This window comes from Pseudomonas sp. CBZ-4 (assembly GCF_000346755.1).
Classification (GTDB): domain Bacteria; phylum Pseudomonadota; class Gammaproteobacteria; order Pseudomonadales; family Pseudomonadaceae; genus Aquipseudomonas.
Genome location: NZ_ANNV01000016.1, coordinates 1 through 49,819, shown reverse-complemented (window position 1 = coordinate 49,819; position 49,819 = coordinate 1). Strand labels below are relative to the sequence as shown.

Here is a 49,819-nt window from a genome sequence, read left to right as displayed (position 1 = left end):
CCGCTATCGCAGGCAAGCCAGCTCCCACATTTGGATCTGTGTAGATCTGGCAGTAAGATGGCGGCCTTCCGCATAGCGCCCTGCCAACAATAAGCCCTGCCCATGCCCTTCGAACTCAGCGTTGACCTCACCACCCTCGCCATTCTCGCCGCCGTGGCCTTTGTCGCCGGTTTTATCGACGCCATCGCCGGCGGCGGCGGGTTGCTCACCACGCCTGCCCTGCTCACCGCCGGCATGCCGCCGCACCTGGTACTGGGCACCAACAAGCTCAGCTCCACCTTTGGCTCGGCCACCGCCAGCTTCACCTTCTATCGCCGCAAGCTGTTTCACCCGCGCCAGTGGGTGCACGCCATCGTCGGCACCTTTATCGGCGCGTTGACCGGCGCGGTGGTTGCCCACTACCTGCCCGCCGAAACCCTGAACAAGATGCTGCCGGTGATCGTCTTTGGTTGCGGCCTGTATTTGCTGTTCGGCGGCACGCCCAAGGCGCCGCTGGATGCCGACGCACCGATCAAGAAGAAATGGCAATCCACCCAGGGCTTCGGCCTGGGCTTCTACGATGGTGTGGCCGGCCCCGGCACGGGCGCGTTCTGGACCGTCAGCACGATGCTGATGTACCCGGTCGACCTGGTGAAAGCCAGCGGCGTCGCACGCAGCATGAACTTCGTCAGCAACGCGGCTGCGCTGTCGGTGTTTATCTTCAACGGCACGGTGGACTGGATCGTCGGCCTGACCATGGGCGTGTGCGTGATGGGCGGCGCGTTCTTTGGCGCACGCAGCGCGATCAGCGGCGGCGCCAAGTTCATTCGCCCGGTGTTTATCACCGTGGTGCTGGGCCTGACGGTGCGCCTAGCCTGGCAGCACTGGTTCAGCGTGGCCTAAGCGCCGCGCCAGGTAGAGGTCGATCAGGTAGCGCGCAATCGAACGTGACGCCGGCAACGGTGGCAGGTTGTGGATGTTGAACCACTGCGCGTCTTCGATCTCGTCGGCCTGGGGCACGATGTCGCCACCGGCGTATTCGGCATGAAAGCCCAGCATCATCGAATGGGGAAACGGCCAGCATTGGCTGCCCATGTACTGGATGTTCTTGACCTCCACCTGCACTTCCTCGCGCACTTCGCGGATCAAGCAGTCTTCGGCCGACTCACCCGGCTCGGCAAACCCCGCCAGCGTGCTGTACACCCCCGTGACAAAACGCGGCGAACGCGCCAGCAGGATCTCGTCGCCCCGGGTCACCAGCACAATCATGCTCGGCGAGATCCGTGGGTAGCTGCGCAGGTCGCAGGCCTGGCAAAACATCGCGCGTTCGCGTGGCACCTGGACCATGGCCTGGCCACAACTGCCGCAAAACCGGTGCTCCCGCGCCCAGGTGCCGATTTGCGCGGCGTAGCCCAACACTTTGTACAAGGTGTGATCGCCTTGCAGCATGAAGGCGCGCAGGCCCTGCCAGCTGCAACCCGGCACTTCGGTCGGTGCGTTCAGCTCCAGCAGGTACACCGGCTCGCCGTCGAGGTGGCCGATGCCGTGTTCGGCAAACACCGAGAGGTCCTGGCGCTTGAGCCATTCGCGGGGGAACAGCGGGCCATTGCTGTCATGCAAAAAGCCCTCGCGGCTGCGGGCGACGGCCCAACCGCCGGGGGTGTCGTTGTCCAGCAGTGTGGTGGTAATCCAGCCTGGGGTCATGTCAGTCAATCCACGAATTCGGGTTTCTGCTTGCTCATATGGGCCGCGATGGCCACGCGCAGGTCGTTGGATTGCAACATAGCCGCGTTCCAGGTGGCAACGTATTCCAGACCATCATTGACCGTATGGTCACGCATGTAGCTGATCATGGCTTTGGTGCCGGTCACGGCAATCGGCGACTTGGCGGCGATTTCGTGGGCGATCTCCAACACGCCGGCCAGCAGACGCTCTTGATCCGGGTAGACGCGGTTGACCAGGCCGATGCTGCGCGCTTCCTCGGCGCCGAATTGGCGACCGGTGTAGGCCAGTTCCCGCAGCATGCCGTCGCCGATGATGCGCGGCAGGCGTTGCAGGGTGCCGACGTCGGCGGCCATGCCGATGTCGATCTCCTTGATCGAGAACTGCGCGCCCTCGGCGGCGTAGCGCATGTCGCAGGCGCTGATCAGGTCGATGGCGCCGCCGATGCAGTAGCCCTGGATCGCCGCCAGCACCGGCTTGCGGCAGTTGTCCACGGCATTGAACGACGCTTGCAGCTCAAGGATCTTGCGCCGCAGCAGGCGCGCATTGCGGCCCACGTCCTTGCCGAATTCATTGGCCACCGAGGCCAGCATCATCAGGTCGATGCCCGAGGAAAAATGCTTGCCGGCGCCACTCAGCACCACCGCGCGCACGGCGTCGGTGTCTTCGATCCACTGGAAAATCTCGATGATCTCGGTCCAGAACACCGCGTTCATCGCGTTGATCTTTTCCGGGCGATTGATCTGCACATGGGCAACATTGCCAGTGAGTTCGACGACAAAAGCTTGGTATTCGGACATGGCAGTGATCCCTGACTGGCGAGTGATAAGGCCCGAACTATAACAAGGGTGCACCACGGCGCATCGGCCAAAAGCGGGACTGGGAAAAGGCTGGATAAAACCCGGCGCACACGCCATCCTTCGCGCTTTAAGCCGCCCCATCAGCGGCGCTCGACGTTTAAAGGATATGCCCATGCACGCCCAACCCCTCTCCCCGGCCGAATTCGAGTTTGTCGAAGACACCCTGCAAAAGTACGGCGACGACCATTCGGTGCTGAACCTCGCCGAACTGGACGGCTACTTCACCGCCCTGGTGTCGAGCCCGGCCCAGGTGGACGTGGCCGAGTGGTTCCCGGCGATCTGGGGCGGGCAGAACCCCGAGTGGGAAAGCATGGACGAGGCGCAACGCTTCCTCGAACTGTGCGTGCGCCACATCAACACCCTGGCCGGGCAACTGGCGACCGACGCGACAAGCTTCAAGGCACGTTTCGACGACACTGAACACCAGGGCCACACCGTGACCCTCGCCGAGGAATGGTGCTTTGGTTATATCCGTGGCGCGGCCATTGGCAACTGGCCTGCGTTGCCGGCAGTACAGGCCGGCGAACTGGAGAAAATCTCCTGGTGCGCCGAGCAGGACAATTTCGAGTTGCCGGCCGACCTCGATGTAGCCGCGCACCAGCAGCGCGTCAGCCAGATCGAACCGGCCGCGCGTGCCCTGCACGATTACTGGCTGAGCCAGCGCTAAACCTCGACAAGTACTGCCGGTTTGGCCGATTATTCGGGTCCGCCCGTCGGCCACTCCGTACCACCTTGCCTTGCATCAGGAGCCTTGTACCTTGAGTTCGCAGAAAACCGTGACCGTTACACCGCCCAATTTCCCCCTCAATGGCAAGGTCGCGCCCCCCGGCTCCAAATCCATTACCAACCGCGCCCTGTTGCTGGCCGCCCTGGCCAAGGGCACCAGCCGCCTGAGCGGCGCGTTGAAGAGCGATGACACCCGCCATATGTCGGTGGCCCTGCGCCAGATGGGCGTGACCATCGACGAGCCGGATGACACCACCTTTGTCGTCACCAGCACCGGCAAGCTGCAACTGCCGGCGCAACCGCTGTTCCTCGGCAACGCCGGCACCGCGATGCGCTTTCTTACCGCCGCCGTCGCCACCGTCGAAGGCACCGTGGTGCTGACCGGCGACGACTATATGCAGAAGCGCCCGATCGGCCCGCTGCTGGCGACCCTGCGCGAAAACGGCATCCAGGTCGACAGCCCGAGCGGTTGCCCGCCGGTGACCGTGCACGGCGTGGGCAAGGTCCAGGCCAAGCGCTTCGAGATCGACGGCGGTTTGTCCAGCCAGTACGTATCGGCCCTGCTGATGCTTGCGGCCTGTGGCGAAGCGCCGATTGAAGTGGCCCTGACCGGCAAGGACATCGGCGCCCGTGGCTACGTGGACCTTACCCTGGACTGCATGCGCGCCTTCGGCGCCCAGGTCGACACCGTCAACGACACCACCTGGCGTGTCGCGCCGACCGGCTACCGCGCCCACGACTACCTGATCGAGCCGGACGCGTCCGCCGCCACCTACCTGTGGGCGGCCGAAGTGCTGACCGCTGGCCGTATCGACATCGGCGTCGCCGCGCAGGACTTCACCCAGCCGGACGCCAAGGCCCAGGCCGTGATCGCCCAGTTCCCGAACATGCAGGCCACAGTGGTGGGCTCGCAAATGCAGGACGCCATCCCGACCCTGGCCGTGCTGGCCGCGTTCAACAACACCCCGGTGCGCTTCACCGAGCTGGCCAACCTGCGGGTCAAGGAATGTGACCGCGTGCAGGCGCTGCACGATGGCTTGAATGAAATCCGCCCGGGCCTGGCCACCATCGAAGGCGACGACCTGCTCGTGGCCAGTGACCCGTCGCTGGCCGGCACCTCGTGCAATGCCCTGATCGACACCCACGCCGACCACCGCATCGCCATGTGCTTTGCCCTGGCCGGGCTGAAAGTGGCGGGCATCCGCATTCAGGACCCGGACTGCGTGGCCAAGACCTATCCTGACTACTGGAAGGCCCTGGGCAGTCTTGGGGTTCAGCTCAGCTACTGAGCCAGCAGCGCATGGAGTGGGGAGGCCAAGCACATGACGATTCGCCAACCCTGCCCACCCGGCGCTTGCGACTGCGACCGCGAGCAACTGCTGCAACACCCTGGCGCCGACGCGCGCATCCTCACCCTCACGCGCCAGGAAGAGAAGAAGCTGATCGCGCGCCTCGAAGACCTCAAGAGCCTGCAAGACCTGGAGCGCATGCAACAGCTGATGTACCAGCAATTGGGCATCCGCGTGCAGGTCGCGCCGGGGCACACCGAAGTCAAGAGCATGCGCGGCATCCAGATCGACATCGAGCCGTTTCCAGGCCTGTGTCGCAAGACCCGCCAAGCGATTCCGGCCGCCATTCGCCGGGGCATGGAAAAACGCCCGGAAATTGCCTACCGCCTGCTCGACGCCCACGACCTGTTTCGCGAAGGCTGAATCAGCCCGCGACCGTCTCCTGCTGAAACAAGCCCTGCCCGACCGCGTGCGCTGTGCGCAGGTGCGCCTCCGCGGTGCCGCTTTCCGATTCGAGCAACAGCTCGGAGGTGAGCACCTTGGCCCCGCAATAATCAAAGATGCCGTGGTCGATCTGCGTACGCATGGCCTTGGCATAACCGTGGCGATCGAACGCACTTTCATCCGCCGCCCCCACGGCCAGCAGGTGCACGTTCAAGTGCCGCAGTTTTTTCACCACCGGCATATCTGGGCCGTAATCAATCGCCCAGCCGTTGACGAACACACGGTCGACCCAGCCTTTGAGCAGGCCCGGCAGTGACCACCAGTAGATCGGGAACGCCAGCACCAGCGCATCGGCGCGGTCGATGCGCGCTTGCTCGGCCAGTACATCCGCTGGCGGCGTGGCGCGGGCGCGATGCACGCGCTGGTCGGCGGCGCCGTAGCGCGGGTCGAAACCTTCGGCGGCGAGGTCGGCGATCTCAAAGGTGTGGCCGGCAGCGGTCAGCCCGGCAGCGGCTTGCAAGGCGATGCTGTGGGTCAGGGATTGCGGGTCGTGATGAGCAACAACGATCAAGGCGTGCATGACATTGACTCCATTTCGGTTTAGGCTGGGCTTAAGTTACCTTTGGTAAGTTACTTTTGGTATATAAGCATGTCAAGCCATGAACCCCCTGCCCCACGTCGCCGCCTGTCGCGCGAAGATCGCCTGCGTCAACTGTTGGACGTGGCCTGGCAACTGGTCCGCGATGAAGGCACCGACGCCCTGACCCTGGGCCGCCTGGCAGAACTGGCGGGCGTCACCAAGCCGGTGGTCTACGATCACTTCGTCACCCGAGCGGGGTTGCTGGCGGCGCTGTATGCCGATTTTGACGGGCGCCAGAACCAGGTGTTTGCCGAGGCCATCGAAGCGAGCCATGCGACGTTGGCGGACCGGGCATGGGTGATTGCCGCGTCCTATGTCGATTGCGTGTTGTTGCAGGGACGGGAAATCCCCGGGGTGATTGCGGCGTTGAGCAGCTCACCGGAACTGGAAACCCTCAAGCGCCAGTACGAGGCGATCTTCCTCGATAAATGCAGCGCCGCGCTGTCGCCGTTTGCGCCCGGTGGCACCGTGTCCCGGGCTGGTTTGCGGGCGATGCTGGGGGCGGCGGAAGCCTTGTCCCAGGCGGCGGCCAGCGGTGAACTCAGCCGGGAGGAAGCGCAGCGGGAGTTGCTCGGGATGATTCTCGGGATGGTGGGTAGGCAGTGACGGCCTCATCGCAGGCAAGCCAGCTCCCACATTTTGACCGTGTGAACCCGATCAAGTGTGGGAGCTGGCTTGCCTGCAATAGCAATGGTGCAGACACCACATCTGCCACAGAAAACTGAATATCAGCCCCGCCCCTGCACAAACAACCGCACCTTGCGCGCCAGTTGATCAAGGTGCCGGTCGCGCTGCTTCTCGGCATCCACCATCGCGCGCTTGCCGTGCTTTTGCAGCAGGTAGGTGTGAATCTGCCGCACTTCCAGCGAGCTGTAGATCGCCGCCACATCCAGCACACCCATCAGCCCGTCGGTGCCGTAGCTGCGGGTATTCATCAGCACCTGGGTGCCCCGCGCGCCACGGACCTGAAAGCCCATGGCCTCGAAGGCCGGGACTTTCTCCACGGCACAGCTCAATTCAGCGTGCGGATAACGCTCCAGCACATCGCCCATCAGCGTGCGCGCCACGCCCTGGCGCCGGAAACCGCTCTTCACCGCCATAAACGCGATGCCACAGGCCTCGGGGTCATCTTTCACCGGCAAGCACAGCACAAAACCGATGACGTTCTCGGGGTCCAGTGTGGCGGTGGCGACGATCAACTCGACCGCAATCCCCTTCGCCCCATTCAAGGCGTCCAGGTACAGGTGCACCTCAAAGCCGATGGCGTACTGGTAGATGTTGTACAGCAGGTTGCTGGGCGGCAGGGCCACGCTGCTGATGTCGGTGAGGTTGTCCACCACCATCTGCAGGATCTGGTCGCTGATGGCCGCGGGGCACGGCGTTGTGTAACGGGTGAGGACAAACATGCACATTCCTGGGGTTTCGCGTCAAGGCTGGGGGATTGTACCTGTTACGACCCACAGACCTCACGCAAACATCCACGCAGCCAGCGATGGCCCAGGTCGGCATCCAGGCGCGGGTGCCAGAGCATCGCCACGGTAAAGGTCGGCAATGCCAAGGGCAGCGCGAAGCTGTGCAGGCCTTCGCGCTGCTGGGCGGTGTAGCGTTCGGGCACGCTGGCGATCAGGTCGGTGGCGCGGGCCAGGGCGATGGCGGTGGCGAACCCGGTGACAATCGTGCCGATCTGGCGGCTGAGGCCCTGGGCTTCCAGCGCGTCGTCGATCTGCCCACGGTCGTGCCCGCGCCGGGACACGTAGACGTGCTGGCCCTCGGCATAACGCTGCGCGCTGATGTCAACCTGGCTCAGGGGATGGCTGCTGCGCACGACGCCGATCAAGCGGTCGCGAAACAGCGCCTGGGTCAGCAGCTCGGGGCTGGCGTTGGCATCGACCACGCCGGTTTCCAGGTCAACGCTGGCGTCGCGTAGCCAGGCACTGTCCTTGTCGGTCTTGTTGACGAAGCGCAGGCGCACGCCAGGTGCTTCCGCCGCGATACGCGCGAGCAACGCCGGGCCGAAGTTTTCGACGAACTCGTCACTGGTGCGCAGGGTAAAGGTGCGCTCGACCCGCGCCATGTCCAGGGTTTGCGCGGGGCGCAGCACGGCCTGGGCGTCCAGCACCAGGCGGCTGACCTGTTCGCGCAAGGCCAAGGCCCGTGGCGTCGGCACCAGGCCACGGCCGGCACGCACCAGCAACGGATCACCGGTGGTGTCACGCAAGCGCGCCAGGGCGCGGCTCATGGCCGAGGGACTCAGGCGCAAACGCTTGGCTGCACCGGCGACGCTGCCTTCGGCAAGCAAGGCATCCAGGGTGATCAGCAGATTCAGGTCGGGCATCAGCGCTCCTTATCAGGCGTCTTGTGCAGGTATTGACTGCAATCCATGCGCCTTCCGCCATGTTAGGCCACGCCGTAGAGTTGTGACAGCAGCGATCATTCAAGGAATCCCAGATGCACACATCCACACGCGGCGCCCTTTTCAGCCTGTCGCTGTCCATGTTGCTGGCCTCCCTCGGCACCAGCATTGCCAATGTCGGCCTGCCCAGCCTGGTGCTGGCCTTCGACGCGTCATTTCACGCGGTGCAGTGGGTGGTGCTCGCCTATTTGCTGGCGATCACCGCCGTGATTGTCAGCGCGGGCCGCTTGGGCGACCGCCTGGGGCGGCGGCGGTTGTTGCTTGCCGGCTTGTTGCTGTTCGCCCTCGCCTGCGGACTGTGTGCCATGGCGCCGTCGCTGCACTGGCTGATCGCCGCGCGCGTGCTGCAAGGGCTCGGTGCGGCGATCATGATGGCGATGACCCTGGGGATGGTCGGCGACACGGTCAGCAAAGCGCGCACCGGGCGCGTGATGGGCTTGCTCGGCACGCTGTCGGCCGTCGGCACCGCCATGGGGCCCAGCGTCGGTGGCGTGTTGTTGAGCCTGTGGAGCTGGCGCGCGCTGTTCCTGCTCGGCGCGCCGCTGGGCCTGCTGGCGGCCGCCCTCGCCTACCGCTATCTGCCGAATGAACCCGGGGCACGGGTGACAGCGCCGTTCTGGTCGGCACTGGCCAGCCCGGGGTTACGCGCGGGCCTGGCGATGAGCGCGCTGGTGTCGGCGGTGATGATGGCGACCTTTGTGGTCGGCCCGTTCTACTTGTCCCGTGGCCTGGGGCTCGCGCCGGCGTGGATGGGCCTGGTGATGGCGGTGGGACCTTGTGTCGCGGCCGCCACCGGCGTGCCTGCCGGCCATCTCACCGACCGCTTCGGCAGCTCGCCCATGACCTCCCTCGGGCTGGCCATCATGGCCGTGGGCGCGTTGTCACTGGCGCTGGCCAGCGGCCTGTTGGCCTACCTTGGCGCGCTGGTCTTGCTGACGTCGGGCTACAGCCTGTTCCAGGCCGCCAACAACACCGCGGTGATGCGTGATGTCGAAGGCCCACGGCGCGGCACGGTGTCGGGCCTGCTGAACCTGTCGCGCAATATCGGCCTGATTTTCGGTGCCTCGGCCCTCGGCGCGGTGTTCGCCTGGGCGACGCCGGATATCGTCCGCGCCACCCCGCAATCCGTGGCTTTTGGCCTGCAAACCACCTTTGCGGTGGCGGTGGGCTTGATCCTGTTGGCCGGCACACTGCGACACAAACATTGACAAGATAAAATCGCAGCGACTATTGTCTGACAACCTGATCACCAAGGTTGTCCCATGCTTGAGCTCCAGCGCCCCGACTCGCTTGTCGTGCGGGTTGTCAGTGCGATCCGCGCAGAAATCGATTCCGGCCAATTGCCGCCGGAGTCGCGCATGCCCACCGAACAGCAACTGGCCGAACAACTCAATGTCAGCCGTTCCGTGGTGCGCGAAGCCATTGCCCAGCTCAAGGCCGATGGCGTGATCACTGCGCGCCGGGGCTTGGGCTCGTTCATTTCGCAGACGCCCGCTGGCACGGTGTTCCGTTTCCCCCAGCCCAACGGCCGCAGCCCCGACCTGGCGCAGATGTTCGAAGTGCGCCTGTGGATCGAAACCCAAGCCGCCTCGATTGCCGCCCAGCGCCGCGATGAGGCCGACCTGCAGCGCATGAAAAGCGCCCTGCAGGCCATGCAGGACCACCGCGACAACTTCGAAGCCGCCGCCCTCGCCGACGTGGAATTCCACCGTGCCATCGCGGATGCCAGCAAGAACGACTACTTCGTCGCGTTCCATGACTTCCTCAGAAGCCAACTGGCCAGCGCCCGTAAAACCGCCTGGGAAAACTCGGCGTCACGCTTTGCCACCGGCTCCGCCGATGCGACCCAGGAACACCAGGCGCTCTACCAGGCCATCGCCGACGGCGACGCCCCACGTGCCGCCGCCAGTGCCGAGGCGCACTTGCGTGCTGCGGCGCGGCGCCTGAGCCTGGAGCTGCCAGCCACCCGTTGATCCTTTAAGTAGCGTGTCCTCGACACGCCATTTTTTTAACAAAAACATTAGTCTGACAACCTGATAAGCAGACCGAAATGTGCAACTTTAGGTACCCCACGCAATGATTCATGACTTTTGCATTATCGGCGGCGGCATCGTCGGCCTGGCCACCGCGATGGAACTGCTCAAACGCCAGCCGGGCGCCTCGCTGGTGATCCTGGAAAAAGAGGCGGTGCTGGCCAGGCACCAGACCGGCCACAACAGCGGGGTGATCCACGCCGGCATCTACTACGCACCGGGCAGTCTCAAAGCCGACCTGTGCAAGCGCGGCGCCGAGCAGACCAAGCAGTTCTGCACGGAGCACGGGATCAAGTTCGAGGTGTGCGGCAAGTTGCTGGTGGCCTCCAGCCCCCTGGAAATGCAGCGCATGGAAGCCCTCTACGCCCGCTCCCAGCTCAACGGCATGCAGGTCGAGCGCCTCGACGCCGACCAGTTGCGCCAACGTGAACCGAACATCGTCGGCCTCGGCGGCTTGTTCCTCGACGCCACCGGCATCGTCGACTACCGCCAGGTCTGCGAAACCATGGCCCAGGTGATCCGCCGCAGCGGTGGCGAGATCTGCCTGGAACGCACTGTCACCGCGATCCACGAAGACACCGACAAAGTCACCGTGAATACCCGTGGCGAAACCTGGCAAGCCAAGCACCTGGTGGTCTGCGCCGGTTTGCAGTCGGACCGCCTGGCAACGCTCGCCGGCATTCCCATCGACCACCAGATCATCCCGTTTCGCGGCGAATACTTCCGCCTGCCCGCGGCGAAAAACAACATCGTCAACCACCTGATCTACCCGATTCCCGACCCGGAGTTGCCGTTTCTTGGCGTGCACCTCACGCGCATGATCGACGGCAGCGTCACCGTCGGCCCGAATGCCGTGCTCGGCCTGGGCCGTGAGAACTACCGCAAGTTCTCGGTGAACTGGCGCGACGTGGCGCAGTACGCGAGCTTCCCCGGCTTCTGGAAAACCCTCTGGCAGAACCTCGGCTCCGGCACCACCGAGATGAAGAACTCGCTGTTCAAGTCCGGCTACCTGGAGCAGTGCCGCAAGTACTGCCCATCGCTGACGATCGACGACCTGCTGCCCTATGAAGCAGGCATCCGCGCCCAGGCGGTGATGCGCGACGGCAGCCTGGTCCACGATTTCCTGTTCGCCCAGACCCCACGAATGCTCCACGTGTGCAACGCGCCCTCGCCGGCCGCCACCTCAGCCATGCCCATCGGCGCGATGATCGCCGACCGCCTGTTCCAGCCCGAGTAACACCCAGCAATACGCGTCCATTTGACAATAACTATAAAGACCCAGAAGGAAGTCCAGCATGTCGGCACCTGCCTCCATTCCGTCCACCGAAACACCCGAACAAACCCGCAAGCGCCTGCGCAAAGTCGCCGCCGCGACGATCTTTGGCTCGATGCTGGAGTGGTACGACTTTTACCTGTACGCCACCATGGCGGCCATTGTGTTCTCGAAGATCTTCTTTGATAACAGCGACCCGAAAACCGCCACGCTGATGGCCTTTTCCACCTTTGCCATCGGCTTTATCGCCCGCCCGTTCGGCGGCATCCTGTTCGGTTACCTCGGCGACAAGTTCGGCCGCAAGCAAGTGCTGGTGCTGACCTTCTGCCTGATGGGCGTGTGCACCACGCTGATCGGCCTGATCCCCAGCTACGCCTCGATTGGTATCTGGGCGCCGATCCTGCTGGTGTTTATCCGCATCATCCAGGGCCTGGGCGCGGGCGCCGAGCTGTCAGGGGCAGCGGTAACGTCCTACGAACACGCGTCGGAAGGCAAGCGCGGCAGTCAAGGCGCATGGCCCGCATTGGGCCTGAACCTGGGCCTGTTGCTGTCGTCGCTCACCGTGTACGTGCTGACCATCAACGGCAATGAGTTCCTGCTGGCCGGTGGCTGGCGCATCCCGTTCGTGTGCAGCATCGTGCTGGTGGGTGTGGGCCTGTGGGTGCGCAACAGCATCCCGGAAACCCCGCAGTTCAACGAGCTGAGCAAGGAAGCCGCCAAGGCCAAGGCCTCGCCGCTGAAAACCCTGTTCAAGAATGATATGAAGGGCCTGGCCGTGGTGTTCTTCGTGGCGATTGGTTACAACGCCCTGAGCTACATCTTCAAGACCTTCTCCCTGGCATACCTGACCCAGTTCAAAGGCGTGGATGTGCACGTCACCTCACTGTCGGTGACCATCGCCAGCCTGATCGCCATCGTCGCCGTGCCGTGCTTCGGCTGGCTGTGCGATAAATGGAGCAGCAAGACCGTGCTGATGCTCGGCGGCGTGTGCTCGCTGCTGTTCGCCTACCCGTTCCTGGCCCTGCTCAACACCGGCGAAAGCCTGATGATCTACATCGCCATCGGCGTCGGCACAGGCATCCTTGCGCCGATGATGTTTGCCCCACAGGGCTCGTTCCTGAGCCGGCAGTTCCCGACCCAGACCCGCTCTTCCGGCTTTGGCACCGGGCGCGAAATCGGCACGGCCATCGCTGGCGGCCTGGCGCCGCTGGGAGCACTGTCGATGGTGGCAGCATCGGCCACCCATTCCACCGATGGCGTGGTGATCATCCTGGGCATTTCGGCCCTGCTGGTGGTGGTGTTTGCCCTGTGCGACCAGGGCCGCAAACACTCGGCCTTCAAGAACTGAAGGAAAAAGTTCAGACCAACGGGTGCATGGACGCACCTGGATCGCGCATCATGGGCACTTTACAAGCTCAAGGGTAATGTCCATGCGCGTGCTGTCATTGATGATGGGCCTGACGACGCTGGCCGCCACTACGGTGTTCTGCGCCAGCGCGATGGCGAATGAAGAAAGTCAGTTGGTACAACAGATTAACCAATACCGCAGCCAGCTACAGCGCTGCGGTGACCAGGGTTCCCAGGAACTGCCACCGCTGACCAGCGACACACGGCTGGTGCTGCCGGCGAATAATGTCGGCGACCTGCAACAGGCACTGGCGCGGGCGGCGTATCCGATGGTCAACGTGCAGGCCATCAGCCTGTCCGGGCCCAAGGATGCTGCGGCAGCCATGAAGGCCGTGCGCGAAAGCTTCTGCCGTGTGGTGCTGGACCCGCAATTTGTCGATATCGGCGTGAGCAACAGCGGCCAGGACTGGCGCATCGTGCTCGCCCGCCCGCTGCTGTCCAGCGGCCTTGGCGACTGGCAGACCGAAGGCAAGCAATTGCTCAACCTGGTCAACGCCGCCCGATCCCAGGCACGCCAATGCGGCACCCAGGCGTTTACCGCCACCACGCCGCTGAGCTGGAACGACGACCTGGCCGGCGCCGCCAACAGCCACACGCGCAACATGGCCAACGGCAATTTCTTCGATCACCTGGATCACGACGGGCGCACCCCCGGCGACCGTGCGGAACTGGCCGGGTATATCGCAAAAAACATCGGCGAAAACATCGCCGCCGGCCTCGACACCCCGCGCAAGGTGGTGGACGGCTGGCTCGCCAGCCCCGGGCATTGCGCCAACCTGATGAACCCGCAATTTCGCGAGTTGGGCGCGGCGTACGCCATGGACCCGAAGAGTGATGCAGGCATCTACTGGACGGGGTTGTTCGGCACCCAGTAACCTATTCAAATGGATAGAGCATCAAAATGCCATCTCCGCGATAATTGCGTTGAACTGCCAACAGCCATTCCGGTCTGTTGCGTGTCGGCCTGACCCTCCAGGCGATTAACAAGACGGCGGCAAACAAGGTGTTCTTCCAATGATGAATTGGCTGCAAAGCAGCAGCGACATGGCCGAGCAGGTGCGCTTGCATGATTGGGCCAGTACGCCGCTGGGCCCGCTGGACCAGTGGCCGGACGTGCTCAAGACCACCGTCGCGCTGTGCTTTGCCTCCAGCTTCCCCCAGGCCATCGTTTGGGGGCCTTCCCTGACCATGCTCTATAACGATGCGTTTATCCCGATCCTCGGCGACAAGCCCTACGCATTGGGGCGCCCGTTCAGCGAGGTGTGGAGCGAGGCCTGGAATGACATCAGCCCGATCGCCAAGGCAGCGTTCGAGGGGCATGCGACGTATATCGAGAACTACCCGCTGCTGATCGAACGCGGCGCCGGTACCGAGCAGGCCTACTTCACCTTTTGCTACAGCCCGATCCGCGACCCCCACGGCAGCGTGGTGGGCATGCTCGACACCGTCACCGAAACCACCGCCACCGTGTTTCTTGCGCGGCGCCTGGCGATGCTGGACGCCATCGGCAATGCCGTGGCCAATGCCACCGACGCCGAAGCCATCATGACCAGCACCACCCGCCTGCTGGCGCAGCACCTGCAAGTGTCCAATTGTGCGTATGCCGACATGGACGACGATGAGGACGGTTTCACCATTCGCGGCAACTGGGCCGCGCCTGGCTCGCCGAGTATCGTCGGGCGTTACAGCCTGGCGTCGTTCGGCGCCTTGGCGGTGCAGCGCCTGCGGGCTGGCGAACCCTTGGTGATCCGCGACAACCGCGTGGAATTCCCCCCCGACGAGTCCGCCAGCTACCAGGCCCTCGGGGCCACGGCGACGGTGTGTTTCCCCCTGATCAAGGAAGGCCGGCTGACCGCCCTGATGGCGGCGCACCACAAATCGGCGCGGGTCTGGTCGCCCTATGACCTGGCGCTGCTGGGGGAAGTCACCGAACGTTCCTGGGCCCATATCGAGCGCGTGCGCGCCGACGCCGCCGTGCGCGAAGGGCTGGCGGCCTTCAGCGAACTGAACGCGACGCTGGAGCAGCGGGTGGAAGAGCGCACCACCGCCCTCACCCAGGCCGAAGCCGCGCTGCATCAATCGCAAAAGCTCGAAGCCATCGGCCAATTGACCGGCGGCGTGGCCCACGACTTCAACAACCTGCTGACCATTATCCGTTCCTCGGTGGATTTCCTGCGCCAGCCAGGGTTGTCCGAAGAACGCCGGCAACGCTACCTGGGCGCCGTCTCCGACACCGTCGAGCGGGCCAGCAAGCTCACCAGCCAACTGCTCGCCTTTGCCCGCCGCCAGCCGCTGAACCCGGAAGTCTTCGACGTGTGCCAGCGCGTGAGCAACATCGGCGAGATGCTTGAGAGCCTCACCGGTGCACGCATCCACGTAGAGGTCGAATTACCGGCGCAACCGTGCCATGTGCGGGTCGATTCCAGCCAGTTCGAAACAGCGCTGATCAACATTGCCCTCAACGCCCGCGATGCCATGGACGGCCAAGGCACCCTGAGCCTGCGGGTAGCCCAGGTATCGACGCTGCCGCGCATTCGTGGCGATGCCGAAGCACAGCAGCAGTTTGTCGCGGTTTCGCTGAGCGATACGGGGGTGGGTATTCCCAGGGACACCTTCGAGCGTATTTTCGAGCCGTTCTTCACCACCAAGGCCGTGGGCAAAGGCACCGGGCTGGGCTTGTCGCAAGTGTTCGGCTTTGCCAAGCAATCGGGTGGCAACGTCGATGTGAGCAGCACGCTGGGCCAGGGCACGCGGTTTACCCTGTACTTGCCCGCCGTCGCCGCACAGGTGGAACAGCCCGGGCCGTCACCTGAACCCGGCACGCGCCTCGACACCGCGCAGCGGCACATCCTGATCGTCGAAGACAACCTGGAAGTCGGGCGTTTTGCCAACCAGATCCTGCAAGATCTCGGCTACCAGACCACCTGGGCCACCCATGCCGAACAGGCGCTCGCGCTGGCGGGCCCGGACGCCATGGCCTTCGACGGGATTTTCTCGGACGTGGTGATGCCCGGCATGACCGGCGTGGCCATGGCCAAACGGTTGCGCCAGCGCCGACCGGACCTGCCGGTAGTGCTCACCTCCGGCTACAGCGAAGAGCTGGCCGACAGCGGCTACGAAGGCTTCGAGTTCCTCGCCAAGCCCTACTCCGCCGAGCAGGTGGCACGGGCACTGGCCAAATCCATGCAGCGCGAGTGACCGCCTACTCGGCCACGGCCACCTGGTTGCGCCCCTGGGCCTTGGCGCGGTACAGCGCCTTGTCGGCGGTATTCATCAGGCTGTGCAGGTCCTGGTCAAGGCTGCGGATCGACGCCACGCCGAGGCTGGCGGTCAAGCCATGCACCGGCTCGGCCGCCAACCCGGAAATCGCGCGGATCAACTGTTCGGCGATGTTGCGCGCCGTTTCCAGGGAGGTATTCGGCAGCAGCACGGCAAACTCTTCACCGCCCAACCGGCCGTACACATCCGTCTGGCGGAACGAGGCGCTGATCACCCCGCCGATCTGGCGCAACACCTGATCGCCCGCCTGATGGCCGTAGGTGTCGTTGATCTCCTTGAAATGGTCCATGTCCAGCATCAGCGCACACAGCGGCTGGCTGTTGTGCCGGCACTGTGCATACAACAAGTGGGCATGTTCGAAGAACGCGCGGCGATTCATCAGGCCGGTGAGTTCATCGGTCTGGGCGGCGCGGGTGGAAATATTGTGGGCACGTTCCATTTGCCGGGTCAGGCGAAAGGCTTTTTCCAGGGCATCCGAGAGTTTGCGCGTGGCGCTGACCACAAACGTCGAAAACACCAGCACTGCCACGGCCACGCCGACTTGCATGGGCGACGGCTGGAACAACAGCCACACCGTGCACGGCAACAACACCAGGGCCATGGACATCAGCGTCATGTAGCGATACGCCGAATAACACGACACCGCACTGACCGACATGCCCACGGTGAACAACATCACCAGCACCTGGGACACGCGGTCGTCGGTGGGCATCACGGCCAACGCGCCCGCGCCCCAGATTCCCGCGGACAACATCAGGGTCAGCCAGTAGCGACGCTCCCAGCGATCCGGTGTGCGTTCGGCATGGGGGCAACGAAACCAGCCCATGAACAGGTGGATGCGCAGCAACGATGACGCCCCCAGCGCCACCAGCCAGATCAGGATGACCTGGTGGGAAAACCGGTCCCAGCACAGCCAGCACAGCATGGCCGCGCCGAGAAAGCTGCCGAAAATGGCGGCAAATGATTGTCGAAACAGCTGGTGCAGACGGTCGGTCCGCACCTGCTCCTCAATAACGCAATCCTGGTCCTGCCCACGCTCAAGGCCATTCATGAAATCCGCCTGCTTCGACTGCCACGACAAAGGCGCCATTGTGGCACCCTGCCAGCAACCTGAACAACTGAATCCAGCCAGTTAGGGCCGTTGTCTGGCGCCGGACACATGAAACATGCATCCACAGCCGATCTTTTAGTGCCGCCGCCGCACCCTACTCAAAAAACTTGCGCTTCTCCCCTGACGGTTGCATCTATCCAGCGCGGCTCCATAGGGTCGCTCCACACCGAAGTGGGTGGAGTATTGCCGTCACTGATCAGAATTCGCCGACCTTCCTGGCTCCATTCCTGCATCCGCGCCTTGAACTGCGCGGGGTAATCCGAGGCGCGGCAGGTGATGCCGGCCCAGGGATCGACGATCCAGGCGTCAGCCCACTCGGGCTCGGCAAACCCTTTGCTCCTGGGCTGGCCTGGGGGGCCACCGACGATACCAAACGTATGCCCTTTGACTTGCGCGATGCGCGCATGGCCACCACTGGCGTTGATGGTATCAACGGCAACCTTGGCCATCTGGTCGCAGTTCCCCGCCCCGGTCTTGAGGACGATTTCGGAATAATTCGGCGCTCCCGTTCGAGTGTAAAGCCAGCTCACTGTCTCGGCTGCGACATTGCCGCGAAGGGCCTCTCCGGCTTGCCCCGGCACTTGTTGATTGGCGGACCTTATGCCGGTGGCCTGAAACTGATCATCAACCGCCTTCCTCCCCCCTTCGGCATAGAGCCGGTTTTGATCCGCCGGCGGTAGCTGGCCAAAACCCGACGGTTTACCGATGGGCTCGAGTCGAACCGGTTTTGCGGCCACCACGACCTTGCCTGGTTTACTTCCGGACGCATAAACGCTCATCAGGACTTCGCGCTTCTTCTCTGGAGTGAGGCCGCTCAACACCTGGACAAGATGGTCCATTTCCAAAGCCGACATGGGCTCATCCGCCACGATCTTCTTGACCAGTGTGTCCATGGTGGGCAGAACCACCAACTGATTGTTCGGGCTACTCTGCGCAGCAAACCCGTAGAAGTCCCTGAATTGATCATGGGATTCGATAAGATGCCGGCTGACTGGATCATTCCGGGACAAGCGGTGAAAGTCGAGTTGAGCTGCGCCGTTGAGTTCAGCGTAGTAATGAATACCGGTGTCACCCTCCACCACCACGTATTGGCGGCCGTTGTAGTCAATTTTCTGGCCTCTTACCATTCGCTGGTCATGACTCAAGTCGCTGATCGAATCCATTTTCACCACAACTGTTTCGTTGTTCAGCGAACGCGCCACGCCGAAATCATCGAAGCCAAAATCCGGTTCGTTGACCAGCGATCCAGTCGTCTGGCTTTTGTAGGTCACCGCCTGCTTCCTCGCAATCGGCAGCAATTCCTGCTGACCCGCTTCATTGACGCGATGCAAACGTCGTTCATGTACGACGGTGCGCGGCCGGTTAGCCGATCCGGTGCCGGGAAACAGGCGCCGGTGCTCAAGTGCCTGGGCATCCTGAAAAATGAAGGTCCCGCCTGGCTGGATCTCTTTGGTGTAACACAGGTCATTGAAGCCACGCCTGAACCTGCGCGCCCCTGCGCCACAGGTTGCCGTGAACCCTTCCAGGGGACCTGCATGATCAGGGCCGCCGAGTTTGGTCAGGCTATCCGGCTTGCGAGGGTCATAGCGGAAGACATCGTCACCGACCACAACGTCTGTGTGATTTCGCCGGTTCAGCACCCGCACCTCATCCCTGGAGATACCCTCGGGTACCCTGACGGTGCCGCCTTCAGGCAAGGTTCGGGACGTCACGGGTATTTTCGGGGTGACATCATAGCGGCCTTTCCCCGGCAGTTTGAGCGGCGACATGCGCCTGAACTGTGCAATGCCCGTCTGTATTCGATCAACGTCCCCGGCCTGGAACTTCAGCCCTTTCCCCCCCTTGATATTGAAGCCCGGCATCACGGGATCCAGTGGGTTCAGATTGCTTGCCACTGAGACACCGAACTGTTTGACCAAGGGCACGAACCTTGGCAACAAGGCGCGAATACTGATCTTGCCGAGGTTGGACAATACCCGCACAGAACCTGCGGCGAGCTTGCCCGCCGGGCCGGCGAACGTGAATAGCCCGTCGACGACCAGGCTGATGATTCCCTGCTTGGTATTGCCGTTGACGAGGTCCTCGATGCCCCCCCAGTTTCAGATCATCGCGCCGCCGGGCTATGCCCTTGATCGGGTTGATTTCGTAGTAGTTTGTTTGCCCTTCATGCTCCGCTTTGATGACAAACCCCGGTCGCGTCCTCGCAGCTTTTTTCTCGTCCTCTGTCTCCTTGGCTGAGTCGGGCTTGACCCTGAGGGCATAGACCGTGACGGTGCCGTGTTCAATCGCCACACGATCCTGTGTCGGCAACTGTGACAACTGGTTGCGTACCACTTTGTCATAACCCGCCTTGGCCTTGCCCAAGTAGTCTTCAAAGGCAGACTTGAAGGCATCGTCATCGTAGACCGGATACTCGTAGGTGACATCGGAGGGCTTGATCTTTTCGCCGTTAAGATGCCTGTACAGCGCAAAAAAAGGGCTTATCAGCGACAACAGCTCAGTGCGTGAAGTGCCCTTTTCCATACGTTCGAAATAGTTTTTCCGCATGGGCACATCGACTGCAAGTTGCGCTGTCGCCTCGACAATACCGTGGACATGCTCATCAAATGCAGACATGGCGCGGGTGATCTCTGCCTTCGAATACTCGTCCTTCGTTGCAATCACCCCCTGCATCGCCGCCCATTCCAGCGTTGCCGGAATACGCGTGCCCGCAATCAGCGCCCACTGCTCGTTCGTAGTCGCCTGTTCGCCAAGCTTGCCCGGCAGATCGACCAGCTCTTGAAAGCTCATGCTTCGCGACGAACCTGGCTCAATCGCGTCCGCCAATGCGACACCGTGCTTGAAGTTCACCCACGCCGCAGTTCCCTGATAGTGCAAATCCGCCGGAATATCCCGCACGGCAAAATCCGCCGGGAACTGTGGGCTGAACAGATACGCGGCCAGATTCGCGTCGGAGGGGGAGATATTGTGTGCGTCGACCAAGTGCTGCCTGAACTGCGCAGTAATATCCGGATAGTGCTTGTTGCCATGCGCGCCAGACGCCAGGTTAAACCCCGCAATATGTCCGGGCTTGCGCGCTTGCACAGGTTCCAGGCTGAGGACAATCGCCTTGATCAACAGCTGGACTTTAACGGCAGAGGAGATAAGCCCATCGACTGGAAAATCACTGCCCGCAAGTTTCTTCATCACCTGGTGAACCAGTTCTTCTGCCTTGGGTGATTTCCAGATCAACTCCAGCAGCGTGGCCGGCGAGCGTTGGGCTTTTTCGAGCGCGGACGCGGACAGTCCCTCGGTCAAATAACTCAACAAAGGCTTCTGGTGCTTGGCTTGTACCTCATTGACCAATGCCGATATGGCGTCGTCATTACGCTCCTGCAGCAGCCCATCTTGCTTGCTTGACTCATCCCCCATCCCCAGGGAAATTTCGCTGCGTGTATTTTCCAGGCTATCAATTGCCGCTTTAACTTGAGCCTGAGTGCCAGGGTTCGACGGCACAATGCCATAGAACTTGAGCATATTATCCAGTCGGTTGGTGCCCGGCTGAGTCGAGCCGTTGGGCGGAATGAGCGGCGAATCCTTGTTGAGGAACAAGCTCTTCTTCCGGGCATCCGGGGGCTCTGTCTGGGTCTGAAGCTCCCGTAGCGCACTTGACATTTCATCAAGATCAAACAGCTTCCCCCTAAGCTCGGCACCTGATGAGTCGGAGGCTTGACCGGGTGCCGCTGCCAACATGGGGCCTGGCTGCCCCAGGGCGGAAACTGACGGCTTGGGGTGTGACGGGGCGATCGTTGCCACGACATCACGTTGGATATTCAGCGGGAATGATGTCATGGATATGGCTTTGTCTCAGGGAGTGGAGGTCATAGACCGGCCGACGAAACAAGGCGTGTTGATAGATTTACGCCAAATCGCCTACATCCATGTGTGGAGAAATCGTAGGAAATTGCTCCATCGAGATGTATGACATTTTGCGTCCAGCCAGCACGGGCGTGCCGCTGCTGCACACCCGTTGACTCCCAGACAGATCATCCCTAGCGGGCGGCGGTTATTCAGGCCGCAGAATCAGCACCCCCAACGGTGGCAGATTCAGCGTCAACGACACCGGTTGCCCATGGCGCGGTTCATCCTGGGTAAACACTTCGCCCCCATTGCCATAGTTGGAACCGGCATAGGTGTCGGCATCCGTGTTGATCACCTCGCTCCAGCGTCCGGCAAATGGCACGCCTACCGCGTACGCCTCCCGGGGCACCGGGGTGAAGTTGGCCACCACCAGCACCGGCCGGCCGTCCTTGCTCCAGCGCAGCCAGGCGTAGACGCTGTTGATTGCATCGTCGCCGATCAGCCACTGGAAGCCCTGGGGCGCGTCGTCCTGCTCGTGCAGCGCCGGTTCTTCGCGGTACAGGCGGTTCAAATCGCCCACCAGTTTCTGCACGCCCTTGTGCTCGGCGTACTGCAACAGGTACCAGTCCAGTTGCTGGTCATGGTTCCACTCGCGCCACTGGCCGAATTCGCAGCCCATGAACAGCAATTTCTTGCCGGGATGCATCCACATGAAGGCCAGGTAGGCCCGCAGATTGGCGAACTTCTGCCAACGGTCGCCAGGCATCTTGTCGATCAGCGAGTGTTTGCCGTGCACCACTTCGTCGTGGGAAATCGGCAGGATGAAGCGCTCGGACCAGGCATACACCAGGCCAAAACTCAGCTCGTTGTGATGATGGGCGCGGTACACCGGGTCTTGCTGGATGTAGTGCAGCGAATCGTGCATCCAGCCCATGTTCCACTTGTAGTTGAAGCCCAGGCCGCCCTGTTGGGTCGGTTGGCTCACGCCCGGCCAGGCCGTGGACTCTTCGGCGATCACCAGCGCGCCCGGTGCTTCCTGGGCGACGACATCGTTCAAGTGCCGCAAAAAGTCGATGGCTTCGAGGTTCTCACGACCACCGTGGCGGTTGGGCACCCACTCGCCGGCCTTGCGCGAATAGTCGCGGTACAGCATCGACGCCACGGCATCCACCCGCAGGCCGTCCACGTGGAAGTGTTTGAGCCAGTGCAACGCCGAAGCCAGCATAAAGCCATGCACTTCGGTGCGGCCGAGGTTGTAGATCAGCGTGTCCCAATCCTGGTGAAAGCCTTCCAGCGGGTTGGCGTATTCGTACAGCGCGGTGCCGTCAAACTGCGCCAAGCCGTGGGTGTCGGTGGGAAAATGCGCCGGTACCCAGTCAAGGATCACGCCGATATCGGCCTGATGCAGGGCGTTGACGAAGTAGGCGAAATCTTCCGGCGAACCGAAGCGTGCCGTCGGCGCAAATTGTGACAGCGCCTGATAACCCCACGAACCGCCGAACGGGTGCTCCATGATCGGCATCAGTTCGATGTGGGTGAAGCCCAGTTGCTGCACGTAGGGGATCAAGCGCTCGGCCAGCTCGCGCCAGCCATACTGGCGGGCGACTTCGCCGGCCTCGTCCAGCTCGCACTGCCAGGAGCCCACATGCAGTTCGTAGATCGACAGCGGCGCCGTGGTCTTGTGCTTGTCGAGGCGTGATTGCATCCAGTCATGGTCCTGCCAGTCCACCTGCAACGGCGCGGCGACTTTCGACGCGGTGTCGGGCGGCAGTTGCGTGGCCAGCGCACAGGGGTCGGCCTTCAGCGGCAAGATGCCATTGGCACCGAGAATTTCGTACTTGTAGGCCGCGCCCGGTTGCAGGCGTGGGATAAAAATCTCCCATACGCCAGAAGGATGCCGCAGGCGCATCGGATGACGCCGGCCGTCCCAGATATTGAAATCGCCGACCACCGACACCCGCCGCGCATTCGGTGCCCACACGGCAAAGCGCACGCCTTGCACGCCATCCACCGTGGTCACTTGCGCGCCAAGGCAACTGCTGAGGTCGCGGTGGTTGCCTTCGGCAAACAGGTACAGGTCCATTTCCCCCAGCAACAATTGGCTGAAACTGTAGGGATCTTCGGTGATCTGCTCGCCACCGGCCCACTGGATCTTCAGCAGGTACGCCTGGCGCGTGGTGAAGTGCCCGACAAACAAGCCCGGCACCTGGGTTGCGTCCAGGCTGCCGAGCGGCTCGCCGTTGTCGCGCGCCAGCACCTGGACGCTCAGCGCCTCGGGCAGGAACGCGCGGATAAACTGGCCGCCCTGTTCGTCATCGTGCGGCCCCAGGATCGAGAACGGGTCCGGGTGCTCGGCGCGCACCAGCGCTTCGATATCGTTGGATGCTGGCAATGCAGTCAACTTGGGCTGCAGCGGTTCTTTATGTGTAAAGCTCATGACGTCTCCCCACCGCGTGCAGTTTTCGATATAGGTTCAAGCCCGCTGAGCAGGCGGTGCAGCCCTTGCAGGGGCACCGGTAGCCAGCTGGGGCGGTTTTCCGCTTCGTAAGCCACTTCGTACGCGGCCTTTTCCAGGCTGAACAACGTCAGCGCGGCGTCCTGGCCCTTGGCGTCCTGCCAGTCATGCGCCAGTGTAGACGTAGCTGCCTGATAAGCCTGGATAAAGGCCTGACGTGCGTCATTCAGGTAACGATCAGTCACGCGTTGGCGCGCCAGGTCGGCTTCGGGCGAGTGGTCCAGCCCTTGTCCATTCAGGGCCAGCGCCGCTGCGTAATCAAACGAACGCAGCACGCCACTCACATCTTTATACGGGCTGTGCTTGCCGCGTCGTTCATGCAACGGCCGCGCCGGTTCACCTTCAAAGTCGATCAAATAGGCATCACCCTTCACCACCAAGACCTGGCCCAGGTGCAAATCACCGTGGACGCGTATACGCAGCCCACCGGCCGTGGCTTTCGCCAGGGCCTGGACATGCCGGGCGATGGCTTTTTCCTGTGCCAGCAACTCAGTGACCCGCAGCTGGTCCGCAGGGTTCAACTGAGTTTGGTGCTGGCTGAGCAATTGCAGGGCGCGGTCGAGCTGCGCACCGATATCCCTGGCCCACGCCTGGGTGTCTTTGACGCGGGTGATTTCAGGCTTGAAGTCAGGATCAGCCGTGTCCGCGCCCAATACCCCGTGCATTTCGCCCAGGCGCTGGCCGAGCAATCCAGCGAAGTCCTTTAGCTCGCCGAGGGCGTTGTAGTGCTGTTCCTGCTCGGAGATGGCGCCGGCCAATTCATCACGGATCGCCCGCTCCAGGCTGTTCTGGGTCCAGGCCCAGGCGTCGCCCTGATTGCTCAGGTAACCCTGGGCAATCATCAACAGGTTGTCCTGCCCGGCCCCGTCGCGGCGAATCACTGCGCCCAGCAGCGGCGAGATATTCGGGTAGCCGGCGGCGGTCAGGTAGGCGCTCATCTCCAGTTCCGGGTGCACCCCGCTGGCGACCTTGCGGATCAGCTTGAGCACCAGGCCCTCACCCACCACCACCGAGCTGTTGGACTGCTCGGCCGACAGGTAGCGCACTGGCGCGTCGTCCGTCAGTTGCAACTTGGCCAAGTGGGGTGTCGCGTCAAACTGCAACTCGCCATCACTGGAAGGTAGCCGCGTACCGGCCTGCAAGCCCTGGATCACCGCCCGAATAAAAGGCTCAAGGCTGAACGCATCAGTCACCAGCCCCACCTGGTGCGCACGCCGCACACGGGCCAGGGCCAGTTGCTGGGGCAAGGCACTGGTGAGCTGGTCTTCGGCGATGAAGCCGAACGGTAACTGGTAACGGCTGACCTGGCCGGCGCTGGTCACCTCGATTTCGCTGAGCAATACCGGATGCTGCGGGTCGCCGAAGCGCACGCCGTAAGCGATCTGCACGCTGTCGATGGCGACATCCTTGGCCGCGAACCAGCGTCGCTTGGGCAACCAGGCGGGCAGCGCGGTCTGTTCCAGCGTGGCGCGACAGGGTTGTTCCAGCAGTTCTTCCAGGCGTTGCTTCAGCACCAGGGTGGTGAAGTCCGGCATGCTCTGCGCCGGTTCGACGTGCCAGCTGGGCATCTGGTTTTCCGGCGCCAGCACGAACCAGTAGAAGCCGTAGGGCGCCAGGGTCAGCAGGAAATGCAACTGGCCGATGGGCGGAAAGGCGTTACCGCCGAGCATCTCCACCGGCACCATCCCGGCATACGCCGACAGGTCCAGCTCGGCCGCCTGGGCGCTGCGCGACACGTTGGCCACACACAGAATGATTTCCGTGCGGCCGTCCTCCCCGGTGAACTCGCGGGTGTACGCCAGGATGCGACGGTTGGCGGGCGACAGCATGTTCAAACGGCCCCGGCCAAACGCCTTGGATTGCTTGCGCACCGCCAACATGCGCCGGGTCCAGTTGAGCAACGAATGGGGGTCCTGGGCCTGGGTTTCGACGTTCACCGACTGATAGCCGTACTGCGGGTCCATGATCGGCGGCAACACCAGGCTCGCCGGGTCGGCGCGGGAGAAGCCGCCATTGCGGTCGATGGACCACTGCATCGGCGTACGCACGCCGTCGCGGTCGCCGAGGTAGATGTTGTCGCCCATGCCGATTTCATCGCCGTAATACAGGGTTGGCGTACCGGGCATCGACAGCAGCAGGCTGTTGAGCAGTTCGATGCGCCGGCGGTCGCGCTCCATCAGGGGCGCGAGGCGGCGGCGAATGCCCAGGTTGATACGAGCGCGGCGGTCGGCGGCGTAGTAGTTCCACAGGTAGTCGCGCTCTTTGTCGGTGACCATCTCCAGGGTCAGTTCATCGTGGTTGCGCAGGAAGATCGCCCACTGGCAATTGGCCGGGATCTGCGGGGTCTGGCGCAGAATATCGGTGATGGGGAAGCGATCTTCCTGGGCCAGCGCCATGTACATGCGCGGCATCAGCGGGAAGTGGAAGGCCATGTGGCATTCGTCGCCATCATCGCCCCTGGGGGCGCCGAAGTAGAGTTGCGTGTCTTCCGGCCATTGGTTGGCCTCCGCCAGCAACATGCGGTCGGGATAGTGGGCATCGATCTCGGCACGGATCTGTTTAAGCACGTCGTGGGTTTGCGCCAGGTTTTCGTTGTTGGTGCCGTCGCGTTCGATCAGGTACGGGATGGCATCCAGGCGCAGGCCGTCGATGCCCATGTCGAGCCAGTAGCGCATCACCGACAGCACGGCCTTCATCACTTGCGGGTTGTCGAAGTTGAGGTCCGGCTGGTGGGAATAGAAACGGTGCCAGAAGTATTGGCCGGCCACCGGGTCCCAGGTCCAGTTGGACTGCTCGGTGTCGAGGAAAATGATACGGGTGCCGGCGTACTTCTGGTCGTCATCGGACCACACGTAGAAGTCCCGCGCCGCCGAACCGGGCTTGGCCTTGCGGGCGCGCTGGAACCACGGGTGCTGGTCGCTGGTGTGGTTGATCACCAGCTCGGTGATGACCCGCAGCCCGCGCTTGTGGGCCTCGGCAATAAAGCGCTTGGCGTCGGCCAGGGTGCCGTAGTCGCTGTGTACGCCACGGTATTCGGCGATGTCGTAGCCGTCATCGCGCCGTGGCGAGGGGTAGAACGGCAACAGCCACAGGGTGTTCACACCGAGGTCGGCGATGTAGTCGAGCTTGGCGATCAGCCCGGGAAAGTCGCCGATACCGTCGTTATTGGCATCGAAGAAGGATTTGACGTGAACCTGGTAGATCACCGCGTCCTTGTACCAGAGTGGGTCCTGGGTGAAGGGGGATGGGCTGGGTTTCTTCGCCATTGGAAACTCCTGAGAATACGTTCAAAACCATCTGGAGAAACTCGGTCAATGTGGGAGCTGGCTTGCCTGCGATAGCGGTTTATCAGCACCAGAAGTATTGGCTGATGTACCGCTATCGCAGGCAAGCCAGCTCCCACATTTTTTGATCTCCACAGGGCTTAAGAGAGGGTGATGCGCCAGATCCCGAACGGCATCTGCGGCTCCAGCCGCATCCACTGGGTCTTGCCATACCAGGTCCAGCGATGGCCATTCATCAGGTCTTCACCCTGGGTCTGCGCATCGTCCGGCAAGCCCAGTTCCCACAGCGGCAATTCGAAATTCGCGTCCTGGGCGTTGTAGGGATCGAGGTTCACCGCGATCAGGACAAAGTTGCTGCCGTCCTCGCTGCGCTTGCCGAAATACAGGATGTTGTCGTTCCAGGCGTTGTACAGCTTCAAGCCCAGGTGCGTGTGCAACGCCGGGTTTTGCCGGCGGATGCGATTGAGCTGGGCGATCTCGGCGATGATATTGCCCGGCGCGGTGAAATCCCTGACGCGTATCTCGTACTTCTCCGAATCCAGGTATTCCTCTTTGCCCGGCACCGGCGCGGCTTCACACAGCTCGAAACCCGAATACATGCCCCACAGGCCCGAGCCCATGGTGGCCAGCGCGGCACGGATCAAAAAACCCGGGCGGCCGGATTGGTGCAGGAACCCCGGATTGATATCCGGCGTGTTGACGAAAAAGTTCGGCCGGAAACACTCGCGCCACGGCGACTCATTCAGTTGGGTGAAGTATTCGCTCAATTCGGCCTTGGTGTTGCGCCAGGTGAAATAGGTGTAGCTCTGGGAGTAACCGACCTTGCCCAGGCGCGCCATCATCGCCGGTGTGGTGAAGGCTTCGGCGAGGAAGATCACCTCCGGGTATTTGGCCCGCACATCGCTGATCAACCACTGCCAGAACGGCAGCGGCTTGGTGGGGGGGTTGTCGACGCGAAAGGTCTTCACGCCCTCCTCGACCCAGCCCACCACGATGTCGCGCAGCTCGGTCCACAGGCTGGGAATGGCATCCGCCGCATAGAAATCGACGTTGACGATGTCCTGGTATTTTTTCGGCGGGTTCTCCGCGTACTTGATCGTGCCGTCCGGGCGCCAGTTGAACCAGCCGGGGTGTTGCTTGAGCCACGGATGGTCCTGTGAGCATTGGATGGCAAAGTCCAGGGCGATCTCCAGGCCATGCTCGGCGGCGGCCTTGACCAGGCGCCGGAAGTCGTCGCGGCTGCCCAGTTGCGGGTGGATCGCCTCGTGCCCGCCCTCCTCGCTGCCGATGGCGTAGGGGCTGCCCGGATCATCGGGGCCAGCGGTCAGGGCGTTGTTGCGCCCCTTGCGATGGCTGCGGCCAATGGGATGGATCGGCGGGAAGTACAGCACGTCGAACCCCATGTCATGGATCATCGCCAACCGCCCATGCACGTCATTGAACGTGCCGTGGCGCGCGGGGTCGTCGGTGATCGAGCGGGGAAACAGCTCGTACCAGCTGGCAAATTGGGCCGCCTGGCGCTCGACGTCGATCGGGTAGACGCTGCTGACGCTCAAATAGGCGCGGTGGTCGGCCTGGGTCATCAGGTGTGCACTGTCTTCGTGCAGGAACAGCGCGACCTGCTCGGTTTCCAGCAGGCCGGAAAGCTCGTGGTGCAGCAGCATCAAGCGATCACGCAATTCGTTGTCACTGCGCTCGGCGGCTTGCAGCACCAGGCTGCGCCCTTCCTGCAGCTCCAGACTGACCGGCACGCCGGCTTCATGCTTCTTGCGCAGCTCGTAGCAGAAACTGGCGAAGGTATCGATCCAGGCTTCGATGCAATATTGGTGGGGGCCTTGGCTGATAACGGTGAATTCGCCCTCCCAGCCATTGTTGCCGACATCGCTCATCACCACGCTGTGCCAGCTCTCATCAGGCAATGGCCGCCAACGGATCAGCACGGCGAGCTTGTCATGACCGTCGGCAAACACCTTGCTGGTGACGTTGACCCGCTGGCCAACCACGGCCTTGACGGCAAATTCGCCGCCATCGATCACGGGCGCAGTGCTTTCGATAGCGATCCTGGGCAGCAGCAGAGCCTGGGACAACGGTAATGCGGATTCCTCTGGAGCCAGTGTTTCAGCAGTCATCGAGCATCTTCCCCTTACGCCCAGTGGACGCTCTTTGCTTGATCCGGATTCTGATACGCCAGCGCTCTCCCTGAGCGGTGCCGTCCTAGGTCCGAGCCTGTGCCCGCGCTAAAAGTTCAGGTGGATGTGCCGCCATTGGGCGGGGAATCAATCCGTCCCGGCAGCTGTCCACCGATAGAGCAAAGCACAAAGGAGGCCACACTGATGAATATCCCAATCCCGGCTGAAACCCCGGACCCGAATATCGACAACCCGACCCTGCCGCCCACCGAGCCGCAACCGGTTCCGGAGCAGGAGCCACCTGGAAAACTGCCCCCTGCGGTGGAGGAACCACCGAACACCCAGCCACCGGTGATCGTCTGACTATCGGGCCAGTCTGCGGGATCGCCCGTCACTGGCCCTCATTCGATGAAGCTGCTCACTACAAAACAAACTGAAATAACTTACAAAACCAACAAACAATTGCCCACCTCAAGCCCAGGCCCCGGTTTTTATACTCGCTGGCGTAAGCGCCCCTCCACGGTTCATGAACGGGGCGATTATCCCACTCATCGCGAGGAAGCCCTGATGTCAACCATCCAGCCACAGCACACTCCCCATCCCCTCAAGGCCCCACCGTCGCACACCACCCGTGCGCCACAACCGAACCCAGGCAATGAGCGCATGAACAATCTGCTCAAGTCTGGCCCGGATTGGTCCAAGCCCCCCAAGGCTCCAGACCCGGCACCGTCAGCCAACAACACAACGCCCCAGGAAAACCCCGATGACCTGACCCCAATGCTGACCCGGGAAAACATCAAGCAGATGGTGCGCAACCCCAACTCGCCCGAGTCCAAGGCGCTGATTGAACAAACGCGTGCCCGCCTGACCCCGGAAAAATCCAGAACATGGTGCAAGGTCCGAATGGCGAAGCGAACGCTCAAAAGCTGAAGGCCATCGGCAAGCATTTGAACAAGGACGAGATTGATTCTGGCCTGGCCGAAACCAAGAAGCAGATGGTCGAGCAAAAAATCAAAGAGCTCTCGTATCGCAATGTCGAGATGCTCACCCAGGCGTTTAACGGAGACGGCATTGAAGGCGTCATCGGCAACATAAAGCGATTGCAGGACGAAGAAGCCTCCATGCAAAAACAGTTCTCCGACGCCAACAGCGCCGCCAAAGGCTTGGGCGATATCGGCAGTTCGTTGACTGAGGACAACGTCGACAAAATGCGACGCGACCCCGGCAAAACCTACAGCTACAACAGCACAAGCGAGTCCACCCTGGATGCGCCCAGCGAAATCCGGGACTTTACCGCGAATGACAAGCTGGTCCTGCGGGGCATTCAAAAGCAGCTGAATAAACCTTTGCAGGTCGTCGACAGCTTTTCGGGAGCAAGCGGGGAAGTCAAAATCGACTACTCACAGAGCAGCAAGACAAGCGTGGTATCGGTTTCCGGCGAGCCGGGCACGCCGCCCCTGGTGGTGAAGGTGTTTGGTGAAGTACGCCGGGAGAACCTGATGACATAAGGGCAATGCAGCGACATCGGGCGCCCACCCAGACTGCTTCGGCGATTTGATTGATCTGTATCAGCATGCCTGAAAACCAGCTGCACCCCAGGCGCCACGGGGTGCAGCACATTGACGCAGGCACCCCCTCAAAACTCATCTGATCCGCTTTTTATCGTTTTACCTGAGCCTGTTATGCAAACAGACCGGCGCGCATAGTTCCCCTGCCTGATGGAGGCTGATGAGCGAACGACCATGAGCGAAAGAATCCCCGTCCGAACCGTGGAAACCTTTGAGCCGATCCACCCAAAGAAGGTGAAGGCCAAATCCAGCGACAACCTGATCCACACCCGTAGTTTCACCGGCCTGTTCCGCACCTTGCGTTTGAGCGGTGCAGGCTTTCTGTTCCTGGCCTTTTTCGGCACTGTGTGGCTGAACTGGGGCGGTCGCCAAGCCGTACTGTGGGACTTGGCTGAAAGCAAATTCCATATTTTTGGTGCGACGTTCTGGCCGCAGGACTTCATCCTGCTCTCGGCGCTGTTGATCATCTGCGCCTTCGGCCTGTTTGCGATCACCGTATTTGCCGGCCGCGTGTGGTGCGGTTACACCTGCCCGCAAAGCTCCTTCACCTGGCTGTTCATGTGGTGCGAAAAAGTCACCGAAGGCGAACGCAACCAGCGCATCAAACTGCAAGCCGCGCCCTGGAGCCCGAACAAACTGGCGCGGCGCGCGGCCAAGCACACGTTGTGGCTGGGCATCAGCGTGCTGACGGGCCTGACCTTTGTCGGTTACTTCACGCCGATCCGCCCCCTGGCCGCCGAGTTGCTGACCTGGCAGATGGGTGGCGTGAGCCTGTTCTGGGTGCTGTTTTTCACCGGTGCCACCTACATCAACGCCGGCTGGCTGCGTGAAGCGGTGTGCATGCACATGTGCCCTTATGCGCGCTTCCAGAGCGTGATGTTCGACAAGGACACCCTGACCATTTCCTACGACGCCGCCCGTGGCGAACACCGCGGCCCACGCAAACGCGAGGTGAAACCCGCCGACGTCGGCCTGGGTGACTGCATCGACTGCCACCTGTGCGTGCAGGTCTGCCCCACCGGCATCGACATCCGCGATGGCCTGCAAATGGAGTGCATCGGCTGCGCCGCGTGTATCGACGCCTGTGATTCGATCATGGACAAGATGGGCTACGCCCGTGGCCTGGTCAGCTATACCTCCGAGCATCAACTGCAAGGCGGCAAGACGCATCTGCTCAGGCCACGCCTGATCGGCTACAGTGCCGTGCTGCTGGTGATGATCGCCGCGCTGGTGGTGGCGTTGATCGAACGGCCGATGGTCTCGCTGGATGTGACCAAGGACCGGGGCATGTTCCGCGAGAACGCCCAGGGCTTGATCGAAAACATCTACAGCCTCAAGGTCATCAACAAGACCCAGCAACGCCAGGACTACCGCCTGGAGCTGGTGGACGCCGATGGCTTCCAGTTGCAAGGCAAGACCGAGATCAGCCTGGCGCCAGGCGAAATCAGCGATGTGCCGGTGTCGGTGGCGTTGCTGGCGGATAAACCGGCGAGCAGCTCGCAGACCTTGCGCTTCAAGGTCACCGATGTGGATGAACCGTGGGTCTACAGTGCTGCCGACAGCCGTTTCGTGGCACCAATGAACCGCTGATACCTCACAAACAATAGAGATCACCTGTGGGAGCGGGCTTGCCCGCGATAGCGTCAGCCCAGCCAACAACGATGCCGGATGTACCGCCGTCATCGCAGGCAAGCCAGCTCCCACCTGTTGCCCTGCGACGAATAAGGCCCCCATGAAACGCTACGAAAAATTCGCCGACGACATTGCCGAACTGATCCGCTCCGGCGTCCTGGGCCCCGGCCAGCGCGTGCCGTCGGTGCGTTATGCCAGCCAGACCTACGGCGTCAGCCCGTCCACGGTGTTCCAGGCCTATTACCTGCTGGAGCGCCGAGGCCTGATCCGCGCGCGACCGCGCTCCGGCTACTTCGTCAACACCCATGCGCCCAGCCCGTTTTCCGAGCCGGTGGTGAGCGAACAGGTGCACGAGTCCACCGAAGTCGATGTCAGCGAGCTGGTGTTTTCCGTGCTCGACTCGATCAAAGACCCCAACACCGTGCCGTTCGGCTCGGCGTTCCCCAGCCCGATGCTGTTCCCGCTGCCACGCCTGGCCCGCTCCCTGGCCAGCGCCAGCCGTGAGATGGACCCGCGCCTGGTGGTCACCGACATGTCGCCGGGCAACCCGCAGTTGCGCCGACAGATTGCCCTGCGCTACATGGTCGGCGGCCTGATGCTGCCCATGGAAGAACTGCTGATCACCAACGGCGCCCTCGAGGCGCTGAACCTGTGCCTGCAAGCCGTCACCGAGCCGGGCGACCTGGTGGCCATCGAAGCCCCGGCCTTCTATGCCTGCCTGCAAGTGCTGGAGCGCCTGAAGCTCAAGGCCGTGGAAATCCCCGTGCACCCGCGCGACGGCATCGACCTGGGCGCCCTCGCGCAAAGCCTGGAGCGCTACCCGATCAAGGCCTGCTGGACCATGACCAGCTTCCAGAACCCCATGGGCGCCACCCTGCCGGAAGCCAAGAAGCAGGCGCTGGTGGAACTTTTGCGCAACCATCAGGTGCCCCTGATCGAGGACGACGTGTACGCCGAGTTGTATTACGGCCAACACCCACCCAAACCGGCCAAGGCCTTCGACACCGAGGGCCTGGTGCTGCATTGCGGCTCCTTCGCCAAGAGCCTCGCACCAGGTTACCGCGTGGGCTGGGTGGCGGCCGGACGCTATGCGCAAAAGGTCGAACGCTTGAAGCTGATGACCTCGCTGTGCCCGTCGATGCCGGCCCAGGCGGCGATTGCCGATTACCTGCAACACGGCGGTTACGACCGCCACCTGCGCAAGTTGCGCTACGCCCTGGAAGAACAGCAAAGCGCCATGCTCGCCGCCATCGCCCGCTACTTCCCGGCGCAGACGCGGGTCAGCCAGCCGGCCGGCGGCTACTTCCTGTGGCTGGAACTGCCGGAGCAGACCGATTCGTTGAAATTGTTCCAGATGGCCCTGGCCCAAGGCATCAGCATCGCGCCGGGGCCGATCTTCTCGGCCACCCAGCGTTTCAGGAATTGCATTCGCTTGAACTATGGCAGCCCGTGGACCGAGGCGTCGGAGAAGGCAATGGAGACGTTGGGGCGGATTGTGCGGTCGTTCTGAGTTATCGAGTCGCCCTGTCTGACGCCATCGCGGGCAAGCCCGCTCCCACAGTTTGAACGGCGAACACCTTCAAATGTGGGAGCGGGCTTGCCCGCGATGGCGTCGGCCCAGTCACTACAAAATCAGCGGCCGCCCCCCAAATCCAGGAACGTCCCGGTGGTGTAGGAAGCCTTATCCGACAACAACCAGACAATCGCCTCCGCCACCTCATCCGGCCTTCCGCCACGAGCCATGGGAATACCAGACTCCAACTTGCTGACCCGATCCGGATCACCGCTCAGGGCATGGAAGTCGGTAAAGATATAACCAGGGCGCACCGCATTCACGCGGATACCTTCGCCCGCGACCTCCTTGGAAAGGCCAATAGTGAAGGTGTCCAGCGCGCCCTTGGACGCTGCATAGTCCACGTACTCACCTGGCGAACCCAGGCGCGCCGCCACCGACGACACGTTGACGATGCTGCCGCCCTGCCCGCCATGCCTGGGCGACATGCGCAGCACCGCATGCTTGGCGCACAGGATCGGCCCCAACACGTTGGTTTTCATGATCTTGAGAATGCGGAACTCGGACATCTCGTCGACCCGCGACTTGTGCCCCACGGTACCGGCGTTGTTCACCAGCGCGGTGACCCGCCCCAACTCGGCATCGACCCGATTGAACAATGCGATCACTTCATCTTCGATGCTGACATCGGCCCGCACCGCGATAGCCTGCGCGCCCAGCGCGCGGACCTGCTCCAGCACGCGGTGGGCAGCCGCTTCGTCGGACTGGAAATTGATGCAGATACGGTAGCCCTGGCGCGCAGCCAGCAAGGCCGTCTCGGCGCCGATCCCGCGGCTGCCTCCGGTGATGATGACGACTTTGTCCATGGGTGGGGTCTCCTGATCCAACCGGGTGTTTAGGGTTGGATCCAAGAATACCCGTCAGCCCAGGCTTTTGTCAGGCGCCGCGAGCTCTTCGGCGCGCTGGATGTCGGCCATGAAACGCTCCGCTGGCAGCGGGTGGCCGAGCAGGTAGCCCTGTAGGGAATTGCAGCCAAGCCGTGTGAGAAAATTCTGCTGCACATCGGTCTCCACCCCTTCGGCGACGATGCGCAACCCCAAGGCATGGCCGAGGGCGACGATGGCCGAGACGATGGCCGCATCGTCACCGTCGTGCTCCAGGTCACGCACAAAGCCACGGTCGATCTTCAGCTCGTTGGCCGGCAGGCGCTTGAGGTACATCAGGCTGGAATAACCGGTACCGAAGTCATCGATGGACAGGTCGACGCCCATGTCCGACAGCTGCTGCAACACGGTCATGCTTGCATCGGCGTCGCTCATGGCGGTGGTTTCGGTGATTTCCAGGGTCAGGCTGTTGGCCGGCAACTGGTGCCGGTCCAGGGCCGAGGCCACGCTCTTGACCAGCCCGGCGTGGCAGAACTGCAACGCCGACAGGTTCACGGCGATGCGCCAGTCTTCATAGCCCTGGGCATACCACAGGCGCATCTGGCGACAGGCTTCGTTGAGCACCCATTCGCCGATGGGAATGATCAGCCCGGTCTTTTCCGCCAATTCGATAAAGGTCGCCGGCAACAGCAGGCCTTGCTGCGGATGCTCCCAGCGCAACAGCGCTTCGGCGCCCACCGGGATGCCGCTGACGGCATCGAACTTGGGTTGGTAATGCAGGCAGAACTGCTGTTGCTCGACGGCGTTGCGCAAGTCCTGCAACAGTTGCAGTTGTTTGCGCGCATTGGTGTTCATCGACACGTCGAAGAAGCTGTAGCCGTTCTTGCCCATGCCCTTGGCGTGGTACATCGCGGCGTCGGCGTTCATCAGCAGTTCCTGGGGGTTGCCGCCGTTGCCGGGGAAGATCGCAATGCCCACGCTGGCGGAAATCTTCAGCTCATGTTCGGCCACCTTGAACGCGCGGTTGACCAGGCCCACCTGGCGCTCGGCGAGGCGCAGCGCATCGTCGGGCTGGGTCAGGCGCACCAGCAACACAAACTCATCGCCGCCGATGCGCGCCAGGGTGTCCTGGCTGCGCAGGTCTTCCCGCAGGCGCAGGCCGACTTCACGCAGCAACTGGTCGCCCATGTGGTGGCCGAAGGCATCGTTGACCGGTTTGAAACCGTCGAGGTCGATAAACATCAGGGCAAAGCAGCCGCCCTTCTCGTTGACCGCTTGCATGGCCTGCTGGATCCGGTCGGCGAGCAAGGTGCGATTGGGCAGCCCGGTCAGGGTGTCGTGCAGGGCCAGGTGGGTCAGCTCCTGGTTGGCCAGGCTCAGGGAATCGGCCAGCACCGAGGTGCGCGCCTCCAGCCGCGCGTCCAGCACCGAGGTCAGCAAGGCAATCACCAAGACCGCCAGGCTGGTGACCACCACCAGGTTGTCCAGGCCCTTGCCACTCAAGCCCGACAGCGCCGCGCCGCAGTAACTCTCGTCGGCAAATTGCGCGGCCGCCATGCCGGTGTAGTGCATGCCGACGATCGCCAGCCCCATCACCACCGCCGCACCGCCGCGCATCAGGCGCACGTAAGGGGTGTTGCGCCGCAGGTGGAACGCAATCCACAACGCCGCGCCGGAAGCGACCACCGCGATCAACAACGATGCGCTGAACAGCGTCGGGTCATAGTCGATGCCGGGGGTCATGCGCATCGCGGCCATGCCGGTGTAATGCATGCTGCTGATGCCCGCGCCCATGACCAGTGCGCCAAACGCCAACTGCCAGGCCGGCAAGCGCGGCTGGTTGACCAGCCACAACGCAAAGCCGCAGGACAGCACCGCGATCAGCAACGACAACGCGGTGATACCGACGTCAAAGCCCAGGGCAAACGGCAAGCGCAGCGCGAGCATGCCGATAAAATGCATGGACCACACACCCACGCCCATCGCCAATGCTCCACCACTCATCCAATAAAAAACCGCACGGCCCTTGGCGGTCGCAATGCGGCCGGCCAGGTCCAGCGCGGTGTAGGACGCCAGGATCGCGACGAACAGGGAGATCACGACCAGCGAGGGAGAATAGCTACCGATAAGCATGGGACTTCTCGAGACTGACGGGCCTGAAAAGCCCGTGCCAGGTGGCAAAGCGGGCGATTGTAGCGAGAAAGATTCTTGTACAGTTGAAATATTAGCGTATAGCCATCATGGTCTTTTTGACGCCAATCGGCTGACTCAAAAGCCCCCGAAATACGGCGGCGGATTGAGTTCATCTGTGAGGCTTGTGTGGGAGCTGGCTTGCCTGCGATGGCGGCGTGTCAGCTGGTATAAATGCCAGCTGACCTACCGCCATCGCAGGCAAGCCAGCTCCCACATTTAGTCCGTGTTCACAGTCAATCCTTTGTGTCGACTGGGGTCTTGCCATCCCAACCACCACCCAACGCGGCAATCAGTTGCACACTCGCCACCAGGCGTGTCTGCAGCAGGGTCAACACCGTGCGCTCATTACTCAACGCCGTCGCCTGCACCTGCACCACATCCAGATAGGCAATCAGCCCGGCCTTGTACTGGTTCTGGGTCAGGCGCAACGATTCGCGGGCGGCGTCCAGCGCTTCATTGCTGACCACGGCTTCGTCCTCCAGCACCTTGAGCTGGACCATGTAGTTTTCCACTTCGCGGAAACCGTCCAGCACGGTCTGGCGGTACTTGGCCACGGTCTCGTCATAGCTGGCCACGGTACGGTCGACTTCGGCCGAGCGCTGGCCGCCGTCGAACAGGGTCATGGCGAGTTTCGGGCCCACCGACCAGAAGCGGTTCGGCAGGCTGATCCAGTCGGCGTAGGTGCTGCTGGAATAACCACCCGCCAGGCTCAGGCTCAGGTCCGGGTAGTAGGCGGCCTTGGCCACGCCGATATTGGCGTTGGCGGCGATCACCGAGCGTTCGGCCGAGGCGATGTCCGGGCGGCGTTCCAGCAGTTGCGACGGCAGGCTCACGGGGATCTGTGGCAGCGCCGGGATGTCGTTGCTCACCGCCAGCTTGAAGTTGGCCGGTGCCTCGCCGATCAACACGGCAATCGCGTTTTCCAGCTGGGCACGCTGCCAGATCAGGTCGATCAGGCTGGCCTGGGTGGACTTGAGCTGGGTTTGCGCCTGAGCCACCGCATCCTTGCCGGAGACGCCGGCGCGGTATTGGTTTTCGGTCATTTGCAGCGAGCGCTGGTAGGTATCGAGCGTGGCTTGCAGCAAGCGGGTCTGCTCATCCATCACCCGCAGTTGCAGGTAGTTTTGCACCAGTTCCGACTGCTGGCTCAGGCGCATCGCCGCCAAGTCCGCCGAACTGGCTTGGGCCGTGGCGTCGTTGGCTTCCAGGCCACGGCGCAATTTACCCCAGACGTCCGCCTCCCAGCTCACCCCCAGTTGCGCGTTGAGGGTATCGCGGATACCGCTGCTGGAACTGCTGAGGCTGGCGTTGCTGCTGCCGGTGCCCTGGCTGGCGCGGGTTTTCCCGGCGCTCAGGTCAACCGTGGGGAAAAATGCACCACGGGCGCTGCGCACCTGGGCCTGGGCCTGGCGAAAGCGCGCCTCGGCCTGGGCCACGGTCTGGTTAGAGGTGTTCAGGCGCACCACGAGGTCGTTGAGCTGACGGTCGCCGTACAACTCCCACCACGCGCCACGTGCCAAGGCATCGCTCGGCGTAGCCTGGCGCCAGCCCTGCGCTTCCTTGAACTGCACCGGTTCAACGACGTCCGGGCGCTTGTAATCCGGGCCAATGGCGCAGGCGCTGAGCAACAGGCTACACAGCACCGTCACCAACAGTTTCTGGCTTGTCTTAGGGAAATCGGTCATAGCGCAGTGTCCAGGGCAGCATCGGTACGCACGCCACGCCAGGCGTTGAAGCGATGGCGCGCGCGGTCGAGATAGAGGTAGACCACCGGGGTGGTGTAAAGGGTCAGGATCTGGCTGAACACCAGGCCGCCGATAATGGTCAGGCCCAGGGGCTGGCGCATTTCCGCGCCTTCGGCGGTGCCGAGCAACAGCGGCAGCGCGCCGAGGATTGCCGCCAGGGTGGTCATCAGGATCGGCCGCAAGCGCAGCAGGCAGGCGCTGCGGATCGACTCCAGCGGGCTCATGCCGTCATGCCGCTCCAATTGCAAAGCAAGGTCGATCATCAGGATCGCGTTTTTCTTCACCACGCCAATCAGCAGGAACAAGCCCAGCAGGGAGATCAGGCTGAACTCGCCGCCCAGCAGGTAGATCGACAGCAACGCGCCAACCCCCGCCGACGGCAGGGTCGAGAGGATGGTCAACGGGTGAATGTAGCTTTCATACAAGATGCCCAGCACCAGGTACACCGCCACCAACGCACCCAGGATCATGAACGGCTGGCCCTTCTGCGTCGCGGCGAAGGCGTCGGCGGTGCCGGCCATCTTCGCGATCACGTCTTCCGGCAAGCCGACCTTGGCAATCGCCCGTTCGATGGCGGCGGTGCCCTGCTCCACCGTGACCCCGGGTGCCATGTCGAAGGCAATGTTCTCCGAGGCGAACTGGCCTTCGTGGCTGACGCGGTCGTCCGCCAGGCTGTTTTCGTAATGGGCGATGGTCGACAACGGCACCCGCGCGCCAGTGGAGGTGATCACCTGCATCTGGTTCAGGGTGATCGGGTCCTGGGCGTATTTCGGATTGACCTCCATCACCACCTGGTACTGGTTGAGGCTGTCATAGATGGTGGAAATCTGCCGCTGGCTGTAGGCGTTGTTCAACACCGCCGTGACCATCGCCATGTCGATGCCCAGGCGCTTGGCCTGGTCGCGGTCGACAATCAGCGTGACCTGCGCCGCACCCCGGCCTTCGCGGGCGTCGATGGCGGTCAGTTCCGGCAGCTCGCGCAAGGCGCTGACCACTTTCGGGTACCACAGGCGCAACGCGGCCAGGTCACCGCTTTGCAGGATGTAGGAATACTGCGCGCTGCTCTGGTCGCGACTGCCACCAAATTGCAGGTCCTGGTCGGCCATCAGGAACAAGCGCCCGCCCGGCACCAATGGGACGTTCTTGCGCAAGCGCTCGATCACCGCCTGGGCCGAGACCTTGCGCTCGCTGATGGGCTTGAGGCGCACCAGCATCACCGCGTTGTTGGTGCCGTTGTTGCCACCGATAAAGCCGGCCACGCTCTGCACCGCCGGGTCCTTGAGCACAGCGATGCGGAAGGTCTCCATCTTCGGTTGCATCACGTTGAACGACAGGCCGTCATCGCCGCGTACAAAGCCGATCAACTGGCCGGTGTCCTGCTGCGGCATGAACGTCTTGGGCACCACCACGTACAGCGCGATATTCACGCCCACGGTGATCAACAGGCTGAGCAGGGTTAGACGCCGGTGACGCAGCACCCAGTCGAGGCTGGTGGCGTAGCCGGCGACCATGCGGTCGTTGACCTTCTGGCTCCAGCGCTGCAAGCCGGTCATCTGGCCTTTGACATGGGGCTTGAGCCAACGGGCGCAGAGCATCGGGGTCAGGGTCAGCGAGACGATCAGCGAGACGATGATCGCCGCCGACAAGGTGATGGAAAACTCACGGAACAGGTTGGTGACGATCCCGCCCATAAACAGGATGGACAGGAACACCGCCACCAGCGACACGTTCATCGACAGCAAGGTGAAGCCGACTTCCTGGGCCCCCAGGTACGCCGCTTTCATCGGTGGCACGCCGTCGTCGATATGCCGGGAAATGTTCTCCAGCACCACGATGGCATCGTCCACCACCAGGCCGGTGGCGAGGATCAACGCCATCAGCGAGAAGTTGTTCAGCGAGAACCCGAACAGGTACATCACCGCAAAGGTGCCCACCAGTGACACCGGCACCGCCAGCGTCGGAATCAGCGAAGCGCGGAAATTGCCGAGGAACAGGTACACCACCAGGATCACCAGGGCGACGGCAATCAGCAAGGTCATCTCGGCTTCATGCAGGGTCGCGGTGATAACGGGCGAGCGGTCCATGGCCAGGTTGAGCTTGACGCTGGACGGCAGCACCGCCTGCAACGCCGGCAGCTGGGCCTTGATCTGGCGGACGGTCTCGATGATGTTGGCGCCGGACTGGCGGTTGATCACCAGCAGCACGGCCGGTTCGTTGTTGAAGAAACCACTGTTGTAGCGGTCCTCCACGCCGTCGCTGATCTTTGCCACATCGCCCAGGCGCAGGGCCGCGCCGTTCTGGTAGCGGATCAGCAACGGTTCGTAGTCCTTGGCTTTTTCCAGCTGGTCATTGGCCTGGATCTGCCAGTTGCGCTCACTGTCTTCCAGGGAGCCCTTGGGCCGGCGCTGGTTGGCATTGGCGATGGTGTTGCGCACATCGTCGAGAGCCACGCCGTACTGGTCGAGGGCCTTGGGTTCGAGTTCGATGCGCACGGCTGGCAGCGAGCTGCCGCCGATCTGCACTTCCCCCACGCCGGGCACCTGGGACAGGCTTTGCGAGAGGATCGTCGAGGCCAAATCGTACAACTGGCCCTTCTGCAACACGTCCGAGGTCAGCGACAGCACCATGATCGGCGCCTGGGACGGGTTGATCTTCTTGTAGGTCGGCATGCTGCGCATACCGCTGGGCAGCAGGTTGCGCGAGGCATTGATCGCCGCCTGCACTTCCCGCGCGGCGCCGTTGATATCGCGGTCGGAGTCGAACGCGAGGATCACCCGCGTCGAACCCTGGCTGGAATTGCTGCTCATGGTGGTGATGCCGGCAATCGCGCCGAACGAGCGCTCCAGCGGCGTCGCCACGGTAGAGGCCATCACCTCGGGGCTGGCCCCGGGCAAGCTCGCCGAGACCACGATCACCGGAAAGTCGATCTGCGGCAACGGCGACACCGGCAGCAGGTTGAAGCTCACACCGCCCAGCAACATGATCGCCAGGCTCAGCAACATGGTGGCTACCGGCCGGCGGATGAAAGGTCCGGACAGGTTCATGACTCAACCGGCTCCAGGCTTTGCGGCTCTTTGCGCCAGCGCCGACCGAGGCGGTCGAAGTACAGGTAGATCACCGGGGTGGTGAACAGGGTCAGCACCTGGCTCACCAGCAAACCGCCGACCATCACCAGACCCAGGGGCTGGCGCAATTCCGCGCCCGAACCGGTGGCCAGCATCAATGGCACTGCGCCAAACAGCGCGGCCAATGTGGTCATCAGGATCGGCCGGAAACGCAACAGTGCCGCCTGGTAAATGGCGGTCTGCGGGTCGAGGCCCTGGTTGCGTTCCGCGTCGAGGGCGAAGTCGATCATCATGATCGCGTTCTTTTTCACGATACCGATCAGCAAGATGATGCCGATGATCGCGATCATGCCCAGGTCATTGCCGCTGAGCAGCAACGCCAACAAGGCGCCCACTGCTGCCGACGGCAAGGTCGACAGAATGGTGATCGGGTGGATATAGCTCTCGTAGAGCACGCCAAGCACGATGTACATGGTCACCACCGCCGCCAGGATCAGCAGCAAGGTGCTCGACAGCGACGCTTCGAACGCCTGGGCCGCGCCCTGGAACTGGGTCTGCACGCCCACCGGCATGCCGATGTCTTTCTGGGTCTGGTTGATCAGCTCCACGCCTTTGCCCAGCGCCACGCCGGGGGCCAGGTTGAACGACATCATCACCGCCGGGAACTGGCCGATATGCGCGATCGCCAACTGCGCCTGGCGCTGTTCGACCCGGGCCAGGCTGGACAGGCGCACCTGGCCGCCATCGGTGGTTTTCACGTGGATCTGGTTCAGCGCATCCGGGCCGAGGGTTTCGCCGGATTGCGCCTGCAACACCACGCGGTACTGGCTGGCCTGGGTGTAGATCGTGGAAATCTGCCGCTGGCCGAAGGCGTCGTACAGCGCGTCGGTGATGGTCGATACCGTCACGCCCAGGCGCGAGGCGGCATCACGGTCGATCACCAGGAACACCTGCAAACCCTTGTCTTGCAGGTCGCTGGCGACGTCGGTGAGTTCCGGCAACTGACTCAAGGCGTGTACCAGCTTGTCGCTCCACAGCGCCAACAGGTCAGCGTCTGGCGACGACATACTGAACTGGTACTGGGTGCGGCTGACGCGGTCTTCGATGGTCAAATCCTGCACCGGCTGCATGAACAGGCGGATGCCCACCAGCTTGTCGAGTTCCGGTTGCAGGCGGGTGATCACCTCGGCCGCGCTCAAGTCGCGCTGGCCGTGGGGCTTGAGGTTGATCAGCAAGCGGCCGCTGTTGAGCGTGGCGTTGTCGCCATCCACACCAATGTAGGACGACAGGCTTTGCACCGCCGGGTCGGCCAGGATGATCTTGGCCAACTCCTGCTGGCGCTGGCTCATGGCCGCAAAGGAAATCGACTGCGGCGCTTCGGAAATACCCTGGATCACGCCGGTGTCCTGCACCGGGAAGAAACCCTTGGGCACCACCAGGTACAACACCACGGTCAGGCCGAGGGTGGCGATCGCCACCAGCAGGGTCAGTGGCTGGTGCTTGAGCACCCACTGCAACTTGCGCCCGTAGGCTTCGATCATCCAGTCGATCCACGCGCCACTGGCCTTGTAGAAGCGGCTTTGTTCCTCTTCCTTGGGCTCACGCTTGAGCAGGCGCGCGCACATCATCGGCGTGAGGGTCAGGGACACCACTAGGGAAATCAGGATCGCCACCGCCAGGGTGATGGCAAATTCGCGGAACAAGCGCCCCACCACATCGGCCATGAACAGCAACGGGATCAATACGGCGATCAGCGACAGGGTCAGGGAGATCAAGGTGAAGCCAATCTGCTTGGCGCCCTTGAGCGCAGCGGCCAGTGGCGTCTCGCCTTCTTCGATGTAGCGCGAGATGTTCTCCAGCATCACGATGGCATCGTCCACCACAAACCCGGTGGCGATGGTCAGGGCCATCAGCGTCAGGTTGTTGATGGAGAACCCGGCCAGGTACATCACGCCAAAGGTGCCCACCAGCGACAGCGGCACGGCAATGGAGGGAATGATCGTCGCGCTGACCCGGCGCAGGAACAGGAAGGTCACCATCACCACCAGGGCGATGGCGATGAGCAATTCGTGCTGCACGTCGGTGACCGAGGCGCGGATGGTCTGGGTACGGTCGGTGAGCACCAGCACGTCGAGGCCGGCCGGCAGGTTGTCGGTGATGCTTGGCAGCAGCGCCTTGATGCGGTCGACCACCTCGATCACGTTGGCGCCGGGCTGGCGCTGGATATTCAGGAGCACGGCCTGGTTTTCATTGGCCCAGGCGGCGAGGCGCTCGTTTTCGGCGCCATCGACGATCTGTGCCACGTCTTTCAAGCGCAGCGGCGCGCCGTTGTTGTAGGCCAGGATCAATTCGGCGTATTGCTGCGGCGAGACCAACTGGTCGTTGGCATCGAGCATCGACACGCGCGTCGGGCCGTCGAAGTTGCCCTTGGGCTGGTTGACGTTGGACGCGGCGATCAGGGTGCGCACATCCGACAGGTTCAAGCCGTTCGCCGCCAGGGCCTCGGGGTTGACCTTGATACGCACGGCCTGGCGCTGGCCGCCGGCGATGCTGACCATGCCGACACCGCTGATCTGCGCGATTTTCTGCGCCATGCGCGTATCGACCAGGTCATTGAGCTTGGGCAGCAGCATGGTCTTGGACGTGACCGCGAGGGTCAGCACCGGGGTATCTGCCGGGTTGACCTTGTTGTACACCGGCGGCGCCGGCAGGTCCTTGGGCAACAGGTTGGTGGCGGCGTTGATCGCGGCCTGCACCTGTTGCTCGGCGACGTCCATGTTGACGTCGAGGTTGAAGCGCAGGGTCAGCACCGACGCGCCACCGGAACTGGTGGACGCCATCTGCGTCAGGCCCGGCATTTGCCCGAACTGGCGCTCCAGCGGCGCGGTGACGGCACTGGTCATCACGTCCGGGCTGGCGCCGGGGTACAGGGTCATCACGCGGATGGTCGGGTAATCCACCTGGGGCAACGCCGACACCGGCAACAAGCGATACGAAATGATGCCGGCCAACACAATGGCGAGCATGCTCAGCGTGGTGGCGACCGGGCGAAGAATAAACAGCCGCGACAGGTTCATGAACCGACCTTTTGCGCCTTGCCGGCGGTGGTGCCGGTCTCCCCTTTCGCCGCAGGCTTGCCTTGCAGGTGCTCGGTCGGGGTGGTCAGCACTTCGGTGCTGTCGTTGACCACTTCGATTTCAGTGCCGTCCTTCAGGCGGTCGGTGCCTTCCAGTACCACGCGATCACCGGCCACCAGGCCTTGCTTGATCACGGTGTTGTCGCCGTCGGTGTCACCAATGACCAGGGGTTGGATCTTGACCTTCTTGTCGCCATCGAGCTTGTAGACAAAGGTGCCGTTGTTGCCGAACTGGATCGCCGCAGATGGCGCCAGCACCACGTTGTGCAGGGTGTCGGCGAGCAGGTGCACATTGACGAACTGGTTGGGGAACAGTGCCTGGTCCTTGTTATCGAAGCGCCCCTTGAATTTCAGGGTACCGGTGGTCACGTCGATCTGGTTGTCCAGGCTTTGCAACACACCGACGGCCTGTTTTTTCACGTCGCCACGGTCCCAGGCTTCCACCGGCAGCTTGTTGCCGGCGTGGTAGCGGGTGAGCACGGTGTCCAGGGTGTTTTCCGGCAGGGTGAAGACCACGTTGATCGGTTGGGTCTGGGTGATTACGGCGATGAATGTGGTGTCGTTCGCCGCCACCAGGTTGCCCACGTCCACCTGGCGCAAGCCGACACGGCCACCGATGGGCGCGCGGATCTTGGTGAATTCCAGGTTGAGCTTGGCGTCATCCACCGCACCCTGGTTGGTCTTGACCGTGCCCTGGTATTGCAGGACCAGCGCTTCGGCGGTGTCCAGGGTCTGCTTGGCAATACTGTCCTGGGCATACAGGCCGCGATAACGCTCGACATCCACCTGGGCGTTTTTCAGTTGCGCCTGGTTCTGCAACAGCGTGCCCTGGGCCTGGAGCAAGGCGTTCTGGTAGCTGCGCGGGTCGATCTCGGCCAGCAGGTCGCCGGCCTTGACCATCTGCCCTTCTTCAAAGGCGATCTTCACCAGCTCTCCGCCCACCCGGCTGCGCACGTTGATGGTGTTGAGCGCGGTCACCGTGCCCAGCGCCTTGTAGTACACCGGGAACTCGCCGAGCACCGCAGGCGCCACACGCACCGGCACCGGGCCGGCAGAACCGCCGAAGCCCGGGCGCATCATCCCCGACTTGCCGGCACGCCCGGCTGGCGCCTGGGCGGCATCGTCCTTGTGGCTGGCGGGCCAGAATTTCCAGCACAGGCCGGCGATAACCAGCAGCACAAGCAGGCCAAACAGCCAGCGGCGGGACTTACGGGGGGAGGATTGCATGGATTGATCAACCATTGGGCGCGAGAGCTTCTTCTTTGGGAGGCTGAAAGATAAGCACTGGAGCGCGTTTAGAGAAGCGCCTTTACCGGCTATTTACCTTGGGCTTACAACTTTTAACTTCTGACCTTAGTCCATCGGCTAATTCAGCTAAGCGTTTGACCCTTAAATGAAAACGGCCTGGACTAGGCCAGGCCGCAATCATGTAGCACGCGTGTTACTGCCAGACGACAGTCGTGCGCCGATACAGTTACTTCAAAACAGCCAGGGCTGCTTCGTAGTTGGGCTCGTTGCCGATTTCGGCGACCAGCTCGCTGTGCAGGACTTTATCGTTTTCGTCCAGTACGACGACTGCGCGTGCGGTCAGGCTGCGCAGTGGGCCGTCAACGATGTTCACGCCGTAGTCCTCGGAGAACGCAGCGCTGCGGAAATCCGACAGGTTCTTCACGTTTTCCAGGCCTTCGGAACCACAGAAGCGCGCCTGGGCGAATGGCAGGTCCGAGGAAATGCACAGCACAACGGTGTTGACCAGATCATTGGCCTGGGCGTTGAACTTGCGCACCGAGGTCGCGCAGGTCGGGGTGTCGACGCTTGGGAAGATGTTCAGAATTTTGCGCTTGCCGGCGAAAGTGGCCAGGGTGGCGTCCGACAGATCGCCGGCAGTCAGGGTGAAATCAGCGGCTTGGGCGCCGACTTGTGGCAGATCGCCTTCAACCTGGACAGGGTTACCACGGAGAGTGACTTGAGCCATGAACGGAATCCTTTTGCTGTGTTGGGTTAAACGAATTCGAGAGGCGGAAGTTAACCACAAAGCGTGAACTGCACCTACCCGCAAACGGATTCTTTTGCGGAAACGGGCCGTTAATACAGAAATTTCGTACGGCCCATCGAGGGTTAAATGGCGTAGGTCTTGCTGACATTAACTCGGTCGTCGATACCGCCTGTATCAGGGATAAACTCAATGTTGGCCGAAAATTGAGTGGAGTTGCCCACAGTCAGCGTTTTATTGGTATCCCAGGTTATCCAGAGCCCTCTCTGTTGCATTTCGTCAGGGGAGTTGAGCTTGTACTCTCCACCTGCGTTGGCTTTTACCGTAATGTTGATATTTGCATGATCACGGTCACGCACGTAAGTAAACCAGTAGGCCAATGTCTGGATCGTCAGGGTATTTCCAGTACGCAGCCAGCGCATTTGCAAACGCCCCGTGTGACGACCAACAGTCCCGACGAACTCATCTCCTGCCCAACTCAAGGCGCGCTCATCTGGTTTGGATTCGGGTTTGGATTGAGCCGGTGCCTGGCTCGTAGGTGTCTTTTTCATTTCAATGCGACTCCATAGGTGAATGGATCGGGCTCCCAGGCTCGCAAGACTGGGAGGGAGCCACCAACCTAGCAGCGGGCAGCTGCGTTTGATAACTGTGACAAATGACAGTTCACTAGTTCATTTTGCAATCAAGCCCGCGACGTTTGCTTCCATTCCCAACGGGTCTGAGCATCAAGATATTTGTGGTTTAATCGCGGCTTTTCGGCGCACTACGAACCCGCCCCCCAAGGATTTTTCTGTCATGAATCAACCCGCCACCAAAGTCCTGGTCATTGGTTATGTCTGGCCGGAACCCCGCTCCTCGGCTGCGGGCGGGCATATGATGCAAATACTCGAAACTTTTCTTGCGCAAGGTTGGGACATTACCTTCAGCAGCCCCGCCGCACTGGGCGAGCACAAGGCCGACTTGCAAGCCCTGGGCATCGCCGAATGCGCCATCGAACTCAATAACAGCAGCTTCGATGACTTCATCCGCGAACTGGCCCCGGACATTGTGCTGTTTGACCGCTTCATGATGGAAGAACAGTTCGGCTGGCGCGTCGAAAAGCACTGCCCCGACGCCCTGCGCGTCCTGGAAACCTGCGACCTGCAAAGCCTGCGCGACGCTCGCCAGCAGCGCCTGAAGAACCATCTGAAAGCCCACCCCGACAGCGACGACTTCAGCGCCCTCTTTGCCCCGGCCCTGAAGGAAGAGTTCGAGCTGATGGCCGACACCGACATCGCCAAGCGCGAGATCGCGGCGATTTACCGCTGTGATATCAGCCTGATGATTTCCGATGTGGAAGCCCGCCTGCTCACCGAGCAGTTCAAGGTGCCCGCCGTCCTGCTCCACTGGTGCCCGCTGATGCTGGAGGTGCCCACCGCGCCCTTCGCACCGTTTGAAGACCGCGCGCACTTTCTCAGCATCGGCAACTTCCGCCACGCGCCCAACTGGGATGCGGTGCTGTGGATGAAAAACAGCCTGTGGCCGTTGATCCGCCAGCAACTGCCGGGCGCCCAGCTGCACATCTACGGTTCCTACACGCCGCCCAAGGCGACGGCGCTGCACAACCCGGCGCAAGGCTTTCATGTAATGAATTGGGCCGAGGATGCGTTGCAGGTCATGAGCACCGCGCGCATCTGCCTGGCGCCGTTGCGTTTTGGTGCAGGGATCAAGGGCAAGCTGGCGGATGGCATGCTTTGCGGCACGCCAAATGTCACCACGCCGATCGGTGCCGAAGCCATGGGCGATGAGCAACCGTGGCCGGGCGCCATCGAGCAGAGCGCAGCGGCACTGGCCGCGGCCGCCGTGGCGCTGTATCAGGACCGCGAGCGCTGGGCCGAGGCGCAGGAACAGGGCCGCCAGTTGCTTGCGCGTCGTTATGACTACGCCCGTCATGCCCCGGCGCTGGTGGCGTGCCTTGAGCAATGCCGGGAAAACCTGGCCGCCCATCGCCGGAACAACTTTACCGGCAGCATGCTGCGCCACCACGCCCATAAAAGTACGCAATACATGTCGCAGTGGATCGAGGCAAAAAACCGCACCGTATAAACATCGGCGCTGGCAGCCTTACACGCATAGGGGCATTATTCGGGTCGCTACCAACAATAAAGCGACGCCAGCATGACCCGAGCCGCGCGCATCACCGACCCTTCCTACGAGCTGATGGACGATCACAACGGTCTGTCCATCATCTATCGCCAACATGGCTTCCCCTGCCCGCTGGTGCGCTGGCACTTCCACAAGGAATACGAGCTGCACCTGATCGTCGCCAGCTCCGGCAAGGTGTTTATCGGCGACTATATCGGCAACTTCTACCCCGAAAGCCTGTTCCTCACCGGCCCCAACCTGCCGCACAACTGGATCAGCCAGGTGGAGGAAGACGAGGTGGTGCCCAAGCGCGACATGCTGGTGAACTTTACCGACGAGCTGTTTGAGGGTGGCAGCCATATCTTCGCCGAACTGAAAAGCCTGGCACCGCTGCTGGAGCGCGCGCAGTACGGCATCGAATTTCGCTGCAAACACACCATTGCCCAGGCGATGACCTTGATGCAACGCATCGAGGATGCCCAGGGTATGGCAAGGTTGGGGCACTTCTTTATCCTGTTGGAAGTGTTGAGCGCGTGTGAGGACTACCAGTTGCTGTCGGGTGCGACGACGCCGCAGCTGGCCGATGAACACAGCATCGACCGCACCAACCGTGCGGTGGACTACATCTTTGCCCACTACGCGCGGGAGTTGCCGCTGGAGGAGGTGGCGGAATACCTGGGGATGAAGCCCACCTATTTCTCGCGGGTGTTTAAACAGGCCACCGGGCGCACGTTTATCGAATTCGTCAATCGGTTGCGCATCAGCAAGTCCTGCGAGTTGTTGGCCGATGGCGACAAGGCGGTGACGGATGTGTGCTTCGAGTCGGGGTTTAACAACATCTCCAACTTCAACCGGCGCTTCCAGCAGCTCAAGGGTATGACGCCCTCTCATTACCGACGCCTGGCGGTACAGCGCCTGACCGAACAGAACATAAGCTGAACGCATCTTCACCAACACCCAGATTCACCGTTTCAAATCGCGGCCTTTCGTCGGCACTGTCAATTCTGACAGCTAGACACCCC

General features: G+C 62.3%; 37 protein-coding genes. 18 read left to right on the top strand and 19 right to left on the bottom strand.

The window, feature by feature from the left end; translation table 11 throughout:
* Positions 1-102: 102 nt before the first annotated feature.
* Positions 103-882, top strand: a complete 780-nt coding sequence (locus tag B348_RS0102515; RefSeq protein ID WP_017734590.1) for a TSUP family transporter — start codon at positions 103-105, stop codon at positions 880-882.
* Here B348_RS0102515 and nudC read toward each other — a convergent pair.
* Complete coding sequence (nudC, locus tag B348_RS0102510) at positions 850-1,683, bottom strand: NAD(+) diphosphatase (RefSeq protein WP_017734589.1); 834 nt, start codon at positions 1,681-1,683, stop codon at positions 850-852. The genes B348_RS0102515 and nudC overlap by 33 nt on opposite strands.
* Before the next feature lie 5 nt (positions 1,684-1,688).
* Positions 1,689-2,501 carry a crotonase/enoyl-CoA hydratase family protein gene (locus B348_RS0102505; RefSeq protein ID WP_017734588.1) on the bottom strand — a complete coding sequence of 271 codons (813 nt, stop codon included), beginning with the start codon at positions 2,499-2,501 and terminating at the stop codon, positions 1,689-1,691.
* Positions 2,502-2,673: 172 nt separating this feature from the next.
* Between B348_RS0102505 and B348_RS0102500 the strand changes: the two genes are divergently transcribed.
* The 3 genes from B348_RS0102500 (at position 2,674) to B348_RS0102490 (ending at position 4,999) form a co-directional block, all read left to right on the top strand.
* A complete protein-coding gene (locus B348_RS0102500; protein WP_017734587.1) occupies positions 2,674-3,228 on the top strand; it encodes a UPF0149 family protein in 555 nt (184 codons plus the stop codon).
* A gap of 91 nt (positions 3,229-3,319) precedes the next feature.
* Positions 3,320-4,576, top strand: coding sequence for a 3-phosphoshikimate 1-carboxyvinyltransferase (aroA, locus tag B348_RS0102495; protein WP_017734586.1), 1,257 nt, complete (start codon positions 3,320-3,322; stop codon positions 4,574-4,576).
* A gap of 33 nt (positions 4,577-4,609) precedes the next feature.
* The gene (locus B348_RS0102490; RefSeq protein ID WP_017734585.1) at positions 4,610-4,999 is read left to right on the top strand and encodes a hypothetical protein; all 390 of its coding nucleotides are present in this window, start codon (positions 4,610-4,612) and stop codon (positions 4,997-4,999) included.
* A 1-nt stretch (position 5,000) separates the two neighbouring features.
* Here the strand turns inward: B348_RS0102490 and B348_RS0102485 are convergent, their stop codons facing one another.
* The gene (locus B348_RS0102485; RefSeq protein WP_017734584.1) at positions 5,001-5,600 is read right to left on the bottom strand and encodes an NAD(P)H-dependent oxidoreductase; all 600 of its coding nucleotides are present in this window, start codon (positions 5,598-5,600) and stop codon (positions 5,001-5,003) included.
* A gap of 69 nt (positions 5,601-5,669) precedes the next feature.
* Between B348_RS0102485 and B348_RS0102480 the strand changes: the two genes are divergently transcribed.
* The gene (locus B348_RS0102480) at positions 5,670-6,266 is read left to right on the top strand and encodes a TetR/AcrR family transcriptional regulator (protein ID WP_017734583.1); all 597 of its coding nucleotides are present in this window, start codon (positions 5,670-5,672) and stop codon (positions 6,264-6,266) included.
* 122 nt (positions 6,267-6,388) lie between these two features.
* Here B348_RS0102480 and B348_RS0102475 read toward each other — a convergent pair whose 3' ends face one another.
* On the bottom strand, positions 6,389-7,066 hold the full coding sequence (locus tag B348_RS0102475) for a GNAT family N-acetyltransferase (RefSeq protein ID WP_017734582.1): 678 nt from the start codon (positions 7,064-7,066) through the stop codon (positions 6,389-6,391).
* Between the two features lie 44 nt (positions 7,067-7,110).
* A complete protein-coding gene (locus tag B348_RS0102470) occupies positions 7,111-7,995 on the bottom strand; it encodes a LysR family transcriptional regulator (RefSeq protein WP_017734581.1) in 885 nt (294 codons plus the stop codon).
* A 113-nt stretch (positions 7,996-8,108) separates the two neighbouring features.
* Here B348_RS0102470 and B348_RS0102465 point away from each other — a divergent pair, with 113 nt between their 5' ends.
* The 6 genes from B348_RS0102465 (at position 8,109) to B348_RS0102440 (ending at position 15,984) form a co-directional block, all read left to right on the top strand.
* Positions 8,109-9,281: an MFS transporter gene (locus B348_RS0102465; protein WP_017734580.1), complete on the top strand. Its 1,173-nt coding sequence runs from the start codon at positions 8,109-8,111 to the stop codon at positions 9,279-9,281.
* A 54-nt stretch (positions 9,282-9,335) separates the two neighbouring features.
* Entirely contained in the window at positions 9,336-10,046 is a 711-nt protein-coding gene (locus B348_RS0102460; RefSeq protein WP_017734579.1) for a FadR/GntR family transcriptional regulator, read from the top strand.
* Positions 10,047-10,149: 103 nt separating this feature from the next.
* Positions 10,150-11,343: an L-2-hydroxyglutarate oxidase gene (lhgO, locus tag B348_RS0102455; RefSeq protein WP_017734578.1), complete on the top strand. Its 1,194-nt coding sequence runs from the start codon at positions 10,150-10,152 to the stop codon at positions 11,341-11,343.
* A gap of 58 nt (positions 11,344-11,401) precedes the next feature.
* On the top strand, positions 11,402-12,727 hold the full coding sequence (locus B348_RS0102450; protein WP_017734577.1) for an MFS transporter: 1,326 nt from the start codon (positions 11,402-11,404) through the stop codon (positions 12,725-12,727).
* Positions 12,728-12,809: 82 nt separating this feature from the next.
* Positions 12,810-13,661 (top strand): CAP domain-containing protein, encoded by an 852-nt coding sequence (locus B348_RS0102445; protein ID WP_026136502.1) that lies wholly within the window; start codon positions 12,810-12,812, stop codon positions 13,659-13,661.
* A 139-nt stretch (positions 13,662-13,800) separates the two neighbouring features.
* Positions 13,801-15,984 (top strand): ATP-binding protein, encoded by a 2,184-nt coding sequence (locus tag B348_RS0102440; protein ID WP_017734575.1) that lies wholly within the window; start codon positions 13,801-13,803, stop codon positions 15,982-15,984.
* A gap of 4 nt (positions 15,985-15,988) precedes the next feature.
* On the opposite strand, the gene B348_RS0102435 is transcribed toward B348_RS0102440, so the two are convergent.
* The 6 genes from B348_RS0102435 to B348_RS0102410 all read right to left on the bottom strand — a co-directional run bounded on the left by B348_RS0102435 (position 15,989) and on the right by B348_RS0102410 (position 28,944).
* Entirely contained in the window at positions 15,989-17,155 is a 1,167-nt protein-coding gene (locus B348_RS0102435; RefSeq protein ID WP_017734574.1) for a diguanylate cyclase, read from the bottom strand.
* A gap of 119 nt (positions 17,156-17,274) precedes the next feature.
* Positions 17,275-19,095: a hypothetical protein gene (locus B348_RS01000000129650; RefSeq protein ID WP_157356466.1), complete on the bottom strand. Its 1,821-nt coding sequence runs from the start codon at positions 19,093-19,095 to the stop codon at positions 17,275-17,277.
* Entirely contained in the window at positions 18,980-20,767 is a 1,788-nt protein-coding gene (locus tag B348_RS0102425) for a hypothetical protein (RefSeq protein ID WP_157356465.1), read from the bottom strand. Before B348_RS0102425 ends, B348_RS01000000129650 begins: the two co-directional genes overlap by 116 nt.
* Positions 20,768-21,221: 454 nt before the next feature.
* A complete protein-coding gene (gene glgB, locus B348_RS0102420; protein WP_017734572.1) occupies positions 21,222-23,453 on the bottom strand; it encodes a 1,4-alpha-glucan branching protein GlgB in 2,232 nt (743 codons plus the stop codon).
* Complete coding sequence (treS, locus tag B348_RS0102415; RefSeq protein WP_017734571.1) at positions 23,450-26,797, bottom strand: maltose alpha-D-glucosyltransferase; 3,348 nt, start codon at positions 26,795-26,797, stop codon at positions 23,450-23,452. Before treS ends, glgB begins: the two co-directional genes overlap by 4 nt.
* Positions 26,798-26,955: 158 nt before the next feature.
* A complete protein-coding gene (locus B348_RS0102410) occupies positions 26,956-28,944 on the bottom strand; it encodes an alpha-1,4-glucan--maltose-1-phosphate maltosyltransferase (protein ID WP_026136500.1) in 1,989 nt (662 codons plus the stop codon).
* Between the two features lie 204 nt (positions 28,945-29,148).
* On the opposite strand from B348_RS0102410, the gene B348_RS1000000131705 reads away from it, so the two are divergent.
* From B348_RS1000000131705 to mapR, 5 genes are all read left to right on the top strand, one after another.
* On the top strand, positions 29,149-29,307 hold the full coding sequence (locus B348_RS1000000131705) for a hypothetical protein (RefSeq protein WP_017734569.1): 159 nt from the start codon (positions 29,149-29,151) through the stop codon (positions 29,305-29,307).
* 45 nt (positions 29,308-29,352) lie between these two features.
* Complete coding sequence (locus B348_RS1000000131470; RefSeq protein WP_157356464.1) at positions 29,353-29,874, top strand: hypothetical protein; 522 nt, start codon at positions 29,353-29,355, stop codon at positions 29,872-29,874.
* The gene (locus tag B348_RS1000000130445) at positions 29,832-30,452 is read left to right on the top strand and encodes a M10 family metallopeptidase C-terminal domain-containing protein (RefSeq protein ID WP_017734568.1); all 621 of its coding nucleotides are present in this window, start codon (positions 29,832-29,834) and stop codon (positions 30,450-30,452) included. Before B348_RS1000000131470 ends, B348_RS1000000130445 begins: the two co-directional genes overlap by 43 nt.
* Before the next feature lie 234 nt (positions 30,453-30,686).
* Positions 30,687-32,102 carry a cytochrome c oxidase accessory protein CcoG gene (ccoG, locus tag B348_RS0102395; RefSeq protein ID WP_026136499.1) on the top strand — a complete coding sequence of 472 codons (1,416 nt, stop codon included), beginning with the start codon at positions 30,687-30,689 and terminating at the stop codon, positions 32,100-32,102.
* Positions 32,103-32,244: 142 nt separating this feature from the next.
* Entirely contained in the window at positions 32,245-33,654 is a 1,410-nt protein-coding gene (gene mapR / locus B348_RS0102390) for a GntR family transcriptional regulator MpaR (protein WP_017734566.1), read from the top strand.
* A 122-nt stretch (positions 33,655-33,776) separates the two neighbouring features.
* Here the strand turns inward: mapR and B348_RS0102385 are convergent, their stop codons facing one another.
* From B348_RS0102385 to B348_RS0102350, 8 genes are all read right to left on the bottom strand, one after another.
* Positions 33,777-34,523 (bottom strand): SDR family oxidoreductase, encoded by a 747-nt coding sequence (locus tag B348_RS0102385; protein WP_017734565.1) that lies wholly within the window; start codon positions 34,521-34,523, stop codon positions 33,777-33,779.
* A gap of 54 nt (positions 34,524-34,577) precedes the next feature.
* Positions 34,578-36,674 (bottom strand): bifunctional diguanylate cyclase/phosphodiesterase, encoded by a 2,097-nt coding sequence (locus tag B348_RS0102380; RefSeq protein WP_017734564.1) that lies wholly within the window; start codon positions 36,672-36,674, stop codon positions 34,578-34,580.
* 293 nt (positions 36,675-36,967) lie between these two features.
* A complete protein-coding gene (locus B348_RS0102375; RefSeq protein WP_017734563.1) occupies positions 36,968-38,419 on the bottom strand; it encodes an efflux transporter outer membrane subunit in 1,452 nt (483 codons plus the stop codon).
* Complete coding sequence (locus tag B348_RS0102370; RefSeq protein WP_017734562.1) at positions 38,416-41,523, bottom strand: efflux RND transporter permease subunit; 3,108 nt, start codon at positions 41,521-41,523, stop codon at positions 38,416-38,418. The genes B348_RS0102375 and B348_RS0102370 overlap by 4 nt, the downstream gene beginning before the upstream one ends.
* Positions 41,520-44,621, bottom strand: coding sequence for an MdtB/MuxB family multidrug efflux RND transporter permease subunit (locus B348_RS0102365; RefSeq protein WP_017734561.1), 3,102 nt, complete (start codon positions 44,619-44,621; stop codon positions 41,520-41,522). The genes B348_RS0102370 and B348_RS0102365 overlap by 4 nt, the downstream gene beginning before the upstream one ends.
* Positions 44,618-45,922: an MdtA/MuxA family multidrug efflux RND transporter periplasmic adaptor subunit gene (locus tag B348_RS0102360; RefSeq protein WP_026136498.1), complete on the bottom strand. Its 1,305-nt coding sequence runs from the start codon at positions 45,920-45,922 to the stop codon at positions 44,618-44,620. Before B348_RS0102360 ends, B348_RS0102365 begins: the two co-directional genes overlap by 4 nt.
* 232 nt (positions 45,923-46,154) lie before the next feature.
* Positions 46,155-46,655 (bottom strand): thiol peroxidase, encoded by a 501-nt coding sequence (gene tpx / locus B348_RS0102355; protein WP_017734559.1) that lies wholly within the window; start codon positions 46,653-46,655, stop codon positions 46,155-46,157.
* A gap of 143 nt (positions 46,656-46,798) precedes the next feature.
* The gene (locus B348_RS0102350) at positions 46,799-47,224 is read right to left on the bottom strand and encodes a hypothetical protein (protein ID WP_017734558.1); all 426 of its coding nucleotides are present in this window, start codon (positions 47,222-47,224) and stop codon (positions 46,799-46,801) included.
* A 244-nt stretch (positions 47,225-47,468) separates the two neighbouring features.
* Here B348_RS0102350 and B348_RS0102345 point away from each other — a divergent pair, with 244 nt between their 5' ends.
* Together B348_RS0102345 and B348_RS0102340 are read left to right on the top strand one after the other, a co-directional pair.
* Entirely contained in the window at positions 47,469-48,758 is a 1,290-nt protein-coding gene (locus B348_RS0102345; RefSeq protein WP_017734557.1) for a glycosyltransferase, read from the top strand.
* Positions 48,759-48,830: 72 nt separating this feature from the next.
* A complete protein-coding gene (locus B348_RS0102340; RefSeq protein WP_017734556.1) occupies positions 48,831-49,736 on the top strand; it encodes an AraC family transcriptional regulator in 906 nt (301 codons plus the stop codon).
* Positions 49,737-49,819: the final 83 nt, after the last annotated feature.

Excerpts from the sequence above, each read along its gene's own strand:
- B348_RS0102515 (WP_017734590.1), top strand. The coding sequence starts at position 103 with ATGCCCTTCGAACTCAGCGTTGACCTCACCACCCTCGCCATTCTCGCC.
- nudC (WP_017734589.1), bottom strand. The coding sequence starts at position 1,683 with ATGACCCCAGGCTGGATTACCACCACACTGCTGGACAACGACACCCCC.
- B348_RS0102505 (WP_017734588.1), bottom strand. The coding sequence starts at position 2,501 with ATGTCCGAATACCAAGCTTTTGTCGTCGAACTCACTGGCAATGTTGCC.
- B348_RS0102500 (WP_017734587.1), top strand. The coding sequence starts at position 2,674 with ATGCACGCCCAACCCCTCTCCCCGGCCGAATTCGAGTTTGTCGAAGAC.
- B348_RS0102490 (WP_017734585.1), top strand. The coding sequence starts at position 4,610 with ATGACGATTCGCCAACCCTGCCCACCCGGCGCTTGCGACTGCGACCGC.
- B348_RS0102485 (WP_017734584.1), bottom strand. The coding sequence starts at position 5,600 with ATGCACGCCTTGATCGTTGTTGCTCATCACGACCCGCAATCCCTGACC.
- B348_RS0102480 (WP_017734583.1), top strand. The coding sequence starts at position 5,670 with ATGTCAAGCCATGAACCCCCTGCCCCACGTCGCCGCCTGTCGCGCGAA.
- B348_RS0102475 (WP_017734582.1), bottom strand. The coding sequence starts at position 7,066 with ATGTTTGTCCTCACCCGTTACACAACGCCGTGCCCCGCGGCCATCAGC.
- B348_RS0102470 (WP_017734581.1), bottom strand. The coding sequence starts at position 7,995 with ATGCCCGACCTGAATCTGCTGATCACCCTGGATGCCTTGCTTGCCGAA.
- B348_RS0102465 (WP_017734580.1), top strand. The coding sequence starts at position 8,109 with ATGCACACATCCACACGCGGCGCCCTTTTCAGCCTGTCGCTGTCCATG.
- B348_RS0102460 (WP_017734579.1), top strand. The coding sequence starts at position 9,336 with ATGCTTGAGCTCCAGCGCCCCGACTCGCTTGTCGTGCGGGTTGTCAGT.
- lhgO (WP_017734578.1), top strand. The coding sequence starts at position 10,150 with ATGATTCATGACTTTTGCATTATCGGCGGCGGCATCGTCGGCCTGGCC.
- B348_RS0102450 (WP_017734577.1), top strand. The coding sequence starts at position 11,402 with ATGTCGGCACCTGCCTCCATTCCGTCCACCGAAACACCCGAACAAACC.
- B348_RS0102445 (WP_026136502.1), top strand. The coding sequence starts at position 12,810 with ATGCGCGTGCTGTCATTGATGATGGGCCTGACGACGCTGGCCGCCACT.
- B348_RS0102440 (WP_017734575.1), top strand. The coding sequence starts at position 13,801 with ATGATGAATTGGCTGCAAAGCAGCAGCGACATGGCCGAGCAGGTGCGC.
- B348_RS0102435 (WP_017734574.1), bottom strand. The coding sequence starts at position 17,155 with ATGGCGCCTTTGTCGTGGCAGTCGAAGCAGGCGGATTTCATGAATGGC.
- glgB (WP_017734572.1), bottom strand. The coding sequence starts at position 23,453 with ATGAGCTTTACACATAAAGAACCGCTGCAGCCCAAGTTGACTGCATTG.
- treS (WP_017734571.1), bottom strand. The coding sequence starts at position 26,797 with ATGGCGAAGAAACCCAGCCCATCCCCCTTCACCCAGGACCCACTCTGG.
- B348_RS0102410 (WP_026136500.1), bottom strand. The coding sequence starts at position 28,944 with ATGACTGCTGAAACACTGGCTCCAGAGGAATCCGCATTACCGTTGTCC.
- B348_RS1000000131705 (WP_017734569.1), top strand. The coding sequence starts at position 29,149 with ATGAATATCCCAATCCCGGCTGAAACCCCGGACCCGAATATCGACAAC.
- B348_RS1000000131470 (WP_157356464.1), top strand. The coding sequence starts at position 29,353 with ATGAAGCTGCTCACTACAAAACAAACTGAAATAACTTACAAAACCAAC.
- B348_RS1000000130445 (WP_017734568.1), top strand. The coding sequence starts at position 29,832 with ATGGTGCAAGGTCCGAATGGCGAAGCGAACGCTCAAAAGCTGAAGGCC.
- ccoG (WP_026136499.1), top strand. The coding sequence starts at position 30,687 with ATGAGCGAAAGAATCCCCGTCCGAACCGTGGAAACCTTTGAGCCGATC.
- mapR (WP_017734566.1), top strand. The coding sequence starts at position 32,245 with ATGAAACGCTACGAAAAATTCGCCGACGACATTGCCGAACTGATCCGC.
- B348_RS0102385 (WP_017734565.1), bottom strand. The coding sequence starts at position 34,523 with ATGGACAAAGTCGTCATCATCACCGGAGGCAGCCGCGGGATCGGCGCC.
- B348_RS0102380 (WP_017734564.1), bottom strand. The coding sequence starts at position 36,674 with ATGCTTATCGGTAGCTATTCTCCCTCGCTGGTCGTGATCTCCCTGTTC.
- B348_RS0102375 (WP_017734563.1), bottom strand. The coding sequence starts at position 38,419 with ATGACCGATTTCCCTAAGACAAGCCAGAAACTGTTGGTGACGGTGCTG.
- B348_RS0102370 (WP_017734562.1), bottom strand. The coding sequence starts at position 41,523 with ATGAACCTGTCCGGACCTTTCATCCGCCGGCCGGTAGCCACCATGTTG.
- B348_RS0102365 (WP_017734561.1), bottom strand. The coding sequence starts at position 44,621 with ATGAACCTGTCGCGGCTGTTTATTCTTCGCCCGGTCGCCACCACGCTG.
- B348_RS0102360 (WP_026136498.1), bottom strand. The coding sequence starts at position 45,922 with ATGGTTGATCAATCCATGCAATCCTCCCCCCGTAAGTCCCGCCGCTGG.
- tpx (WP_017734559.1), bottom strand. The coding sequence starts at position 46,655 with ATGGCTCAAGTCACTCTCCGTGGTAACCCTGTCCAGGTTGAAGGCGAT.
- B348_RS0102350 (WP_017734558.1), bottom strand. The coding sequence starts at position 47,224 with ATGAAAAAGACACCTACGAGCCAGGCACCGGCTCAATCCAAACCCGAA.
- B348_RS0102345 (WP_017734557.1), top strand. The coding sequence starts at position 47,469 with ATGAATCAACCCGCCACCAAAGTCCTGGTCATTGGTTATGTCTGGCCG.
- B348_RS0102340 (WP_017734556.1), top strand. The coding sequence starts at position 48,831 with ATGACCCGAGCCGCGCGCATCACCGACCCTTCCTACGAGCTGATGGAC.